This window comes from Cypionkella sp. TWP1-2-1b2 (assembly GCF_049896245.1).
In the GTDB taxonomy this organism is placed as follows: domain Bacteria; phylum Pseudomonadota; class Alphaproteobacteria; order Rhodobacterales; family Rhodobacteraceae; genus Cypionkella.
Genome location: NZ_JAFCTX010000009.1, coordinates 1 through 57,671, shown reverse-complemented (window position 1 = coordinate 57,671; position 57,671 = coordinate 1). Strand labels below are relative to the sequence as shown.

The window sequence follows — 57,671 nt, the reverse complement described above, 5'->3', positions numbered from 1 at the left end:
CAGCGCCGCAATCAGGCAGCCTGCCAGAATGATCGGCTTGCGGCCGATACGGTCCGACAGCGATCCGAAGAACAGGAACCCACCGGTGCCGAGGATCAGCGACCATGCCACAAAGACGTTGGCCGAATAGCTGTCGACCTTCACCACGTTCTGCAAGAAGAACAAAGCGTAGAACTGGCCCGAGTACCACACCACGGCTTGCCCAGCGGTCAGACCGAACAGTGCGATCAGTGCGATTTTGGCGTTTTTCCATTGACCAAACGCTTCGCGCAGCGGGGCCTTTGAGGCAGTACCCTCTTCCTTCATCTTCTTGAAGGCCGGGCTTTCATGCATGGTCAGGCGGATATACAGCGACACCGCCAACAGGACGAGCGACCCGATGAAGGGCAAGCGCCAGCCCCAAGCTTTCCAAGGCTCCAGCATGACTTGCGCGCCTTTGGCGTCCAGAAGCGGCGCACCGTCCAGGCCGACTTGCGGCACGGTCGGATAGTGGCCGTTGACGTAGCCCGTCAGCACCAAGATCACCACCAGGGACAACAGCAAGCCAAGCGTCGCAGTGGTCTGGATGAACGAGGTGTAATAGCCACGACGGTTTTGTGGTGCGTGTTCAGCCACATAGACAGCCGCGCCGCCGTATTCGCCACCCAAAGCCAAGCCTTGCAGCATCCGCAAGCCGATCAGGATGATGGGTGCTGCCATGCCCCAGCTTTGATATCCCGGCAGGATGCCGACGAAGAAGGTCGACAGACCCATGATCAGGATCGTCATCAGGAAGGTATATTTCCGCCCGATCAAGTCACCCATGCTGCCGAACACCAAGGCGCCAAACGGGCGCACGATGAAGCCTGCGGCGAAGGCCAGCAGCGCGAAGATGTTGCGGGTGGCTTCGGGGTATGGTGTGAAAAACTGCGCGCCGATGATCGCGGCGAGCGAGCCGTAAAGGTAAAAATCATACCACTCAAAAATCGTACCGGCGGATGAGGCCAGAATAACCTTGCGCTCCTCCGCCGTCATTGGACGTGAGCGTACACTCGCGTCTGCTAAACTAGCCATGTTGTGGCCTCCCTTGTTGTCCGGCGCTGGTCGCCGGTTCCCTATCCCAATCCAAAGCCGGGCAAAGCTCGAACAATCCCTGCCAAGGCAAGGTTCAGCCGAGAGCTGCCGGTTCTGGTATCCCCCGCAGCCGCTCCTCAACGGCTGTGGGGTATGCTTTAAGCCGCGATGTCGGCTATGATCTGGCCAAGGCTTTGGCGAATGTCAGCGATGGGGCCCATCGCGTCGATGCGTTCCAAAACGCCTTTGGACTCGTAATAGGCGATCAACGGTGCCGTCTGGGCGTGATAGGCAGTCAACCTGTCGCGCACCGTTTCGGCATTGTCGTCGGCGCGGCGTTTGAATTCCGTGCCTCCGCATTTGTCACAAACGCCTGCCTTGTGGGGGCGTTTGTGGGTGTCATGGTAGCCTTCGCCGCAACTGGCGCAGGTGTGGCGGCCCGAGATCCGGCCCACCATCGCTGTATCATCGACCTCTAGGCTGATCGCGGCGGTGATCTTTTGCCCGCTCTCGGCGAGCAATGTGTCAAGCGCTGCGGCTTGCCCAGAGGTGCGCGGAAAGCCATCCAGAATGATGCCCTTTGCCACATCGGGTTGCGCCATGCGGTCTTTCAGGATCGCCAGCACGATGTCATCGGACACCAAAGCGCCCGCCGCCATCACGGCTTTCGCGGCCAAGCCTGCCGGAGTGCCCGCCGCCACCGCTGCGCGCAACAGATCGCCGGTGGACAGCTGGATCAGACCGAAATCTTCCTCCAGCATGCGGGCTTGAGTGCCTTTGCCTGCGCCGGGAGGGCCGAGAAGGATCAGAACCGGGGCCATCGCTTACGCCTTGCTCATGCGGTTGGCGATCAGTTCTTCCACCACAGCCGGATCGGCGAGGGTGGAAATATCGCCCAACGCCCCGAAGTCATTCTCGGCGATCTTGCGCAAAATACGGCGCATGATCTTGCCCGAGCGGGTTTTCGGCAGGCCGGGGGCCCATTGGATCAGATCGGGCTTGGCGATGGGGCCGATTTCGGTGCGCACCCAAGCCTCAAGCTCTTTGCGCAAAGCGTCCGAGGGTTCCTCGCCACGCATCAGGGTGACATAGGCGTAGATGCCCTGGCCCTTGATGTCATGCGGATAGCCGACGACAGCGGCTTCGGCGACTTTCGGGTGGGCGACGAGGGCGCTTTCCACCTCTGCCGTGCCCATGCGGTGACCGCTGACGTTAATCACGTCATCGACCCGGCCAGTGATCCAGTAATAGCCATCGGCGTCGCGACGGCAGCCGTCTCCGGTAAAGTAGTAGCCGGGGTATTGGCTGAAATAGGCTTCCTCAAACCGCGCATGATCGCCCCAAAGCGTGCGCATCATCCCCGGCCAGCTGTCTGCGATGCAGAGCACGCCATCGGTTTCGGTATCGGTTTGCACCTTGGCCGTCGCCGGATCGAGCACGATGGGTTTTACACCAAAGAACGGCAAGGTGGCCGAGCCGGGTTTCTGCGGGATAGCCCCCGGCAAAGGCGTGATCAGATGGCCGCCGGTTTCGGTCTGCCAGAACGTATCGACAATCGGGCAGCGGCCCTTGCCGACATGCTGGTTGTACCAGTGCCAAGCCTCGGGGTTGATCGGCTCGCCCACCGAGCCCAACAGCTTCAGGCTGGAAAGATCGTGCTTGGCCGGCCATTCCGGGCCCATCCCCATCAGCGAGCGGATCGCGGTGGGCGCGGTGTAGAACTGGCTGACCTTATGCTTGGCGCAGACCTCCCAGAACCGCCCGGCATCCGGGTAATTCGGCACACCTTCAAACATCACCGTGGTCGCGCCATTCGCCAGCGGGCCGTAGATGATATAGCTGTGGCCGGTGACCCAGCCGACATCGGCGGTACACCAGAACACGTCGCCATCATGGTAGTCGAAGGTGATCTGCTGCGTCATCGCGGCATAGACCAGATAACCGCCCGAAGTATGCACAACCCCCTTCGGTTTGCCGGTGGAGCCCGAAGTATACAGGATGAACAGCGGATCTTCCGCCCCCATCTCGACATAGGCGCAATAGGGTTTGGCGGCGGCCATCTCGGCCTTCACATCAATATCGCGGCCATCGACCCAAGAGGTCTGATCGCCGGTATGTTTGACCACCAAGCATTTCACATGGTCATTGCAGTGCAAAAGCGCCGCATCGGTGTTGTTCTTCAGCCCGGTTTTCTTGCCACCACGTGGCGCGAAATCAGCCGTAATCACCACCTTGGCATCGGAATCATTGATCCGGTTTGCCAAAGCATCCGGCGAGAACCCGGCAAAAACGATGGAATGAATAGCCCCAATCCGCGCACAAGCCAGCATCGCATAGGCGGCTTCCGGGATCATCGGCAGATAGATCACCACGCGGTCGCCGCGCGAAACCCCATGCGCTTTCAGCACATTCGCCATGCGCGAGGTGTTTTCCAGCAGTTGCGCATAGCTGATGTGCAGGGAAGGAGTTTTCGGATCATCCGGCTCCCATATGATCGCCGTCTGGTTGGCGCGGGTCACCATATGGCGGTCGATGCAGTTGGCGGAAACGTTCAGCGTGCCGTCGTCAAACCATTTGATCGAGACTTCGCCGAGCTTGAAATTGGAGTCCTTGACGCGGGTGAAATCCTTGATCCAGTCAATCCGCTGGCCTTCTTTCGCCCAAAACGCACTTGGATCGGCGACAGAGGCCGCGTACATCGACGCATATTCTGTGGCGTTCACATGCGCATTGGCGATAAATTCTTCTGAAGCCGCATATTTCTGCGCAGCAGCGTGGTCCGACATAACTTTCTCCCCAGTTCCCAGTCAGGCCTTGCGACCCGTCCCAACGGCCTGCCGCATGGGGCAGGGCTCCCCCGTTTGTAACCCGATCATAGATCAGTTGTAAAATATTTGGTAACTCTTTTTATTCATGCGATTTTCCTGTAAATAAATTGACAAATCGGGCGGTGAATTTTGTCAATATTTAGAAAATTGGCAATGAAATTACGGTACGTCACATTGGCAGCTTAGGGTTGAAGGGCCGCGGAGGGAAGGGCGGGGGCAAGCTCGGACAATTTGGCGGGCTGTGGCTGCGCGTGGGATTGTGGCAGGCTGCGCGGATTGCCCGGTTCACAAAGGGGTGATTCGGATGCTAAGCGCAAGGCAAGCGTCCTGCAGCCAAATCTTGCCACCGAAGGTCTGCTCCCCGGTTTCAAAGGCCCGATATGACGCAAAAACGCCCCGATCCCGTTGCCGCCGCCGATGTAGAAGCCCGCGCCTTGGCGCTGTCCTTGATGCAGGCGCATCACGCCGCGCTGGCGTGGAGCGATGCCGAAACCCAGACCCCCGGTATCAGCCGCATCGCTTTCGGTTTAGACTCCTTGGGCGTGCCGATGGCGCTGATCTCGGGCCTTGCCCCGCACACGGCGGCTTTGCGCGCCAACCCCGCTTGTGCGCTGATGCTGGGGGAGCCGGGCGAAAAGGGCGATCCGCTGACGCATCCGCGCCTGATGATCCGGGCGCGGGCCAGCTTCATCGCGCCAGATGATCCCAACCGTCCCGCCCTGCGCGCGCATTGGTTAAAGGGCCACCCGAAGGCGACCCTTTACATTGACCTGCCCGATTTTGCCTTTGTGCGGCTGGAGCCGCTATCGGCGCTGCTGAACGGTGGCTTCGGCAAAGCCTTCCGGTTCAGTGCGGACGACCTGCGCCCCTGACGCCCCGGACTTGATCCGGGGCGGCGAGGAAATGGCCTTCGCAGCCCAACTTCAAACCGGATTATCCACCCGCAGCGTCACCTGCACCCGGCCCTTCACCGGGCTGGGCCATTTCAGATTGGCAAATTGCCCGCCCGCGCCCTGTTCGACTTGCGCATAAGGTGCCACGAACTGCGCCGCCCCCGCAGCATTGGTGATCGCACCTTCGGCCACCACCGCCGTGACATTGCGCGCCCGCCCGCCAAATGGCAGCAGGTTGTTGCTGTTCACCGCCCAAGTGTCCGACACGGTGTTCTGCGTATGCTCGATCAGCATCGGGCTGACCGCGCGCTGCGTCACGCCGTTGAAGGTATTCTGATCGAAGCTGATGTTGCGGAATGAATTGAACTCCAGCGTCGCATAGCTGGTGTCAATCGACTCTACCCGGTCAATATCCGAGCCGCGCGCATAAAATACATTGCCCGTGACCGACAGGCCCGCAATGAAATGCCCAGGTCCACGTGGCGTCACCATGATCCAAGCGAACCAAGGCGCGGTATACTGGCACAAGAAGGTATTGCCAGTGATTGTCAGCCCACCAAATGAGTATTCATCTGCATAGTTTGGCGCGGCATCATGCTCATTCGACAACTCGATGAAGCAGTTGTCGATGTAGTTTCCGGTGAAAAATGTTTTCGAGTTTGGCAACGTCAGCACCACCCCTGCCTTTCGGATGCCGTTGGCCGCCGTGTCGTCGCCACCGAAGAAATGGTTACCCAGAAAGATCGAATTCGACCCCGCCACCACACCAAAATGCCCAAACCGCGACGCCCGGTTGTTGCGGATTTTGATGTCATTGGAATTGGTGTTGAAGGCGATCGAGGTGCGGTTCTGCGCCAACTCGTTCTGATCGTTTGAGTAGAATTGGCAATTCTCGATGTGCAGATCCTGACACCCTTCGCCGGTCGAGGTGATGGCGCGGTCTTTCACCAGATGGAACCCGCAGTCGAACACCTCAAACGTAGCGCCCGACAGGGCTAGATTGATCGCGCTGGCATTGCCGCCACAAGTGAATTCAACCTCTGAGATCTGAAAGCGCTTCAACTCGGTAAATCCCGAGAAATCAAGCATATAGGCATAGCGGGTGAAGGTGAAGCTGCGGGTTCCTGCGGCAGCCCACAGGGCTCTGCTTAGGGTGATTGTGCTCGTGCCGACATTTTTTGAGGTCACATAAACCTCGCGCCCAACCCCAGTGCCGCTGACCCGCGCGCCCACGGGAATGGCTGCGATATTGGCCACGCCTGTCAGCGTGAATGGATTGGCAACAGCATAGGTGGCAACAGCACTCACCACCTGTGTATTCCAGCCTGGACCCGCCACAGCCACCAGATTGCCATTCACCAAACTGCGCCGCGTGCCAAAGCTGGTGAGGCCGCTGAGGGCCTGCACGTCGATCGGGGCTGTCAATTCCACCCGCCGCCCGTTCAGATCCAGCGTCACATGGTCAGTGAAAAAAAACAACGCCTGCAACGCCTTCTTGAACCCGACCAGCTCACTGCCAAACGCCGCCGCATAGGTGTCGAGGTTATAGTTGCGGGTGCAGGCCAAGCGCTGGGAATCCGGCATCACCAGCGTGCCCTCAAACTGCACCGGGTTCTCGAAGGTCAGGTGCGCGCCGATGTAATAAACCCCCGGCGACACCACCACTGTCTTGCCCACAGCCGCCGTATCCGCGGCATCAAACGCCGCGCGGTCATCGGTGACACCATCGCCAATCGCGCCATAGTCGCGCACATCCACCCAGTCGAACATGTCGGAATGGAATACATCGGTGACATCCTCGATGGTGATATCGTCAATCCGCACCACGCCGCCCGTCGGTCCGGTCAGATCAAGCCCGAAATGCCCAAACGCAGGTGCCGTGCCCCAGACCATATCCACGCCGGGGCGGTTGCCCGAGCCGATGATCGCCGTCACCGTCTTGACCGAGCCATAACCGGTCAGCGCCACATCCGGCCCCTGTTGATCGGCAGATGTCACATTGCTGCCAGAGCCTGACCCCGCCCAACCCGCAATCCGCACGGTCGGCAGCGCGCCACTGATCGCCTTCACCCGCGCGGTCACCCGCAGATACATCCCCGGCTGACACGGGATCGACTGAAAGCAGCGCAGCTTTTGCACGGCAGAAGTCTTTTGCAACTCCAGACAACCCGCGAAATCCTGATCCGATGGCACATAAGCCGCATTGGCCTGCCCAAAATACGACCCCTGGCCACTTAACCCATCCTCGCGCGACCACAGCGCCAATCCAGCCGAGAACGGCGGCGGCATCAGCACCAGCCCTTGGGTAATTGCCTTATTCATCGCGTCACCTCGCCTCGTTTTGCCCCTAAACCCGCAGCCGTTGCGGCCCCATGCTAAAAATTGAAGGCTGGGCAGGGCGTAAGGCCGAAGTGCTACAGACAAAGCGTTAACCGCCGCCAACAGCTGCGCGCGCTGGCACGGGGGAGTTTGCTGCGGATTCTACGGAGCGTATTTCCACATCCATCGGCAAGCCGCCGCCTAAAAAAGAGCCGTCCGATGAATCTGATGGTGTGGAGCGCTGTTTTTTGTGGATAGACTGTGTTATTAAACCAGAGATAAATCGTAGATTTTATCCAGCTGATTGCGACAACTTGTGCCTTTTGTTTGACCGAGGACCCCCAGATGAACCCTTATGTATATCGGATGCTGTCGATGAACCGAGGTAAAAAGCGGGTGCTTCAGGTCGCGGTTGATTTGCTGCTGCTGCCGATGATGTTCATCCTTGCGATGTGGCTTAAGCTGGATGGGTTTGGTTTTCTGCGCGACCCGCAGGTTTGGCTGGTGCTGATTCCGGTGCTGCCTGTCACGATTTATAGTTTCGTGCGGCTGGGGTTTTACCGCGCCGTGTTGCGCTATATCGCTGGGCGCGCGCTGATCACCATCCTGATGGGCTCGATGATCTCGGCGGTGACGATGACGGTAGTGGCGCAACTGGCCGATCTGCGGGTGCCGCGCGCGGTGCCGCTGATTTACATGCTGCTGACCTTTTTCAGCGTTGGTGGCGTGCGCTTTGGCTTCCGCGAACTGGTGAACTATGCGCAAAACCGCCGCAAGGAACGCGTGGCGATCTATGGCGCAGGGGCGGCAGGGCGACAGCTGTTGCAAGTGCTGCATCAGCGCAGCGACTATGTTCCGGTGGCGTTCATCGACGACTCAACGCAAGCGCAGGGCACCCATGTTGGCGGCTTGATGGTGTATTCGCCGTTGCAGATCGAATCACTGATCCGCAACAACGGCGTCAACGTTGTGCTGCTGGCGATCCCCTCGGCCAGCAAGGCGCGCCGCAATGAGATCCTGAAATCGCTGGAAATCCAGCCGCTGCTGATCCAGACCGTGCCGGGACTCGACGATATTATGACGGGTAAGGTCAGCATTGATCAGATCAATGACATCAGCATTGAAGATCTGCTTGGCCGCGATCCGGTGCCGCCGCAACGCGAACTGTTGGGGGCCAATATTACCGGCAAAGTGGTTATGGTCACCGGGGCAGGCGGCTCGATTGGCTCTGAGCTTTGCCGTCAGATCCTGCGGCTGAAGCCAAAACGGCTGGTGCTGTATGAAATCTCCGAACTCGCACTTTACACCATCGAGCAAGAACTGACGACGATGCAGGCGGCGCTGCGCTCGAATGTGGCGCTGTCTCCGGTGCTGGGCTGCATCAAATCGGCGCAGCTGGTTGATCGCACTCTGCGGCATTTCGGGGTGGAGACGGTCTATCACGCCGCCGCCTACAAACATGTGCCTTTGGTCGAGCATAATATCGCCGAAGGCGTGCGCAACATCGTGTTCGGCACCGCCACTTTGGCCGAAGCCGCGATTGCCGCCGGGGTAAAATCATTCATCCTGATCTCGTCGGATAAATCGGTGCGCCCGACCAATATCATGGGCGCATCGAAACGCTTGGCCGAACTGGTCTGCCAATCGCTTGCCGATGCGCCGCGTAACGCTGGCACCACGATTTCCATGGTCCGGTTTGGCAATGTGCTGGGCTCATCCGGTTCAGTTATTCCGCTGTTTCGCCGCCAGATTGAAGCTGGCGGCCCGATCACCGTCACCCATCCCGAGATTACCCGCTTCTTCATGACCATCCCCGAAGCTGCCCAACTGGTGATCCAGGCCGGGGCTATGGCGCAGGGGGGCGAGGTCTTCGTGCTGGATATGGGCGATCCAGTTCTGATCACTGAACTTGCCGCGAAAATGGCGCGTTTGCATGGGCTTAAGCCGATCATATTCACCGATCCCGTGGTGGAAAAACCCGGCAAGGGCGAGATCGGCATCGTGTTCACCAAACTGCGCCCCGGCGAAAAGCTGCATGAGGAATTGCTGATCGGCAATGATCCGAAATCCACCAGCCACCCCCGCATCATGTCGGCCACCGAACGCCGTCAGCCGCTGGACGAATTGTCCGCAGCCCTCGTGCAACTGGCACAGGCCTGCGACCGCAACGATGTGGAACGCATTCGCAAGATCATGATTGATCAGCAAACGGCCTATCAGCCTACCATTGAAATCTTCGATCAATTCTGGACCGGCGAAGACGAGGTTCATGTCGCTGCCGAGAAAGTCCCCGATCAACGGCGCCTGACCTTGGTGCATGGCTGAGCAGTCTGCGCCCTGTGGAGCATGGGTTTGCGCATCGCCGCGCGGAAAATTCTCGTCGCAACCGCGGCGGGAAGTATCGCCAAACGGCATCGGCATCCACACCACATGGACGTTATTTTACTGTCGCTTTGATGGTGTTTGCAAAAAATTTCGCCTATCAATAAGGCAAGGTGTCCAAACTACTGGGCGCACAGGGTGGGGTTGGCAGGCATGACGCGATCAAAATATCTGGTTTTGTGCGGGCTCTGCGGTGTATTTGCTTTGCCTGTGCAAGCCGAAATGCGCCCCAGCCTTGGGTTTTCCGGCGTCACCGGCCTGATCGACATGCCCTCGGGCGAGCAGCAAAGCGACGGCACGCTATCAGCGGTGAAATCGCAATTCGGCCCGATTGGCCGCACCACTTTGTCATTCCAGATCACGCCGCGCCTCTCCGGCAGCTTTCGCTATTCCTCGGTGAAAGACTGGTTCAACCCGCCGGAAGATGGCATCACCACCTATTCCGACCGCAGCTTTGATGTGCGCTATCAGCTGACCTCGGAAGGCCGCTATATCCCGGCGATCACCGTCGGTCTGCAAGACATCATCGGCACCGGCGTGCAGTCGGGCGAATATATCGCCGCCACCAAGACCTTCGGCGACCGCGTGAAAGTCACAGCTGGCTTGGGTTGGGGTCGCTATGGCAGCTACGGCAGCATCGGCTCGCCGTTTGGCGACCGCCCGAAGGTCGATTTCGGCGAGGGCGGCACTCTGCGCACCGGGCAATGGTTCCGGGGTGAGATGGCGCCCTTCGCCGGGGTTGAGTGGAAGGTGAACGAGCAATGGTCGCTCAAGGCCGAGTATTCCTCTGACGCCTATGTCGAAGAAGCCGAGAACCGCGCCACGTTTGAGCATAACTCTCCGTTCAACTTCGGCGTCGAATACACCACCAAAGCCAACATCCGGCTGGGCCTATATTCGCTCTACGGCTCCAAGATCGGCTTTTCGGTGCAACTGGCGCTCGACCCATTCAAAAACCCGCGCGGCGGCTCCAGTGGCCCCGGCCCGCTGCCCGTCACTGCAAGTGCTGCCGCCAAAAGCTGGGGGCCGAACTGGGTCACCGACCGTGGCACCCAAACTGCGATGCGCGATCAGACCCAAGCCATCCTCGCGCGCGACGGCATCACAATCGAAAGCATGGCGATCAGCGCAAATCGCGTGCATCTGCGCATCCGCAACACCCGGCTGGACAACGCGCCGCAAGCCATTGGCCGCACCGCCCGCGCACTGGCCGCCACCATGCCCGCCTCGGTGTCCAGCTTTGAAATCGTTGCCATGGCGCAGGGCGTGCCTTTGTCAAACGTCGTGATCCGTCGCGCCGATCTTGAGGCACTGGAATTTGCCCCCGGTGCAGACCTCGCGATGGATCAACGCGTGCAGATCCTGCCCGTGGCCGCAGCCCTGCCGGAAGGTGCCATCCGCACCAACGGGCTGTATCCGCGCTTCAAATGGGGCCTTGCCCCCTATGTCGCCACCAGCCTGTTTGATCCCGGCCAGCCTCTGCAAGCCAATGTCGGCATCCGCCTGACCGCCCGCTATGATATTGCCCCCGGATGGGTGATTTCGACCTCTATCGCCAAGCCGATTTACAAGGGGATTGAGCGATCGACCTTCCCGTCAAACAGCGAACTGCCGCATGTCCGCAGCGATTCCAACCTTTACACGCTTGAGGGCGACCCTGCCGTTGAACGGCTAACGCTGGCTTGGTATGCCAAGCCTGCCCCCGAACTTTATAGCCGTATCACCGTGGGCTATCTGGAGCGGATGTATGGCGGCATCTCGGGCGAATTGCTCTGGCAACAACCCGACAAGCCCTATGCTCTGGGGGCCGAGATCAACTATGTGCAACAGCGCGACTATGATCAGTTGTTCGGCTTTCGGGATTACAGCATCGTCACCGGCCATATCTCGGGCTATTACAGCTTCGGCGGCGGCTATCACGCCCAGTTGGACGTTGGCCGCTACCTTGCCGGCGATTATGGTGCAACGCTTGCGCTCGACCGCGAATTTGCCAATGGCATCAAAGTCGGCGCTTTCGCCACCTTGACCGATGTGCCGTTTGACACCTATGGCGAAGGCTCGTTCGACAAAGGCATCCGCATTTCGCTGCCGATGAGCTTCTTCACCGGGGGGCAGACGCAAAAGGTATCGAAAGTGACAGTGCGGCCGTTGTTGCGCGATGGTGGCGCGCGATTGGATGTCGATGGCCGGCTGTATGACACGGTCCGGCAATATCAGGAAACCGACCTTGACGCCGCCTGGGGGCGGTTCTGGAGATGATCTTGCGCCGCAGCCTGTTGACCTTAGCCGCAGTCGTCTCGCTCGCCGCCTGCAATGCGGCGGCAGTAAAAACCGCAGCCAGCAAGTTGCTGGGGCCAACGGCGTCGCCAGCAGTCAAACCCGCCGCTGGCGCACCGCAGATCTGGCTGACGCTGGTGTCACGCGGTATCAAATTCCCTATGTCGCAGATCAGCCAACGCGACGGCGTCACGATCTATGCCTCGAAGGGTGGTGCGCAAGTGTTTTTGCGCAATGGTATTTTGATTGGCACGCGTGGCATTGGCCGCGATCTGATGTCCGCCGATGCGCCCAGCCCTGCGGCCTTGCGCGCAGGGGCCGCGCATCAGCGCAGCTATTACGACATTGACGGCACTGATACGACGATTCGGCATGTATTCACCTGCACGGTTGAGCGGGATGCCGCCGTCGGAAATGCCATAGCCGAGGCCTGCACAGCTGATATTGGCACGATTCTTAACCGATATTGGTTCGATTCTGCTGGTTCTATAAGCAAATCGCGGCAATGGGTGTCGCAGGGTGTCGGATATGCCGCGGTTGAGCGAAAAGATGGCTGATTTCTCTTGTGTCAGACTTTTCTTTTACCCCTTCTCACTGTATGGTTGCTGAGACCGTCCATCCAACCGGAGTATTTCCAATGAAAAAAATCACCTCGTTCGCACTTGGTTCCGCGCTTGTTCTGGCTTCCTCGGCAGCTTTCGCTGGCGGGATTGTTGACCCGATCGTTGAGCCTGTTCCCGTCGTCGTCGAAGAAAGCAGCTCGTCCTCGGCTACTCCGCTCTGGGCTGTCATTGCTGGCGTCGTGGTTGTTGGCGCGCTTCTGTCGAACGACAGCAACTCCAGCTCGAACACTAACGGTGGCGCGGCAGCTAACTAAGAAATACTTACTGCCCCCTTACCGGGTGGTCGTATGGAGTACGAAACGCTCAAGCTTTGCTTGGGCGTTTTGTTTTTCGGCGGCACCGCCATGCTGGCGGTTTGCACATTGCGGCATCAGGCAGTCACATGAACTGGCAACCGCCACGGACAGCGGCTTAGATTTTCTCAAAAGCAGAACTATCGGACGTTGGTTCGGCGCAAGCGACAGCCAGCGCTTTGCGTTTCAGCGCAACGCTGCCCCGCTTTGACCTATGCCTGATCCTGATGCTGCAACCGTAAACCGCCCCCGCAAAACGCCCCCGATCAAGCTTCAATGCGCGCCAACGCCCGACAGATGCCGTCCCACCTGCCAAGCTATCAGCCTGGCCAAAAGCTTAACAATTCCTGAACGCTAATCTGTAACCCATTGATCTGTATGTAGCGCACCCCCTGTCCACGCGTGGACAGGCCTTCAATACCCCTTGCCCCGCAGCGCCGATACAGCGCACGAACCTAAGCCACCGCCGCCTCAATCGCGGGCTTGCGATCCGCAAACGAAGTCAGATGCAGCATCGCCGCCTGATAGGCCAGCACCCCGGTAAACCGCGGCCGCTCCGTCGCCTCAATCGCCCTCGCCAGTTCCACAACTGCCTCACTCCCCCTCAATCCCAAAGCCCGCGCACCCATGTTGACGATACTGCGCTCCAACGCCTCCAAATCCAGCAGCAGACAGGGCACACCCCCCGCCGCCCCCCCCCATCCCCGGCCGCGGCAGCGCCGGAATGTCATAGCCCAGCTCTAAACCGCTGAAATCTATCTGCGGTCTTCTTGCTGATCCGCGCGCAGATCTACCGAAAACCCAAACCTCCACCACCTGTCGCGCAAGAGTCGAAAGTTTTTTTCAACGCCACAATCCATGCTACGCTGCATCTGCATCCTATTTTCACTCCGGCCCCGCTGCGGTGCCGCGCAGAAGGGCCGTCCCATGTCGAACCCACCCCGCCTGCGCGGCCGCCCAAGATCCACCACCGACAAGACCGAGCAGAACACCGTCCAAGCGCTTGACCGCGCGCTTGGTCTGCTGAAACTGCTGGCGGATAGCACGGGCATGACCCTGTCGGAACTCGCCGAACGCAGCGCGTTGCCCGTCGCCACGGTGTTCCGCGCTCTTGTCACGCTGCAAGGTCACGGCATGGTCGAGGCCGAAGACCCCGGCCAAGTCTGGCACATCGGCCCTGGCACCTTCCGCGCCGGGTCGGCCTTTCTGAAGCGCACCAAAATCACCGAACGCGCCCGCGCCCCGATGGAGGCTTTGCGCGACGCCACCGGCGAAACCGTCAGCCTTGGCATTGAGGCTGCGGGCGAGGTCTTGTTTCTTGCCCAAGTTGAAGCCACCGCCGATCTGCGCGCTTTCTTCCCCCCCGGCAGCACCGGGCTGATGCATCTTTGCGCCCCCGGCAAGGCGCTGTTGGCGTGGTATGCAACGGAAAAGACAGAAGAAATACTGCAACGCAAAGGCATGACCCGCGCCACCACCCTCTCGCTCTCCAGCCCGGAAAGCCTAAGTCGCGACCTCGCTCGCACCCGCGAGCGCGGCTTTGCCATCGACGATCAGGAACGCGCCGAAGGCATGCGCGGTGTTGCTGCCCCGATCTTCAACGCCTTCGCCGAACCAGTCGCCGCCATCAGCATCGCTGGCCCCACCTTCCGCCTGGGCCTGTCCGACGCCACCCGTTTTGGCAGCCTTGTGCGCGCCAGCGCTGACCAGATCACCGAAGCCACCGGCGGCCAACGCCCCTAGCCCTTGCTCTTTTTGAAATACTCCCGCGCGGAGCGCTTCTTTGTCACCCCGGGCGCGCCAATTATTTGATCAAAACCCCGTCGCCCCCATTGATCGACGCCCGAACCCGTGATCTGACTTGGCCCAATCGTCAGAAAGGGCAAGCCCATGAACCTGTTCATCAATGGCTTTGGTCGCATTGGCCGCTCGGTCTTGCGTGCAGCGCTGAAGGGGGCGGCTCCGGGTACAAAGATTGTCGGCATCAACGACATCGCTGCACCCGAGATGTGCGCCTATCTGTTTGAATTCGACTCGGTTTTTGGGCCTTGGCCGGGGCAAGTCAGCCTTGACGGCACCAGTTTGGTGATCGACGGCCTGTCGATCCCGCTGCATCGCACGCCCGATATTTCCAGCCTTGCGTTGAAGGGCGTTGATGTGGTGCTGGAATGTACGGGCCGTGCGGATGCCCGCGAAATGGCCACGCGCGGCCTGCGCGGCGGTGCCCGCAAAGTGCTGATCTCGGGGCCATCAAAAGCTGCTGACCTGACCGTGGTTTTGGGCGCGAATGAGGCGCAACTCGCTACCCAGCAGATCGTTTCCAATGCCTCTTGCACCACCAACGCTTTGGCTCCCTTGACCCGGTTGATCCATGAGAATTGGGGAGTAGTGACAGGCTCGATGACCACGATTCACTGCTATACCGGCAGTCAGCCCACGGTGGACGCGCCCGCCGCCGACTTTGCCCGTTCGCGTGCCGCCGCTTTGTCAATGGTGCCGACCACCACCTCAGCGCAGCGGCTGCTGGATCAGGTCTTGCCGCAGATCGCCGGCCGGATTGAAGGCTCGGCGGTCCGCGTGCCAACCGCTTCGGTGTCCGCCGTTGATCTGGCGGTGATGACCGAACGCGCGACAACGGTGGCCGAGGTCAATGCGGCGCTGACCGGGGCAGGCGGGGTGATCGGTTCAACCATGAAAGCGCTTGTCTCAACCGACCTGCGCGCCCGCCCCGAAAGCATCGTGATGGCTTTGCCAGAGACCCGCGTAACACGCGGCGGCATGCTGCGGGTGTTCGGTTGGTACGACAATGAATGGGGCTTTTCCAACCGGATGTTGGATATCGCCTCCCGGATGGCGCAATGCTGAAAGGCTTTTTCACCGCTGGACCAACCGATGACGGCGATGCGGTGACTGGGCATTATTACGAGACCGCCAGCGATGATCGTGCGCGCCCGCAGGTCTGGATATACAGCTCCGCCCTGTCCTACAGCCCCGGCGAGATCCTGATCCTACACGCGATGTCCAGCGCATCTGAGGCACAGCTGACCATCGCACGTGAAGGCCTGAACCCCGAAAGCGTGCTGAAAACCACGCTGAAAATCAGCTTCGCCACCACCCCGTTTGACGCATCCGAGAACGGCTGCCATTGGCCCAAAGCCCTGCGCCTGACCATCCCCGATGATTGGCAAAGCGGTGTCTATACCCTCACTGTCACCATTCCCGGCCATTCGTCGCAAGGCCTGTTTGTGCTTAAGCCCTTGATGCCGAGCGCAAAAACCCTGATGCTGCTGGCAACGGGTACGTGGTGCGCCTACAACGATTGGGGAGGCTCGAACCACTACCAAGGCCTGACCAGCCCCGCCAAAGGCGACTTCGCCCCGCATGTCAGCACCCAGCGACCGTGGGCTAAGGGCTTTGTCGCTTGGCCCAATGACGCCCCCCGCATCCCGCACGCCTCGCCGCTTTTGACCAAGCCGCGCTACCCGCATATGGACTACGCCCGCGCCAAAGGCATCTCGAAGAAATACGCCTCCTCCGGCTGGGCCGCGTTTGAGCGCCCGTTCGCCCACTGGTGCGAGGCGCAAAATATCGCCCTTGACTATACCACCCAACACGACCTGCAGCGCGACCCCGCTGCGCTGAACGGCTACGACCGCGTGCTGATCGTGGGCCATGACGAATACTGGGCATGGGAGATGCGCGACCATCTCGACGCATGGCTGGATCAAGGCGGCCGCCTCGCCCGCTTTGCCGGAAATTTCTTCTGGCAGATACGGCTCTCCGACGACCTCACCACCCAAACCTGTTTCAAAACCACGGCTGAGACCGCCGATCCCTTGGCCCAGACCAACCGCCTGACCAGCTACTGGGACCATCCCGCCATCAACCGCCCCGCCACTTCCAGCATGGGACTGACCGGATCGGCAGGCGTCTACGCCGGATGGAGCCGCTGTGCCGCCCACGGTTCGGGTGGTTTCGCAATCTACCGCCCCGAACATTGGGCGTTGAAAGGCTCTGGCCTCGGCTATGGCGACGTGCTGGGCGCGGCCTCAAAAATCTTCGGCTATGAGGTCGATGGCATCGACTACACCATGACCCACGGCCTGCCCTTCGCTGCCGAAAACGCGGGTCTGCAAGGCGCGCTTACGATCGTAGGCCTCTCTCCCGCCACCACGCTGTCGCACGCGACAGGCCCACAAGACCGCGACCTCTTCATCGGGACGGGCGACGCTGAAGACCTCGCTTTGCGGCTTTACGGTGGCCTCACCCCGGAAAACCTCGCCCGCGCCTCCCGTGGCAACGGCTGCATGGCTGAATATCGTCGGGGCAGCGGGGCGGTGTTCAACGCGGCCTCCTGTGAATGGGTGGCGGGCCTGATCGCCCGCGAACGACCCGTCGAGCAGGTTACCCGCAACATCCTGCTGGGCGATTGGGCATGATCTACCTCTGCCGCCACGGCCAGACCGAGTTTAACGCCATCGGCCGCCGCCAGGGGCAGGTTGACAGCAACCTCACCGCAATGGGGCAAGCGCAGGCCACTGCGATGGGCCGCCGCCTTGCCAGCCTGAACTTGGCCGATTTCCGCATCTTCGCCAGCCCGTTAGGCCGCGCGTACCACTCTGCCCGCCTGATCGCCGCCGAACTCGGTCACGCCCCGATCACCCTCGACCCCCGCCTGATGGAAATCGGCATGGGATCATGGGATGGCAAAACCGACCTTGAGATCGACACTGCCCACCCCGGCCTGCGCGCCTCTGTGGCACCCGAGGCGTGGTGGTTCCACTCCCCCGATGGCGAAACCTACGCGATCTTCGCCGCCCGATTGCAAGCCGCGCTGCACGACATCCAATCCGATCCCACCCCGGTTAAAATCATCGTCGCCCACGCTGTCGTCAGCCGGGTGATCCGGGCGCAATGGGCGGGCCTGTCCGAGGTTGACAGTCATAAACTCTCCGTCGCACAAGACGCGTTCTACGCACTCAGTGCAGACAATACGATCACCGAAATCCCAGCCTGACCCGCCGCTCTGCGCCCCTGTCAGGCCTTATCGCTATAGCAAGAAGCGCCCGTAAGGGAGCGTCGAGCGTTACCAGGCCCGCAACACCGCCTCCAGATTATCCCCCAACTCCGGGCATAAATACCCGCCCTCCTGCACGATCACCACAGGCAGCCCCATCGCCGCCACCGCCCGCCCAATCGCGGCAAAACCCGGCGTGGTCACCATCAGCCCGGCAAACGGATCGCCCTCGAACGCATCCAAGCCCAGCGCCAGCACCAATGTATCCGCGCCCCATGCCTGAACCTTTTCAATGCCCAGCGCCAGCGCGCCCAAGAACCCCGCATCCTCGGTGCCACGCGTCAAAGGCAGGTTCAGGTTGGCACCCACGCCATCCCCTTCGCCAAACTCGCCCTCATAGCCCCAAAAGAACGGATAAAACCGCTCTGGATGGGCGTGCAACGACACCGTCAGCACATCGCCGCGCGCGTAGAACATGCCTTGGGTGCCGTTGCCGTGGTGCAAATCCACATCCAAAATCGCCACCCGTCGCCCGGCATCGCGTAACCTTTGCGCCGCAATCCCCGAGTTGTTCAGATAGCAAAAGCCGCCTGCGAGTTCCGCAAAAGCATGATGCCCCGGCGGTCGACACAACGCGTAAGCCGACCGCTCGCCACCCAACACCAAATCCGCCGCATGCACCGCTGTTTGCGCCGAAGCGTAGGCGGCACCCCAAGTCTGCGCCGAAATCGAACACGAGGTATCGGTCATGTGAAATCCCGCCTGACCCACCGCTGACAGCGGATAGCCGTCCGAACGGCTGGCCGGATGCACGTTTGGGATCACCTCAGCCGAGGCGCCCTCAATCCGTTGCCACCGCTCATAAATCCCCTGCAAGAACGTCACATATCGCTGCGGATGCACCGCCAAAATCGGGGCCAATCCGGCATCCGGCGCCTGCACCACCGCACCCGCCATCCGCCGCACTGCGCCCAGCAAAGCATCTACCCGCGCGGGCTGCTCGGGGCAGGCTTTGCGCGCGCCGGAAGACAAGAAAAACTGCGGATCATGCGCCCGCTGCGCATCGTCAAACACTGTGATCATGGCTGCATCAGGGCCGTTAGGCCCTCTCCCTCAAGTATGAATGGGTCCGAGGCATCGCGCAAAGCAAAGCCCAAAGTTTGGTAAAATCCAACCGCCAGAACATTGCTGCGCTTCACCATCAACGCCATGAACGCCGGCTGCCAATCCTGCGCTTCGGCCAAAGCCGCCGCCAGCAAGCCCCGCCCCATCCCCTTGCCGCGCGCGGCGTGGCGCAGATACACATCCTGCACAAACAGCCCCATCGCGCCGCGCCAACTGGAATATTCCGGCAGGAACAGACAAAATCCCAGCGTCACGCCATGCTCCTCTGCCAGCACCACCCGAAACCGCGGCTCTGGCCCAAAGCCGTGCTGCAACAATCCCTCGGTGCCGCCGCCAATCACCCCGCCCTCTGCCTCAGCCATCTCTGAGAGCAGCGCATGGATCAATGCCACATCCGCCGCTACAGCCAAACGATAGCCGATCAAAACGCCACCTCTGCCACACCCTTCAGCCCCAGCATCGCCCGCGCCTCAGCGGCTGAGGCGACAACCCGCCCGAGCGCTTCCACGATGCCCCGGATCTGCCGCACCTGTTCGGCGTTGGACCGTGCCAGCACGCCTTTCGACAGGTAAAGATTATCTTCCAACCCCACCCGCACATGTCCGCCCATCGCCGCCGCCATCGCGGCCATCGGGATCTGATTGCGCCCCGCCGCCAGCACAGAAAACTGATAGCTGTCGCCGAACAGCCTATCCGCCGTGCGCTTCATCAGCATCAGCATATCGGGGTCCGCCGCCATGCCGCCCAGCACACCAAACACAAACTGGATGAACAGCGGGGCCTGCACAGCCCCGCGATCCACGAAATGCTTCAGCATATACAGGTGACTGACATCATAGCATTCAAACTCGAACCGCGCACCGCGTTGCGCGCCCATCTCGTTCAAAACAAACGCTATATCGCGCGGGGTGTTCTTGAACACCAGATCGTCTGATCCTTCCAAAAAAGGCTTTTCCCAGTCGTATTTCCACGCGGTGATCTTCGCCGCCATCGGATACAAAGCGAAATTCATCGACCCCATGTTCAAGCTGCACATCTCGGGCCGAAACTGCATCGGAGCCGCCAGCCGCTGCGCCAAGTTCATCACCGCCGACCCACCCGTGGTCATGTTCACCACGCCATCGCACCCCGCCTTGATCGCCTCTAGAAACCCCGCCCAATGCGCCGGATCGCTGGAGGGCCGCCCGGTTTCCGGCACCCGCGCGTGCAGGTGCAAAATCGCCGCCCCCGCCTCGGATGCCTCAATCGCCTGCGCTGCAATCTGCGCCGCCGTCACGGGCAGAAATTCCGACATCGACGGCGTGTGGATCGACCCGGTGATCGCACAGGAAATGATGATTTTTGACATGAAGACCCTCCGCAGCCGCTACCCTGCCACGAAGCCAACGCCTTTGCCAGAGCGTGGTCGCGGCAGGAAATCGCCGCCGCGACCGATGCGTCAACTGAACGCGCGCTTCACCTTGGGCAGGTTCTGCAACACCACAAAATCCACCAGCAGCACCGCTGCCAGCGTCAGCCCCAGCATTGGAAACGCCACCCCCAGCACCAAGGCTATCACCGCCACACCGCGCAATGGAACACCCGCAGGCATCGTGGGTGCTGCCAACCGCAGCACACCGATCGGGCGGCGTTTCCACCACATCACCACGCCGCTTGCGCAGACAAACACCACGACCCCGCAAAACGCGATGTTAAGCGCCACATTCCACAGCCCCAACTGCCCCTCGTGCAGCGCGATGCCCACCGCCATCGACTTCGCCGCCAATCCGTAATCGGCAAACCCCACGCTGGCCAAAATCTTGCCGGTGTATTGGTCGATATGCACGGTGCGGTCAGCGGTGGGATCAGGCCCGTCATAGCTGTTGGAATCTTGGCTCAAGGTCCAGACGCCGCCGTCATCGGCAGGTAAAGCCACCTGAAAGCGACCCTGAAAGCCAATCGTACGCCCCAGGGCCACAATGTTTTCCAAGCTAACCGGAACCCCCATCGCAAGCCCCGTCACACCGGCATCCGAGCCTGACGCAGGCATCGGTGTCTGCTCTAACCCCCAAGGTACAGTGTCATCGGCGGTCATGTTCATGTCCTTATGCCGCTTATCCGACAGCGGCACATTGTCCCATTTCGTCGCCGGAAATGTCGACCAAGCCTGCACATATTTCTCGCCCCAAATCCCCGCCCAAGACAGGCCCGAGATCAGGAAGAACACCAGCCCCAGCGAAATCCAGAACCCCAGCACGCCATGCAAAGATTTCCACCAAGCCCGCCCCTTGGCGCGTAAATCCGGCAGCAGAAGGCTGCGCAAACCTGCCGCATTGCGCGGCCAGACCAGATACAGTCCGGTGATCACCAGCAGCAACCCCAGCGAGGCTGCAATCTCCACCAGCCGATCGCCCAGATCGCCGATAAGCAGCGTGCCGTGGATGTCATTGGCCAAGGTGTACCATGTTGCGCCATTCTTGATGTCGCGCAGCACGGCCCCCGTGTAGGGGTCTACAGCGATCATCCGCTGGCTGTCTGCCAGATCGACGCGGAAAATTGCCGGGGTCGCCGCATCATGCGGCGCGATATATTGACCGATTTTACCCTCGGCATGGGTCGCTAGTGCAGCGCTGGCCTGATCGGTGATGCTCAGGGTTTGCGCCTGCGGCGCAACCACCAGACGCTCGCCATATTCCGGGGCGATGGCGGTGAACCAGACCATCACAATCCCGGTGACGGCCAGCATGATCAGAAAAGGGATCACATAAAGCCCGGCGTAAAAGTGCCAGCGCCAGACCGCGAAGTAGAGTTTGTTGACGCCCGAAGGCGCAGCAGAAGTGTCAGACATAAGGGATCATCCCAGAAAAAAGCCAAGGAAACGGGCAGAGCCCGCAGGTTGCGCTTAGATCAGGACAGTCGGCGGCCCCCGCGCAGGCGGCGCGCGCTGCATGTGGGTGCTGACATCTGCCAAGGCCACATCCGGCCAGACCACGGCGACAGGTTCCAGTTGCACCGAGGGCAGGGTGATGACCGGCGGCAGTTCCACCGCCGCGATGATCCGACAGACCGGGCAGGGGGCTTGATCTTTCCGGCCGTGGTCCGGCGTGCCGCCATCGTGGCACAGTTCCGGCAGGGTCCCGTCCGGCATCGCATACGCGCTTAAATCGACCGGATCGTGCAGCGCCATGCGGTGGCCAAAGCCCAACACAGCCAAGGCGACTGCCAAAAGCAGCACCAACACGTTTTGGGTAAACTGGCGGGCAAAGCGGATCATCCGTTGTGGCTAACCGATCACAGGCCCGAAGATCAAGCCATGCAAGCGCGTGTTTGCGGGCTTTCTTTCCGCCCCCCGCCGCCTAAGCTGCGGCAAAACAGGAGGTCGGCCATGTTCTTCACCGAAACCCCGGATTGGTCGGCGCTGGGGGCCAGCATCACCTCGGCGCTGATGCGCCTGCACGCAGCACAGGGGCTTGATCCTGAAAGCTTCGGCCTTGTTCTGATCACCCAAGGTACCGACGGCCCTGAAGGCTTTGCCCATCGCGGTGATAGTCTGGTCTATCCCTGCTCGCTGGTGAAAACTTTCCACCTGATCCACGCGCTTGCGCTGCTGGAAGACGCCCGCATCGCTCCGCATGGCGAGATGGATCGGGCCTTGCGCGACATGATCCGCTGGTCGTCGAATGGGGCTACCAACTACGCCATCGACCTGATCACCGGCACCACCGGTGACACCTTGTTGCATGGCGCGGAATATCTTGATTGGGTCAACAAGCGCGAACGGCTCAACCGCTTCTTCTGGGCGCTGGGCTGGGAGGAATGGCAGGGCTGCAGCATCGCGCAAAAGTTGATGGACGACACCCGTTACGGGCGCGAGGCGCAGTTTGCAGGGGCCGAGGGCGCGCATCTCAACCGCCTCACCCCCCTCGCCGCCGCACGGCTGCTGTGGGAGTTGTTCGACGGCACCCTGCCGCTGTCGCCGCCGTCAAAAGCCCGCGCGCAAGCGATCTTGCGGCGCGACAAAGCCAGCGCCGACGCTGCAAACCCGGCCTATCAACTGACGGAATATCTCGGTGGCGATCTGCCGGAGGACGTTCAAATCTGGTCAAAGGCCGGGCATAACCTGTGGACCGGCGATGCCAAAACCTCTTGGTTCAAGCACGACATGGCGCGGTTGCAAGCCGAAGGCCGCAAACCATTGATCGTTGTGCTGACGACCCAAGGGCAAGGCATGGCACAGACCCATCCGCAGGCTTTCCCGGAAATCGGGCGGTTGATCTGGCAGATGACCGAGAACATCACGCACGTCTGACCTTGCAGAGGGGGCCAGCCCCCTCACCCCCGGGATATTTGAGCAGAGAGGATGACCAAAGCGCAGTCGTGTTCTCGGCAGTCTTGGCTTCAGCCGATCACCCGTGCCAACAAACCCTGCCAGTTGCCCCAGCACAGCTTCTCGGTCAGAGCCGCGCCGCAATGCGCCTCCATTGCCGCCGTCAGCTTTGGCAAGCCACTGGCATCGCTGATGAAATCCGGGATCATCGTGCCGTCGAAATCCGACCCCAAAGCCACGCCGTCTTCGCCCAGATGCGCCAGCAGGTGGTCAAGGTGACGCAACATATCCTCGGGTCCTGTGCTCGGGTTCTTGACCCCGTCTTGCCGGATGAAGCCGCAGCCGTAGTTCAACCCCACCAATCCCCCGCTGGCCTTGATTGCCGTAAGCTGTTTGTCGGTCAGGTTGCGGGTCGAAGCCGTCACCGCATGGGCGTTGGAATGGGTGGCGACCAACGGTTTGTGAGACACCCGCGCCACATCCCAAAACCCGGCCTCATTCAGATGCGACAGGTCCAGCAGCACTCCCAAGGCGTCACATTCCTGCACCAACCGCAGCCCCGCCTCGGTCAGCCCCGGCCCGGTATCCGGGCTGGCAGGGCAGTTAAACGGCACGCCATGGCCGAAAATGTTCGGGCGGCTCCACACCGGACCAAGGCTGCGCAGGCCTGCCGCGTAGAAAACATGCAAAGCGTCCAGATTTGCGGCAATCCCCTCAACGCCTTCAATATGTAGGATCGCCGCAATCGCTCCTGCGGCCCGGGCGCTGGCGATCTCGGCCACCGAGCGGCACAGCCGGATCGCATCTGGCCGCGCGCGCTGCATCCGCAGCAAAATCGCAATCTGCTCCAGCGTCTGCCGCTCTGCCCGCGCGGCATCAATCGCCGGAAATTCCCGATACGTTGCCATCGGATCAGGCCCGGTTCCCGGCTCTCCGCCCACCCAAACTGCGAAAAACCCGCCCGCAAAGCCGCCTGCACGGCATTTCGCCAGATCAAGGTCGCCATCGCGTCCGTCAAAAAATGCCTCACCCGAGAAGGATTTTTCTGCCCACAGGCAGGAGAGCAGATCATTGTGCCCGTCGAAGATTGAAAAGTCTGACATTTTACCCATCTGCCCGTGAAACTGCCCGCACTGTCCAGTTTCACGCCGCAAGCCGCTGTTGACAAGCCCGTATGAAAGTTGCCCAATCGGTCAGGAAACACCCCAAGGCTCAAAGAGACTCGGGACGGCAATGAAAAAACGATGATAAAACAGGGAGTTTGTCATGCTACTTGAACCGACGCTGCGCCGCGTGGGCGCTGTTGCGATTGCGGCTTTGATGCTGGGCACCGCCCCCGCTGCCCTTATGGCCGAAACCCCAGCCGATACGCTGGTGCTGGCGGGGGCCATCGACGATATCGTGTCGCTGGACCCGCATGAGGCCTATGAGTTCTCCGGCCTCGACGTGGTCAACAACACCTATGACGGTCTGGTTGAAATCAACCCAACCACGCTGCAAACCGAACCCGGTCTGGCTGAAAGCTGGTCGGTGGCCGAAGATGGCCTGACCTATACGTTCAAGATGAAGGCTGGCGTGACCTTCTCATCCGGCAATCCGGTAACCGCAGAAGCTGCCGCCTATTCGCTGCAACGCGCGGTCAAGCTGAACAAAACCCCGGCGTTTATCCTGAACCAGTTCGGGTGGACGGCAGAAACCGTCGATGCGATGATCACTGGCGCGGGCGATACGCTGACCATCAAGGTTGATAAACCCTACGCGCCGACTTTCCTCTATAACTGCTTGACTGCGGGTGTGGCCTCTATCGTCGATGCTGATGTTGTCAAGGCCAACGAAGTCGTCACCGATGGCGTCTCGGACCTTGGCAATGAATATCTGAAAACCCATTCGGCAGGCTCGGGCGCTTACACGCTCAAATCCTTCAAGCCGAACGAAGGCTATGTGCTGGAGATGCGCCCCGGCTACTGGCGCGGCGATGCCAAGATGGCCAAGGTCTTCATGACCCATGTGCCAGAAGCCGCGACCGAGCGGTTGCAGCTTGAAAAAGGTGATATCGACGTTGCCCGCACCCTGACCCCAGTGGATGTCGCGGGCATGGCTGGCAATGCGGATGTGGTGATCCAAGAAGACGTTGGCGGTCAGATCTATTATCTGTCGTTCAACCAGAAGAACGAAAACTACAAGAACGCCAAGTTCCTTGACGCGATGCGCTGGGCGGTGGATTACCAAGGCATGGCCGACACCTTCATGAAGGGCGCGGCTGTGGTGCATGAAAACTTCCTGCCGTCGGGCTATCTCGGCGCTCTGGATGACAATCCCTATTCCTTGGATATCGAGAAAGCCAAGGCGCTGATCGCGGAATCCGGTATCAAAGACCCGGTGATCAAGTTGTCAGTCCGCAACGCCGCTGACCGGATGGATGTGGCGCAGTCGATCCAGAACACCTTCGGCCAAGCCGGCATCAAGGTTGATCTTTCGGTCGGCGAAGGCGCCGAGCAGTTGAAAGAATACCGTGCCCGCCAGCACGATGGCACGCTGCAAACCTGGGGGCCGGATTATCCCGATCCGAACACCAACTCGTCGACCTTCGCCGAGAACCCCGACAACTCGGATGCCGCCAACAACACCGGCTACTTGGCTTGGCGCAACGCTTACGATCCGGGTGAGATGACAGCGGAATCGAAAGCCGCCGTGTTGGAGCAAGACCCAGCCAAACGCGTTGAAATGTACGCCGCTTTGCAGAAGAAATTCCGCGAAACCGCACCATTCATCGTGATGTTCCAGCAAGCCCGCCAGACCGGCGTGCGCGCCAACGTCAAGGGCTTCTACACCGGTGGCGCGGTTGACTCGACCGCGTATTGGCTTGTGACCAAGTAAGGCACGGGGCGGCCCTGCAAGGGGCCGCCCGTTTTTTTATGACCAGCACCCCCGCTCCGCCTTCGCGCCTGATTCCGTTGTTTCGCCAAATCGGCGGCACGGTTGTCACGCTGTTTGTCACCTTTCTTGGCCTGTTGATGGTGACGTTTTTCATCTCCAATGTGATCCCGGTCGATCCGGTGCTGTCGATCCTCGGCGAGCGCGCCACCGAAGCGCAGATGGAAGAAGCGCGTGAGCGTCTGGGCCTGAACGAACCTTTGTGGAAGCAGTTCGGCATCTATGTCAGCAACACCCTGCAAGGCGATCTCGGCACCTCGATCCGCACCCGCGAGCCTGTGCTGGAGGAAGTCAGCCAACGCTTCCCCGCCACCTTGGAACTTGCCACCCTCGCCACCATTCTGGGCGTCCTGCTCGGCGTCCCCGCTGGCGTCATCGCCGCCACCAAACCCGGCAGCTTTTTCGACCAATCCACCCGCCTGATCGGCCTGATGGGCTATTCGATGCCCGTTTTTTGGCTTGGCCTGATGGGGCTATTGTTATTTTACGGCCAACTCGGCTGGGTCGGCGGGCCGGGGCGGCTGGATGCAGGCTACCAAATGTCGCTCGACTTTGAACTCACCCAATACACCGGCATGATCCTCTTGGACACCGCGCTGAACAACCGGTGGGACATGTTCGCCAATGCGTTTTCCCACATCATCCTGCCCGCCGGGATTCTCGCCTATATCTCAATGGCTTATATCAGCAGAATGACCCGCAGCTTTATGATAAATGAACTTGGCCAGGAATACATCACCACCGCCCGCGTCAAAGGCATGCCAGAGCGCCGGGTGATCTGGGTCCACGCGCTGAAAAACGTCATGGTGCCGCTGATCACCGTGATCGCGCTCAGCTACGCCTACCTCTTGGAAGGTGCGGTGCTGACCGAAACCATCTTCGCCTGGCCGGGCCTAGGTTCGTATATCACCGACGCCCTGATGGTCGCCGACATGCCCGCGGTTCTGGGCGGCACCGTCGTCGTCGGCATCGCCTATATCGGCCTTAACATGCTGTCAGACCTGCTCTACCGCCTCGTCGATCCGAGGGCACGGGTATGAGCACACTCACCACATGGCTGCGCGACCCCAACCCCGCCTCGCGGATGCAATCCCGCCTCGGCCAGTCTTACCTGAGCTGGCTGCGCCTGCGCCGCAACCCCCTCGCGATGATCGGCCTCTTGATCACCGCCATCCTGATCTTCATCGCGATCTTCGCCCCCATCCTCGCCCCGCATGACCCGATAACGCAAGAACTATCCCGCCGCCTGCTGCCCCCCGGCACCCCCGGCAATATCTTAGGGACCGATGATTTCGGCCGCGATATCCTCAGCCGCATCCTCTACGGCTCCCGCATCACCCTCTACATCGTGCTGCTGGTGATCCTGACCGCCCCGGTGGTAGGGTTAGTTATCGGCACCGTCGCAGGCTATTTCGGCGGCTGGGTCGATACCATCCTGATGCGCATCACCGACATTTTCCTCGCCTTCCCGAAACTGATCCTCGCGCTGGCCTTGGTCGCCGTCCTCGGCCCCGGCATGGAAAACGCCGTCCTCGCCATTGCCCTCACAAGCTGGCCCCCCTACGCTCGCGTCTCCCGCGCCGAAACCCTCACCGTCCGCAACTCCGACTACATCGCCGCTGTCAAACTGCAAGGTGCCGGGCCCATCCGCATCATCTGGGGCCATGTCATCCCAATGTGCCTGCCCTCGGTGATCATCCGCGTCACCCTAGATATGGCAGGCGTCATCCTGACCGCCGCAGGCCTCGGCTTCCTCGGGCTTGGCGTGCAGCCCCCCCTGCCAGAATGGGGCCTGATGATCTCGGCAGGGCGCAAATTCCTGTTCGAGCAATGGTGGGTCGCCACCATGCCCGGCCTCGCCATCTTCATCGTCAGCCTTGGCTTCAACCTACTGGGTGATGGCCTCCGCGATGTTCTCGATCCGAAAAGCGCCAGCAAATGAGCCTCCTAACTGTCAAAAACCTCCGCGTCACCTTTGACACCGAAGCAGGCCGGGTCGAAGCCGTGCGCGGTGTGTCGTTCGAGCTAAACCGTGAACGCCTCGGCATCGTGGGTGAATCCGGCTCCGGAAAAACCATGACAGGCCGCTCCGTCCTGCGCCTGATCCGCCCACCGGGCAAGATCGAGGCCGACGAGATGACCTTCGACGGCATCGACCTGCTCAAAGCCTCGGAAACCCAGATGCGCGCCCTCCGTGGCCCCCGCATCGCCATGGTGATGCAAGACCCTAAATATTCCCTTAACCCGGTGATGAAAGTAGGCAGCCAACTGACCGAAGGCCTGCGCCAACGCGACAAAGTCTCCAAATCCGAGGCCTATGCAAAAGCCATCGACGCCCTCAACGCCGTGCAAATCCGCGACCCCGAACGGGTGATGGAAGCCTATCCGCACGAACTTTCCGGCGGCATGGGCCAGCGCGTGATGATCGCGATGATGCTGATCCCCAACCCCGACCTGCTGATCGCCGATGAGCCGACCTCCGCCCTAGATGTCACCGTGCAAGCCGAAGTCCTCTCCATCCTCGACAACCTGGTGAAAACCCGCGGCATGGGCCTGATCTTCATCAGCCACGACCTCCGCCTCGTCGCCCGCTTCTGCGACCGCGTGCTGGTGATGTATAAAGGCAAAGTCGTCGAAGAACTTGCAGCGAAAGACCTGATGCACGCCAAACACCCCTACACCCAAGGCCTCTTGAACTGCCTGCCCCGCATCGGCGGCTCGCGCGAACCCCTGCCAAGCCTGGACCGCGACGCAAGTTGGGCGCTATAATGCTCATCGAGATAGAAAACCTCTCCGTCACCTTCTCCGCCCAAGGCCGCCAAGTCCGCGCGGTGGAAAACGTGTCCCTCAATGTCAAAGCCCAGGAATCCTTCGGCCTCGTCGGCGAAAGTGGCTCCGGCAAATCCACCATCCTGCGCGCGATCTGCGGCCTCGCCCCAATCTCTGGCGGCAGCATAAAAATCAACGGCCAACCGATCACCCACAACCGCGCCTTCTCGCGCAAAGTGCAAATGGTGTTCCAAGACCCCTACGCCAGCCTGCACCCCCGCCACACCATCGACCGCACCCTATCCGAGCCCCTCGCCATCCACGGCCTGCCCCTCACCGACCAAGCCGTCACCAAGGCCCTCACCGACGTGGGCCTGCCGCCCAACTTCCGCTTCCGCTACCCGCACCAACTATCGGGTGGCCAACGCCAACGCGTCGCCATCGCCCGTGCCCTGATGCTGCAACCGGAAATCCTGCTGCTCGACGAGCCAACCTCCGCCCTCGACGCCTCCGTCCAAGCCGAAACCCTCAACCTGCTCAGTCGCCTCCGCCAAGAACGCGGCCTCACCTTCCTGATGGTCTCTCACGACCTCGCCGTGATTGACCACATGTGCGACCGCATCCTTGTGATGCAGCATGGCAAAGCGGTGGAAGAACTGACCCGCGACGCCCTCGCCACCGCCCAAATGCAAACCCCCTACGCCCGCAGCCTGTTCGCCGCTTCCGCTGACCGGATGCTCGAAGGCTAGCTCATCCCCAAGCCAATTTTCACATTGGCTCAAATATCCCGGGGTCTGGGGCAACGCCCCAGCTGCTTGCCCAAAATACAAAGGCTTCCAAAAAATGTTCCCCACCTTCGACGGCCACAACGACCTGCTGCTGCGCCTGCACAATCACCCCGAAAACCGCGAAGCGATCTGGCTCACCGGTGAAGGCAAAGGCCACCTCGACCTGCCCCGGATGCAAAAGGGTGGCTTCAAGGCTGGTTTCTTCGCTATCTACATTCCCTCGCCCGAGGCCCACGACGCCCCCGACTACATGGCGCAGATGGAAAACCCGCCGTTCTCCCTCCCCCCCGGCACCCTGATCACCGAGCCCGAGGCTCTGCCCGTCGCCATGTCGATGGCGCGCCAAATGCTGTGGATGGAGCGTGCCTCAAAAGGCCAATTCAAACTCTGCACCACCACCGCGCAAATCCGCGATTGCCTCGCCTCAAACACCATCGCCGGCATCCTGCACATGGAGGGCGCAGAAGCCATCGACGCAAACCTCGATAACCTCTACGCCTTCCATGCCTTGGGTCTGCGCTCGCTCGGCCCGGTCTGGTCCCGCCCCACCATCTTCGGCCACGGCGTCCCCTTCGCTTTCCCCTCCGGCCCAGACACCGGCGAAGGCCTCACCGACGCCGGAAAACGCCTGATCCGCGCCTGTAACGATCTGAAAATCATGATCGACCTCTCCCACATCAACGAAGCTGGCTTCAACGACGTAGCCCGCCTGACGGACGCCCCCCTCGTCGCCACCCATTCTAACGCCCACGCCATCACGCCTTCGAGCCGCAACCTCACCGACCGCCAACTCCAGATGATCCGCGACAGCGGCGGTATGGTCGGCCTCAACTTCGCCACCTCCTTCCTGCGCCGCGATGGCAAACAGTCGGGCGACATGGGATGGGAAGATGTCCTCGCGCACCTCGACCACCTGCTCGCCCACCTCGGCGAAGACCATCTCGGCCTAGGCTCCGACTTCGATGGCGCAACCCTGCCCAACGGCATTGGCGATGTGACGGGTCTTCCTGCCCTGCAACAAGCCATGCTTGATCATGGCTATGGCGAAGCCCTGCTGCAAAAACTCTGTTACGACAACTGGCTGGCTCTGTTGGATCGGACTTGGGCAGCTTAACTGCCTGTGCAAATTGCCCTTTCTGAAATACTCCCGCCGGAGGCTCTTTTCTTAACAAGGGCACTCCGGCATGGTGCATGAAATCCGGCTTAAAGGTCAAATCATGCCCAAACTCGCCCTCGTCACCGCAGGCCCCTCCGCCATCGGCCACGCCCTCGTGACCGCGCTTGCGGGTGCTGGCTATGACGTAGCATTCACCCACCTCAACCAAACCGAAGCCGCCCAAACCCTGATCACCGCCGTTGAAGCCGCAGGTCAACGCGCCCGCGCATGGGAATGTGACGCGGGGGACGCGGCCCAAACCGCCCGCTTCCACGCCGAGGCCGCCGAGTGGGCGAAAGTCCCCCCAAGCGTTATGGTCAACAACGCAGGCATCCAAACCTGGTCCTCCCTGCTCGACCTCGACCCAAAGGATTGGGACCGCACCATCGCCACCAACCTGCGCGGCACCTTCCTCAACACCCAAGCCGCCGCGCGCGCCATGATCGCCGCCCGCCAACCCGGCGCTATCATCACCCTCGGCTCTGGCTGCAACAAACTCGCTTTCCCGAAACTGGTCGATTACACCACCTCGAAAGGCGGCATCGAGCAGTTCACCAAAGTCGCCGCTGTTGAACTCGGCCCCCACAACATCCGCGTCAACTGCATTGCCCCCGGAGCCATCGCCACCGCCCGTACCGCAGCCGAGGCTCCCGATTACGACGCCACCTGGGCCCGCGTCACACCCCTGCGCCGAGTCGGCACCCCGCAAGATCTAACAGGCCCGCTGCTGTTCCTGATCTCCGAAGCCGCTGCCTTTGTCACAGGCCAAACCCTCTGGGTCGACGGCGGAGCCTTCAGCCAAGCCAATTGGCCCTATGAAACCTAACGCCTAAATTCACCTAGAATTTGCTTTCAGACTGGCCCAAATACTCCCGACGGAGGCGCACGTCTCAACCAGAGCCCCCCTCCATCGCTCCGCGCTGACTTCGCGAAGCCTAAATCAAACCGTGTAGGGCGGGGTTCACCCCGCGATTGCTACCGAACGCCCCTCAATCGCCCCGCGCACCGCGTCCCGCACATGCGCCGCCATGAAATCGGTGAACAACTTCACCTTCGGGTCCTTCAACCGGCGATGCTGCGACAGACTGGAAAGCTGCGTCGGCAATGGCGGCGTCGCCACAGCCACCGGCACCAGCGCGCCCGAGCGCAAATGATCCGCCACCTCAAACACCGGCTTCATCACGATGCCGCGCCCATCCAAAGCCCAGCCGGTCAACACATCGCCATCATCGCTCTCAAACGGCCCGGTGATCTCATAGCGCCGCACGCCGTCGGGGGTCTGCAACGCCCATTGAAATTCCTTCGCCCCCGGAAACCGCAGGTTCAGGCACTCGTGCTTATCGCCCACCAAAGCCGCGCCATCCAACGGCATCCCCCGCCGCGCGATATAGGCCGGGGCGGCACAGAGCACCCGCGGGCAATCGGCGATCAACCGCACCTTCAGCGTCGAATCCTCCAGAATCCCCAGATGAAACGCCACATCCAGCCCTTCGGCGGTCACATCAATGATCCGGTCCGACAGCCGCAACCGCACATCAATCTGCGGATAAATATCTTTGAAAACAGGCACATGCGGTGCGATAAACCGCCGCCCCACCCCAAGCGGAGCCGACACAAAGATCGTCCCGCGCGGGTTCTGCGTCACATCCATCACCGCCGCTTCAGCCTCGTCGATGGCTTCCAAGACCTTCTTCGCGCCCTCAAAGAAAATCCGCCCGTTCTCGGTCGGCTGCAAACTGCGCGTGGTGCGCGAAAACAGCCTTACCCCCAAATGCTTTTCCAATTCCGAAATCCGCGCAGAGGCGACAGCAGGCGAGGTGCGCTGATCGCGCGCCGCCGCCGACATGCTTCCCAACTCATACACCCGCACAAACATCTTGATCGTGTTGACATAGGACATTTTCGCGCCGATCTTGAAAGTATTCCCCGGTTTTTCAGGATTAACAGATCAATGCCCGCCAGTATAGCTTAGTGAAAACGCCAATAGCTGAGCACAAACAGGAGACTGCGGATGTATGACTGGGTTGTGCTGTGGGAATGGGTCGAACTTGCCGTGCGCTGGCTGCATGTCACCACCGCGATGGCGTGGATCGGCTCATCCTTCTACTTCATCGCCCTCGACCTCGGCCTGCGCAAAACCCCCAGCCTGCCACCGCTCGCGCATGGCGAAGAATGGCAAGTCCACGGCGGCGGCTTCTACCACATCCAGAAATACCTCGTCGCCCCCGAACTGCTGCCCGAACACCTCACCTGGTTCAAATGGGAAAGCTACAGCACATGGCTCTCCGGTTTCGCCATGCTGTTTCTGGTCTATTACCTTGGTGCCAATCTCTACCTGATCGACCCCGCGATAGCCGACCTCAGCCAAACCCAAGCCATCGCCATATCGCTTGCCTCCCTCGCCTTCGGCTGGATCGCCTACGATCTGATCTGCAAAAGCCGCTTTGGCGACGACAACACCCGCCTGATGATCGGCCTCTACATCATCCTCGTCGGCATGGCCTGGGGCTACACGCAAGTCTTTTCCGGCCGCGCGGCCCTGCTGCATCTCGGAGCCTTCACCGCCACCATCATGTCGGCCAACGTGTTCATGATCATCATGCCCAACCAGCGCATCGTGGTCGCAGACCTGAAAGCCGGCCGCACCCCCGACCCAAAATACGGCAAGATCGCCAAACAGCGCAGCACCCACAACAACTACCTGACACTCCCGGTATTGTTCCTGATGCTGTCCAACCACTACCCCTTGGTGTTCGCCACAGAATACAACTGGATGATAGCCTCCCTCGTGTTCCTGATGGGCGTCACCATCCGCCACTGGTTCAACACCAAACACGCACGCCGCGGCAACCCGCACTGGACATGGTTCGCGACCGCCGTGATCTTCCTGATCATCGCATGGCTATCCACCGCGCCGATGCGCCACCGCCCCGAAGAAGCCGCGCTAAACCCCGAAGCCCTAACCTACGCCAGCGCTCAAGGCTTCGACGATGTCGTCTACATCATCCAAGGCCGCTGCTCAATGTGCCACGCCGCCGAGCCCACCTACGAGGGCATCTACTGGCCCCCGAAAGGCGTCGTCTTGGAGACCCCCGCCCAAATCGCAGCGGAAGCCAAACGTATCTACCTGCAAGCCGGTCTCACCCACGCCATGCCGCCCGCCAACCTCAGCTACATGGAAGACCCCGAGCGCGACACCATCCGCCGCTGGTTCCAATCCGCAGGGCAGGGCGGCCAAAGCAGCTGACACGCATTAAGACGCACTGCAGCCCGTCAAACCCGCCCCGGGCCCGCGCCGGGGCCTAAAGCGTTTGAAAGCAACGCCGCGCGCGGGCGAGCGGCCATCAACCCCCCGACTGCCGCCGCAGCAGCCGCAGCTGATCGGCGGTCAGATAGCCGCTCGCCCGTTGGTTCTCATCGCGCTGCCAAGCAGCCATTGCCCGCCGCGAATTCGCGCCCAGATCGCCATCGACGCCATAGGTGTTATACCCCAGCGCGGTCAGCCGCCGCTGCACCTCGCGCCGCTCATCCTGCGTAAGCCCCAGCAGGCGTTCTTCCAACACATCGTCTCCCACAGAAGGCTCCGTCGGCGTCGGACCAACGCTGCCCCCAGACTGCTCGGCGAGCAAATTCACCTGCCTCGCCGTCACATAGCCCGTCGCCGTCAGCTTGTTCTTCTTCTGCCACTGGCTGATCGCGCCGCGAGTCTTCGACCCCCACAGCCCATCCGCCACCCCGGTCGGATAGCCGACCGCTGAAAGCTGCTTCTGAATCAAAACCCGCTGCGCCCGGCTTAAGCCCAGCGAGGCCTCAACCTGCGCCGCAGACGCCCCCGCAGGCGGATTGCCCGGCAGCGGCGTGGTCGGAAAGGGCTCAACCGTAGCCCCCAACTTCACCAAAGCCCTCTTGGCATTAACCCGATAAATCCCCTTCGGATACTGCGCCAGATAGCTGCGATACCCCTGCACGGTGTTCAATCTTTGCGCCTCCAGATAGGCCCGCTTGTCGACCTCCTGCGCGATCAAAGACTGCGCAATGCCCGAGACCACATCACCCAAATCCGTCTGCGCCTGCACCGGAGCCGCCCCTGCAAGGCTCGCCACCAGCACCATCGGCAAAACAACATTCCGCATGATCATCACCCTTTCGCTCAGAAGGCCGCTGAGGCCCCCGCTCATCGCAAAGACAACCCGCGAGACGCCAAACGGTTGCAAATAGATTTGCGCGGCAGCGGCGACGCCGATCCCGCAGTCACGAAAGCGGTGCCTCCGAGTTCACCAGCCCCAACCCGGTTCATCCTCTCTGCTCAAATATCCCCGCCGGAGGCTCTTACCGATAACAACAAGCGCAACGTCCGAACCCCCGTCCCGGACAAAAATGAAACGCTCCAGTGGAGCGCTTCTCGTCCGTTGCACCGGATGCCAAATCTAAGTGTGCTTTCTAGGCTCAACGGATGATAAGTGCCAAAGTCGTCGACGGTAGTGTTGTGGGGATGCAAACAGTGATCAGTCGATTGCTCCAGCTTTGTGTTTGCATAACCGTTCTTGCGTCACCACTCGTCGCGCAGACGGTAGAACTGTCGACGCGCGTTTTTTGGCTGGGCGAACGGCCCGCCACCATGGAAAGTGACACGCCTTTCATCGCCGTGCGAGAGATTGACTGGATCGAAGCCATACTGAGTACCGATCCCATCCTCCAAGATGCGGTGGTTCATATAGAACTTACCTTTCAGTCGGGGGCAGATTTTGTCGCGGCATCTTATAAAGGCGAAGTGCTGCTTGGACCAGATCGCTTGCCATCGAAGTTCAATCTTTCAGACTACCGAATTTATGGCTCTCCGGTGGTTACAGCAAAGAGTTTTACTTACGTCCCCTTTGATCCGGCGGCGGGCTTCAGGGTTAGATGCAGCCAAAGGGATGATGTCGAACACATTTTGCTCTGCGTTGTTTGTGCAACCTACCCACCCGACGATCGCATCCGCCTTACGGCCGCACTATACTTCCCGCCCGATCCGGCTGACGCGCCTAGCTATTTCCGACAAGTCGCCGAACGTATGCGCGAGGTCGCCTATTGCCTCGATGTAACGGATGAACGCCCCAAAGCTCTCGCCGCTCCGCCAAAACTCTCCGGCTGCCGACCGAAGCCGACGTCTTAGGCGCAAAGCACACCCGGCTATCTCTCTTCCCCCCAATCCTTAACACCCCCTTAACGCCGCCATGTAACCCATTGAAATCACACAACGCACAAGCCGGTCCCAACGCGGGACCGCCCCTCAAGTCCCCCGAGGCTTGGCCCGCAAGGTCGGTTCCGCAACCGTCGGGTCCTCCGGCCAGGGATGCCGCGGATACTGCCCCCGCATATCCTTCCTCACGTCGGCATAGGATGATTTCCAGAACCCCGGCAGATCCATCGTCACCTGTATCGTCTTCTGCCCCGGCGAGGTCAAAACCACCCGCAGCGGCTGCTGGCTCAAACCCACCACCGGATGCACCACAACCCCAAACATCTCCTGCAAGCGCACCTCAATCCCCGGCACCGCGCCGTCATAATCAATCGGCACCCGCCGCCCTAAAGGCGTCTCAAACGCCCCCGGCACCAGTTTATCCAAGTTGGCCACCTGCTGCCACGACAGCCGCGCCTTCAACGCCTCGGTCAAATCAAACCCACGCAAATCCGCCTCCGTCCGCACCCCCGTAAGATGCGGCAGCAACCAATCCTCCGCAGAATCCAGCAAGCCCTGATCGCTGAAATCCGGCCACGCATCCCCACTGCCCCGCGCCAGTTCCACCCGAGCCCGCAACCGCCGCGCCGCAGCCGTGAAATGCAACCCATTCAGCCGCATCCCCTCCAACGCCGCCCGCGCCACCGCCTCTGCAGGCGCATCCCAATGCAGATCCGCCAGCACCAGCGCCCCGAAACACTCCTGTCGCCGCGCCAGCACCCGGCCTTCCCGCTTCGACCAAAAGCACACCTCGTGCCATTCAATCTTCGCCCCGAAAACCGCCCGCAACTCTGCCTCACTGATGCTCACCGCCTGCCGCACCCCGGCCTCGCGCGCATCGCCGTCCAAATCCGTCGCCACGATCAACCGCGCCCCGGCCAGCGGCACGCCAGCCGCCATCACCGCCCCCTTGCCGCCCGACAGCACCCAGCGCGGAGCATCCCCCTTGCGCCGCAACCCCACCCGATCCGGGTAAGCCAGCGCCGCCATCTGCGCCAAGCTATAGCCCGCATCCGGCCCTGCAGCGGCCCGCGCCAACCGCCGCGCCTCCAGCTTCACCCGCTCCACCACCGGGCGCAAAACCGGCCAAGGATGCGCAGCCTCGAACCGCCGCAGATCCGTCACCGCCGCCACCCGCAAGGCCAAATCTGGCGGTGCCCCCTTCAGCACATCCCGCTCGCCCAACACCGCCGCCAACACCGCTGCCTCCGGCCCCGCCACCGCCAACATATGCGCGAGCCGTGGATGCAACGGCAGCGCCGCCAGCACCCGGCCATGCGGCGTGATACGCCCACCCGACAGCGCCCCCAACCCCTCCAACAGCGACCGTGCCTCGGCCATCGCCCCGACATTCGGTGCTGTCAGAAACCCGACATCACCGCCCCACAACGCCAGCTCCAACGCCAGCCCGGTCAAATCCGCCGCCTCAATCTCTGCCGGAGGATAGGCCGCAAGCCCGCCTTCCTCACCGCGAGTCCAATACCGATAGCACACCCCCGCAGCCACCCGCCCCGCTCGCCCGCGCCGTTGCTCCGCCTCCGCCTTGGTCACCCGCTCGGTCACCAACCGCGACATGCCAGAATTCGGATCAAACCGCGCCCGCCGCGCCCGCCCGCCATCCACAACCACCCGAATGTCGGGGATGGTCAGCGAGGTTTCGGCAATCGAGGTTGCCAAAACCACCTTGCGACCCACCGCTGGCCCCAAAGCTGCCCGTTGCGCCGCAAACTCCATCGCGCCAAACAGGGTGCGCACCTCACACCCCGGCAAGCCCGCCAGCATCGCCTCAACCCGCCGGATTTCCCCCTCACCCGGCAGAAACACCAACACCCCGCCCGTCGTTTCCTCCACCGCCTGCCGCACCAAACCCGCCACCCCGGCCTCAAACCGCAGCGAGGCATCAGGGCTCCGCCCCAGCCACCGCGTCTCCACCGGGTAAGCCCGCCCCATCGAGGTCACCACCGGGGCATCGCCCATCAGCGCCGCCACCGGACCCGCATCCAACGTCGCCGACATCACCAGCAGAACCAGATCGTCCCGCAGCGCCCCGCGAATTTCCAACGCCAAAGCCAACCCCAGATCGGCACTCAAACTGCGCTCATGAAACTCGTCAAAGATCAGCGCGCCTACCCCCGTAAGCCCCGGATCGCTCTGGATCATCCGGGTCAAAATCCCTTCCGTCACCACCTCAATCCGGGTGCTGCGCGAAACCTTCGCCTCGCCCCGAATCCGATACCCCACCACTCCACCAACAGCCTCCCCCAAGGTGTCCGCCATCCGCTCCGCCGCCGCCCGCGCCGCCAAACGCCGAGGCTCCAGCATGACGATCCGCCCGGTGATCTCCCCCGAGGCTAGCAAATCCAACGGCACCAGCGTGGTCTTGCCCGCCCCCGGTGGCGCCTGCAAAACCACCATGCCGCGCGCCGCAATCGCGGCCCGCACTTCCCCCAACACATCTTCTATCGGCAATCTGATCATAAGACCTTATCCCGCAACCGCTTCGGCTTTGCCAGCAGGCGGCAAAAAAGAATGAGTATTTAGCAAAGAGCAATTCCCTTGCAGTTGCTCTTTTTGAAATACTCCCGCCGGAGGCTTCCAACAGTGCCGCAACAGCCACGCAGCAAACTCATACCGCGGCAGCGCGGCCGAGTGGCCCCTCGATGGGGCCCGAGGTCGCCGCTGTTTCAAGGTCAGGCTGGCAAAACCCAACGCCATCGGGCACACCGAGGCAAAGGGAGTCGCCATGGATATTGCCCAACTCGTCCCCAGCCTGCAAGCCGGCGACCGTCGCAGTCTGGCCCGCGCCATCACGCTGGTCGAAAGCGCGCGCGCCGATCATCGCGCGCAGGCGTTGGAACTGCTGCAAGCCTTGGGAACCACCAAACAGGCCCTGCGCATCGGGCTTTCAGGTACGCCGGGTGTCGGTAAATCGACCTTCATTGAAAGCTTTGGGCTGATGCTGACCGGGCAGGGCCGCCGGGTGGCTGTGCTTGCCGTTGATCCCTCGTCGGCCCGCTCGGGCGGGTCGATCCTCGGCGACAAAACCCGAATGGAACACCTTGCCCGCGACCCGCTCGCCTTCATCCGGCCCTCGCCCAGCCAAGCCCAGATGGGTGGCGTGGCGCGGCGCACCCGCGAGGCTGTCGCGCTCTGCGAAGCCGCTGGCTTTGACATCATCCTGATCGAAACCGTCGGCGTCGGCCAATCCGAAACCGTGGTGGCGGAACTCTGCGATCTGTTCATCCTGCTGTTGGCCCCCGCGGGGGGCGATGAATTACAGGGTGTCAAGCGCGGCATCATGGAGATGGCCGATCTGATCTTGGTGAACAAAGCCGATGGCGATCTGAAGCCCGCCGCGATGCGGACCTGCGCTGATTATGCAGGGGCTTTGCGGCTGCTGCGCAAACGCCCGCAAGACCCGGTCGGTTATCCCAAAGCGATGACCGTCTCGGCGCTGGAACAGGCTGGGCTGGCAACGGCTTGGGCCGAGATGCAGGTTCTGGCCGACTGGCGGCGCGCGCAGGGCCATTGGGCTGTGCGGCGCGGCCAGCAGGCGCAGCATTGGTTCAAAGAGGAATTGCGGCGTGGCTTGCTCGCGGTGCTCGAGCAAGAGCCGATCAAGGGCATCGTCGCGGCACAGGGTCGTGCCGTCGCAGAAGGCCACTGCACGCCTGAGGCCGCCGCAACTCAGATTCTGGCCTTGCTGCACCGCAACTGATCGCCAAGCATTGATCAACCAGCACAAGGCATCCCGGCGCGGTTTGATTCGCGCCCAAATGCGCTTAACGATCATCGCATGGGCAAAATGCGGCAGTCCGGCGGGGTTGAGCCACGGCAGTCTCCAACCATAATACAACGATTTCAATAAATTATAGACCATCAGGCCGCGCCCGCTGTGCCAGAAGTTGCCGCGCTTTTGCTGCAATTCGCGGCTTTTGCGGAAATTTCCGTCCAATTTTGGCCCGAAGTCTCACTTATCTCTTGATGCAATCACCCTTTGCCCCCGGCTGCCCGGCGGCCCTGAACCTTGGAGCATTAACAATGGCGACTTTTACCGGCGGAACTGGAAATGACACTGTCACGGCAACGGCGGGTGCAATCAATGACACGCTGACCGGTCTTGCGGGCAACGACACCCTGATCGGCCTCGGCGGCGCCGATTTGCTGGATGGCGGCACGGGCAATGACGTGGCGGATTACACGGCCAGCACTGCGGCGGTGAACGCCAACCTGACCACGCTGACGGGCACGGGCGGCGATGCGCAGGGCGACACCTACATCAGCATCGAATATCTCACTGGCTCGGCCTTTGGTGACACGCTGACCGGGGATACCGGGGCCAACATCCTGATCGGCGCTGCGGGCAACGACAGCCTGTACGGCGGCGCGGGGGCAGACAGCCTTTATGGCGGTGCCGACAACGACCTGATCGCAGGTGGTCTTGGGGCTGATGTGATGGACGGCGGTGCGGGCACCTCGGATACCGTCGACTACACCGCTTCGGTTGCAGCCGTCACCGTCAGCCTGCTCGCCAACACCGCCACTGGTGGCGATGCTGTGGGCGATACCATCACCGGCTTTGAAAACGTCGCCGGCTCGGCGTTTGATGATGCTTTGACTGGCGATGCCAATGCCAACATTCTGACCGGCAACGCTGGCAACGACCAGTTGTTCGGCGGCGCGGGCAATGACAGCCTGTATGGCGGTGCCGACAACGACCTGATCGCAGGTGGCGTCGGCAATGACGTGATGGACGGTGGCGCGGGTACTTCGGATACCGTCGATTACACCGCTTCGGTTGCCGCAGTGACCGTCAGCTTGCTCGCCAATACTGCCACGGGCGGCGATGCCACGGGCGACACCATCGTGAACTTTGAAAACGTCAATGGCTCGGCCTTCGCTGATGTACTGACCGGCGATGCCAATGCCAACATTCTGACCGGTCTTGCGGGCAACGACAGCCTTTATGGCGGTGTCGGGGCCGACAGCCTGTATGGCGGTGCCGACAACGACCTGATCGCGGGCGGCGCGGGCGCAGACGTGATGGACGGTGGCGCAGGCATCTCGGATACGCTGGATTATTCGGCTTCGGCGCTGGTAACCGTCAGCCTGCTCGCCAACACTGCCACTGGTGGCGATGCCACGGGCGACACCATCACTGGCTTTGAAAACGTCAACGGCTCGGCGTTTGATGATGCCCTGACGGGCGATACCAATGCCAACGTGCTGACCGGCAACGCCGGCAACGACCAGTTGTTCGGCGGCGCGGGCAATGACAGCCTATATGGCGGTGCCGACAACGACCTGATCGCGGGCGGCGTCGGCAATGACGTGATGGACGGCGGCGCGGGCATCTCGGACAGCGTGGATTACAGCGCCTCGGTGGCGGCTGTCACTGTCAGCCTGACCGCCAACACCGCCACGGGTGGCGACGCTACGGGCGACACCATCGTGAACTTTGAGAACGTCAACGGCTCGGCCTTTGACGATGCATTGACCGGCGACGCCAACGTCAACATCCTGACGGGCAACGCAGGCAACGACACGCTGTCGGGTGCGGCTGGCAACGACAGCCTTTATGGCGGTCTGGGCAGTGATGTGCTGCTGGGCGGTATCGGCAACGACCGCATTGATGGCGGCGCAGATGTTGATACCGTCAGCTATGCCGCGGCCACCGCAGCGGTCAGCGTCAACCTGACCACGGGTCTGGCGACGGGCGGCGACGGCGCGGATACGCTGGTCGCAATCGAAAACGTCATCGGCTCCAACTTCATCGACACCATCGTCGGCAATACCGCCGACAACATCATCTCGGGCGGTGCGCTGAACGACAGCCTTGATGGCGGCGCGGGCAATGACACCGTCGATTACGCGACCTCGGCGGTGGCGGTCACCGTCAACCTGTTCAACGGTGTGAACACCGGCGGCGATGCCGAAGGCGACATTCTTGCCAACTTTGAGAACATCCGTGGCTCGGTGGGCGCTGATAGCCTGACCGGCGACAACAACGCCAACATCCTGATCGGTGGCGCAGGCGCGGATACGCTGGACGGCGGCGCGGGTGTGGATACCGTTGATTATTCTGCCTCGTCGGCGGCTGTGACCGTTTCGGTGGTGTCGGGTTCGACCGGCTCGGGCGGCGATGCGCAAGGCGACCGGCTGTTCGGCATCCAGAACCTGATCGGCTCGGCCTTTGCCGATGCTTTGACGGGCGACGCTTTCGTCAACGTGCTGACGGGCGGGGCTGGCAATGACACGCTGGACGGTGGTGGCGAGAATGACACCATGACCGGCGGCGCGGGCGATGACAGCTATGTTGTCGGCTCGTCGGCTGAAGTGATCACCGAGAACGCCAGCGAGGGCAACGATCTGGTCTCGTCCTCGGTTGATTTCATCCTTGGCGCGAATATCGAGCGTTTGACCCTGACCGGGTCACTGGATGTGAACGGCACCGGCAACGCGCTGGACAACATCCTGATCGGTAACAGCGGCGACAGCAGCCCCGGCACCATGGGCAAGAACATCCTGCGCGGCTTGGCTGGCAACGACACCATCTTCGGTATGGATGGCGGCGATGTGCTGGACGGCAGCACCGGCAATGACAGCCTGATCGGCGGTAAGGGCAGCGACGTCTACCAGGTAGACAGCTTGAATGACGTGCTGGTTGAACTGGCCACCGAGGGCACCGACACGGTTCAAACCACGATCAACTGGACCTTGGCTACCAACTTTGAAAACCTGTTGCTGGACGATACCGCCAACCTCAGCGGCACCGGCAACACCGTCGCCAACCTGATCATCGGCAACGCGGGCAACAACCTGCTGTCTGGGATGGAGGGCAACGACATCCTGATCGGCAATGCGGGCAATGATACGCTGAACGGCGGCACCGGGTCGGACGACCTGACGGGCGGCACTGGCAATGATTATTACTACGTTGACGGCGCGGGTGATGAGATTATCGAACTTGATCTGGGCGGCACCGATACGATGGAAAGCTCGGCCACCATCACGATGGACCGCTGGGTTGAAAACCTGATCCTGTCGGGCACGGCCAATATCAACGCCACCGGCAACGTTTCGGACAACGTCATGAACGGCAATACCGGCAACAACTACATGACCGGCGGCAACGGCAACGACACCCTCTATGGTAACGCGGGCAATGACACGCTCGATGGCGGCATCGGCAATGACTCTGTGGTGGGCGGCGCAGGCGACGACACCTACACCATCAACGCCACCACGGATGTGGTCTTCGAGTTGACTGGTGAAGGCAACGATACCGTCATCACCGGGGCAGACTGGACGATGTCCGACAACATCGAGAACTTGGTGCAAAATGGCGGGGCCGGCATCAACGCCATCGGCAACGCGGCTGCCAACACCATCGCCGGCAACGGCGGGCAGAACGTGTTGCAAGGTCTCGCGGGCAATGACACCATCAACGGTGGTGCAGGTGGCGATACTTTGGACGGTGGCGTTGGCAATGACAGCCTGATCGGCGGCGTTGGCAACGATTTGTTCATTCTCGACAACACCAATGATGTGATGCTGGAGAACTTCGATGAAGGCATCGACACGGTGCAAACCACGTTCAGCTACACGCTGCTCAACAACTTCGAAAACCTGACCCTACTGGGCACCACGGGCCTGACGGGCACGGGCAACGCTGCGAACAACGTATTGAACGGCACCAGCGGGGCCAACCTGCTGTCGGGTCTGGCGGGCAATGACGCGCTGAACGGCGGCGCGGGCAATGACACGCTGGATGGCGGCGTGGGCAATGACTCGCTGACGGGCGGCGATGGCGATGATCGCTACATCATTGACAGCATTACCGACAAAACCGTTGAAATCAGCACGGGCGGCATCGATACGGTGGACGCGACCGTAAACTGGACGCTGCTGTCCTATACCGAGAACCTGAACCTGTTTGGCGGCGCAGACCTTGAAGGCCACGGTAACAGCCTCAACAACATCATCATCGGCAACAGCGGCAACAACCTGCTGTCCGGCGAGTCAGGCAATGACAGCGTCTATGGCGGCGCGGGCAACGATACGCTGGACGGCGGTGCCACCGGGGCCAGCGGCAATGACGCGCTTTATGGTGGGGCAGGCGATGATCTCTACTTTGTCGGCTCGCTGAACGACAGCATCACAGAGGCCGCAAGCAGTGGCACAGATACCGTCAGCAGCACAGTTGACTGGACGCTGTCCGCCAACATTGAGAATCTGGTTTTGACCGGCTCGTCGGGTCTGAAGGGCATTGGCAACGCCGGGGCCAACGTGATCACGGGCAACAGCGGCGCCAACACCTTGGGCGGCGCAGGCGGCAATGATACGCTGGACGGCGACTTGGGGGCGGACACGCTGAACGGCGGCACGGGCAATGACTCGATGATCGGTGGCTTCGGCAACGATACTTACTATGTCGACTCCCTGAACGATGTGGTGGTCGAGCAGGCTCAAGCTGGTGCCGATCTGGTGTTCTCTTCGGTCAGCTACACCCTTGCCGACACGCTGGAAAACCTGACGTTGAACGGCGCGGCGGCGATCAACGGCACCGGCAACCTGAACGCCAACGTGATGATCGGCAACACCAATGACAACCTTTTGTCGGGCATGGCGGGCAATGACAGCATCACTGCATATGCAGGCAATGACACGCTGGATGGCGGCATGGGCAACGATACCATGGTGGGCGGTCTGGGCAATGACACCTATATCGTCGAAAGCGCCAACGACACGGTCACTGAACTGAGCAACCAAGGCACCGATACAGTCTATGCTTCGGTCAGCTATGCCATCCTGTCTCCGGTGGAAAACCTGACGCTGACCGGCATTGACCACATCAATGCCACCGGCAACTCCTCGGCCAACATTCTGCTCGGCAACGCGGGCAACAACCAGCTGTCGGCCGGCACCGGCAACGATACGCTGGACGGTGGCGCGGGCAATGACACGCTGGACGGTGGTGGCGGTGCCGACAGCATGTCGGGCGGCTTGGGCAATGACAGCTACACCGTCGACAACATCGGCGATGTCGTCACCGAAGGCATCACGGCTGGCACCGATCTGGTCCGTTCCTCGGTGAGCCATGTGCTGGGCGCGAATTTTGAAAACCTGACCCTGACGGGCAGTTTCGGGGTGAACGGCACCGGCAACGAGCTGAACAACGTGCTGACGGGCAACTCGGGCAAAAACGTGCTGAACGGCATGGCCGGGGCTGACACGCTGGCGGGTGGCGATGGCGCGGATGTGCTGATTGGCGGCACCGGGGCGGATCACTTCGTGTTCACCTCGGCCTCGACCTCTCAGGCGTCGATCTCGGACTTCAACGCCTTGGACGGCGGTTTGGCCGAGGGCGATCTGTTGCAGTTCGTCGGACTGCTGACCGGAACCTTCGCCTATGTCGGCGATGTGGCCTTCTCGGGCGGCAACGACAACACCGAAGCCCGCTTCATCGCTGGCGCGCTGCAACTGGACTTCGACGGCAGCGGGGCCACCGATCTGACCATCCGGCTCACTGGGCTGACCGACGCGACCCAGATTTCGGGCGGTGATTTCCTGTTCACCTGATCGGGAAGACAATTCAAAACCTTGGGGCTGGCCGATTTGTCGGCTGGCCCTTTGGGCATTTCTGATCTGATTTGACGATCAGCAACGCCATTCAAAACAAAACGCCGCAAACCCCTCGGCTTGCGGCGTTTACTTTCGTAGGGTTTGGTCGGGTTCAGGCCGCCAGCAACACCCTTGCCTCAAAGGATTTCAGCGTCGGGCGTGCTGCCTCGAAGCGGGCGAGTTGGCCTGCGTCCGCCAATTCGGGGAAGATTTTGTATATCTCATCGCGCTGCCCGGCATCCATCCCACCCATGGTGCGATCGCCGGGTTGGAAACTTTCGCTCCATGCGCCATCGGCCAAGATCACCTCGTGGCGGTCAAACAGGATGTGCAGATAGGTCACGGCCTCAACCTCGGCCACCGAGACACCGGGCAAGCTCAGCAGATGCTGCGCGCGCACCAAAACCTCATCGCTGCCAAACAGCAATTCGGCGCGCGGCCCGCTGATCAGCATGCGGTGCTGGCGCGACACCATCATATCGGCTTCCGGCAAGCCACGCCCCAAGGCCCCGGCTTTGATCAGGATCGGCCGCAAGCTTTCATCGGCGCGCAATTCTTCCCGCGTGATCCGGCGCGAGCCGATCCAGCGGATTTCCTGAATGCCGTTGTCGCGCGTCGCCACCAGATCGCCGACCCGCAACGCCTCAACCGCCACCTCGCCCGCCGGGGTCGTAATCTTTGTTCCCGCAGTGAAGCACGACACGATGCTCTCTATATTGGTGAAGGTCAGCGTGCCGATCAGATGGCCGGTGGTGTCGTAGAAGTTCACCACCCCGTTCAGATGGTTCAACGGATCACGGATGATCTTGAACGGCGCTTGCCCGGTCAGATCCAGCACATCCCAGTCGGTGCCACTGGTGCCACCATCGACGATATCGCCCGCGCCTGCATAGATCGTATCGGCACCAAAGCCACCAACCAACGTATCCGAGCCCGCGCCGCCATAGATAAGATCGCCGCCTGCACCGCCGTAAACCAGATCACTGCCGTCACCGCCCGTCAGGGTGTCATTGCCGGTGCCGCCATCCAGCACATCATTGCCAAGCCCGCCGTCCAACGCGTCATTGCCAATGCCGCCATACAGCAGATCATTGCCCGCGCCACCGTCCAGGCTGTCATTGCCATCGCCACCTTGCAGCGTGTCATTGCCCAAGCCGCCGGACAGGCTGTCATTGCCTGTGCCGCCATCGACGCTGTCATTGCCATCGCCGCCCGAGACCACATCGTTGCCAGCACCACCATAAACCTGATCGTCGCCGATGCCGCCATCGCTGGCGTCATTGCCATCGCCGCCATAGACGAGGTCATTGCCACTGCCTCCGGTGACCACATCGTTGCCAGCACCACCAAACAGCTGATCATCGCCCGCGCCGCCGTCGGCGGTATCATCGCCGTCGCCACCATCGACGCTGTCATTGCCGTCGCCGCCGCTTACAACATCATTGCCCGCGCCGCCGAACACCTGATCGTTGCCCGCGCCGCCGTCGGCGGTATCATCGCCGTCACCCCCATCGACGCTGTCATTGCCGTCGCCGCCGCTTACAACATCATTGCCCGCGCCGCCGAATACCTGATCGTCGCCCGTGCCGCCATCGACGCTGTCATTGCCGTTACCGCCATAAACGCTGTCATTGCCTGCACCACCGCCGACGGTGTCATTGCCGAGATCACCGTAAACCGTATCGTTGCCATTGCCACCATCGACAGAGTCATTGCCATCACCGCCGTAGACCGCGTCATTGCCCGCACCGCCGCCGACGGTGTCATTGCCCAGATCGCCGTAAACCGTGTCGTCGCTCAGGCCCCCATCGGCGCTGTCGTTGCCATCACCCGCGTAAAGCGTGTCATTGCCTGCGCCGCCCAGCAGGGTGTCGTTGCCCGCGTCGCCGAACACGCTGTCATTGCCGTCGCCACCGTCGACCAGATCATTGCCATCGCCGCCGTAAACCAGATCGTTGCCGGTGCCGCCGTAAACCGCATCATTGCCCGCACCTCCCAGCACGGTGTCATTGCCGAGATCGCCATAGACGGTATCGTTGCCATCGCCGCCGTCGACACTGTCATTGCCGTCGCCGCCATAAACCTGATCGTTGCCCAGACCGCCGAACACCTGATCGTCGCCCGCGCCACCCAATACGGTGTCATTGCCAAGATCGCCATAAACCGTATCCGCGCCGTCGCCGCCATCGACAACATCGTTGCCATCGCCGCCGTAAACCAGATCGTTGCCGATGCCGCCGTCCAGCGTGTCATTGCCCAGCCCGCCAGAAACCAGATCATTGCCCGCACCGCCAAAAGCCGAATCGTCGCCGGTGCCGCCATCGACGCTGTCATTGCCATCGCCGCCGTAGACCGCATCATTGCCCGCACCGCCAAAAACGGTGTCGTTGCCTGCATCGCCGGAAACGCTGTCATTGCCATCGCCGCCATCGACAACATCGTTGCCATCACCGCCATAGCCAGAGTCGTCGCCGATGCCGCCGTCCAGCGTGTCATTGCCCAGACCGCCAGAAACCAGATCATTGCCCGCACCGCCAAAAGCCGAATCGTCGCCGGTGCCGCCATCGACGCTGTCATTGCCGTCCCCGCCGTAGACCGCGTCATTGCCCGCGCCGCCAAGAACGGAGTCGTTGCCCGCATCACCATAAACGCTGTCATTGCCATCGCCGCCATCGACAGAGTCGCCGCCGTCACCGCCGTAGACCGAGTCATTGCCTGCTCCGCCCAGCACGGTGTCATTGCCGAGATCGCCGTAAACCGTATCCGCGCCGTCGCCGCCATCGACGCTGTCGTTGCCATCGCCGCCGTAAACGCTGTCATTGCCAATGCCACCGTAAGCGGAATCGTTGCCCAGCCCGCCAGAAACCACATCATTGCCCGCATCGCCGGACACACTGTCGTTGCCGTCGCCGCCATCGACCGAGTCGTTGCCATCGCCACCGGAAACGCTGTCATTGCCGATCCCGCCCAGCACGGTGTCGTTGCCCGCATCGCCAGAGACTACATCGTCGCCCGCGCCGCCATCGGTGGTATCATCGCCGGTGCCACCGGACACCGAGTCATTGCCCGCCCCGCCAGAAACCAGATCGTTGCCCGCATCGCCGGATATGCTGTCATTGCCGTCGCCGCCATCGACCGAGTCATTGCCGTCGCCGCCGGAAACGCTGTCATTTCCGATTCCGCCGCCGACGCTGTCATTGCCGAGATCACCGTAAGTGGTGTCATCGCCGTCACCACCATCGACCGAGTCATTGCCATCGCCGCCATAGGCCAGATCATTGCCAGCCCCGCCGCTGACCAAATCCTCGCCGGCATCGCCATAGACGCTGTCGTTGCCGTCGCCGCCATCGGCGGTGTCGTTGCCCAGACCGCCATAGACCAGATCATTGCCGGTCTCGCCGTAAGAGCTGTCGTTGCCGTCTCCGGCATAGATCTGATCGTTGCCCGTGCCGCCATAGCCCGCATCGTCGCCGGTGCCGCCATAGACGCTGTCATTGTCCGACCCGCCATAGAGGATGTCGTTGTTGCCCTTGCCATCAAGATAATCATCGCCGCCACCGCCAAAGAAGATGTTGGTGTAGACGTCGCCCGACAGGCCCTGATCGTCAAAGCCAATGATGGTGTCGTTAAAGGCCGAGCCGATCACCCCATCGGTGCCGGTCAGCTGATCACCCTGCGCATCGCCGTAAAGCGCTGTCCAGGTGCTCAGGTTGATCGACACCGCCGCGTTGCTCGCGGAATAGTCGATATAGTCCATCCCGGCGCCGCCGTTCAGCACATCGGCGCCCGCGCCCCCCGCCAGCGTGTCATCGCCATCGCCGCCATACAGGCTGTCGATGCCCGCACCGCCCGACAGATAGTTCGCCCCCGCATTGCCCGTCAAAACGTCCGCATAGGCCGAACCGATCAGGTTCTCAATCGCCACCAGCGTATCGCCCGCCGCATCGCCGCCGGTGTTCGCGCCACCGTTCAGGTTGACATTCACCGCCGCGGTTGAGGCCGAATAATCGGCGGTATCAATACCCGCGCCGCCGTCCAGACTGTCATTGCCCGCGCCACCAAACAACGTGTCATTGCCGGTGCCGCCATACAGGCTGTCGATGCCCGCAGCACCATAGAGCAGATCGTTACCATCCGCGCCCGTCAGCGCATTCGCCGCCGCATCCCCGGTCAACGTGTCGTTGTAGGCCGAGCCGATCAGGTTCTCAAACCCGCTTAAAACATCGCCCTGCGCATCGCCACCCGTCCCTGTGCCCGAGGTCAGCGAAACCGCCACCGCAGCACCCGAGCTGGAATAATCCGCCGTATCGGTGCCAGTGCCACCAATCAGAGTATCCGCGCCCGCACCGCCCGCGATCATGTCATTGCCCGCGCCACCGTCCAGCAGGTTGGCAGCCGCATCCCCGGTCAGACTGTCCGCAGCCCCCGAGCCGGTGATGTTTTCGATGCTGACCAGCGTATCGCCCGCCGCATCGCCGCCGTTTAACACGCCGGTGGCAAGGTTCAGCGTGATACCGGTGGTCGAGGTCGAATAGTCGGCAGTATCAATCCCCGCGCCGCCTTCAAGCAAATCGCCGCCAGCCCCACCGATCAGCGTATCGTTGCCGTCGCCGCCATACAGGCTGTCAACGCCAGCAGCACCGTTCAGGCTGTCGTTGCCAAGCCCGCCATACAAAGCGTTGGCATTGCCGTCGCCGGTCAGCGTGTCGTTAAAGGCCGAGCCGAGCAGGTTCTCGATGTTAACCAGCACATCACCGTTGGCCTCGCCCGCCGTACCAGTGCCTGTGGTCAGGCTGACTGCAACCGCCGCCGCCGCCGCCGAATAATCGGCGGTATCAATGCCGCTGCCGCCGTCCAGACTGTCATTGCCCAGACCGCCCACCAGCGTGTCATTATCCGCGCCGCCGTAAAGCGAGTCGTTGCCCGCCCCGCCATCCAGCGTATCAGCCCCCGCAGCACCATAAAACGCATTGGCCGCCGCATCACCGATGATCACATCTGCCAGACCCGAGCCGATGACGACCTCGACCCCAACCAGAGTATCGCCGGCCGCATCGCCGCCAGTATTCACACCCGTGGCAAGGTTGATCGTCACCCCCGCACCCGAAGCGGTATAATCCACCACATCGGCGGTGCCAGTGCCACCGTCCAGCAGATCAGCCCCGCCGCCGCCCACCAGCGTGTCATTCCCCGCGCCACCGAACAAAGTGTTCGCGCCCGCATCCCCGGTCAGGCTGTCGTTAAAGGCCGAGCCGATCACCACCTCGATGCTGCTCAGCGTGTCGCCCGCCGCATCGCTGCCCAAGTTCACGTTGGTGGCAAGGTTGATGGTGACGCCCGCACCGACAGACGCATAATCCGCCGTATCAATGCCAAGCCCGCCGTCCATCACGTCAGACCCGGCACCGCCAATCAGCGTGTCATTACCGTCGCCGCCATACAGGCTGTCGTTACCCGAACCACCGCTCAGGCTGTCATTGCCCGCAGCGCCATACAAAATGTTAGCATTGCCGTCACCGGTCAGAGTATCGTTGAATGCGCCGCCTGCAAGGTTCTCAATCGTGTTGAACGTATCGCCAGCCGCATCGCCCGCCGTGCCAGTATTGGTGGCCAAACTTGCCGCCACCCCTGCGCCCGCCGTGCTGTAATCCGCCGTATCAACGCCCGATCCACCAAACAGTGAATCCGACCCCGCGCCGCCAATCAGCGTGTCGTTGTCATTGCCACCATAAAGCGTGTCATTCGCAGCGCCGCCATCCAGCAGGTCAGCCCCTGCCGCACCATATAAAAAGTTCGCAGCACTCGATCCGGTGATTGAATCGGCATAACCCGAGCCGATCACATCCTCGATATTGACCAGAATATCGCCCTGCGCATCGCCGCCCGCGCCTGAGCCCGTGGTCAGATTGACGTTTATTGCAGCAGTTGAGGCGGAATAATCCACATCATCGGCACCTGCCCCACCATCCAGCAGATCAGCACCCGCGCCGCCAATCAGTATGTCGTTGTCATTGCCACCATACAGGTTGTCATCGCCCGCGCCGCCTGACAGCGTATCAACGCCAACCCCGCCATAAAGCGCGTTGGTGTTGCCATCGCCGGTCAAACTATCCGCCTGACCCGAGCCGATCAGATTTTCGATGCCCACCAGCGTATCGCCGCCCGCATCGCCGCCAGCGCCCAGACCGGTGGCCAAGCTGACTTGCACCGCATTGGTCGAAGCCGAGTAATCGGCAGTATCGTCGCCCGCGCCACCATCCAACAGATCGCTGCCAGTGCCGCCAATCAGCGTGTCATTGCCAAGCCCACCATAAAGGCTGTCTGTTCCCGCAGCCCCATTCAGGCTGTCGTTGCCCGCAGCACCATACAAAACGTTGGCATTGCCGTCGCCGACCAGAGTGTCGTCAAACCCCGAACCCGCAAGGTTCTCGATATTGGTAAAGGTATCGCCTGCAGCCTCGCCTGCCGTGCCAGTGTTGCTGGTCAGGCTGGCTGCAACCCCAGCTGTCGCGGCTGAATAATCGGCGGTATCGGTGCCAGAGCCGCCGTCGATCAGGTCATTGCCCAGACCGCCCACCAGCACGTCATTGTCGTTGCCGCCATACAGGCTGTCATTGCCCGCGCCGCCGAACAGACTGTCCGCTCCCGCCGCGCCGTAAAGCATATTGGCCGCAGTTGATCCGGCGATGGTATCGGCAAAGCCGGTGCCGATCACATCCTCGATGCTGACCAGCACATCGCCCTGCGCATCACCGCCGAGGCCCGTGCCCGCCGCCAGATCAATGTTAACCGCTGCAGCTGAGGCGGAATAATCCACATCATCCGCACCCGCGCCACCATCCAGCAGATCAGCACCCGCGCCACCAATCAGCGTGTCGTTGTCATTGCCGCCGTAAAGGCTGTCATTGCCCGCGCCACCAGACAGACTATCCGCACCCGCAGCACCATAAAGAATGTTGTCGCCGCCGTCTCCGGTCAGTTTGTCGGCATAGGTCGAGCCGACAATATTCTCGATGCCCGTTAGCGTGTCGCCCGCTGCATCGCCACCCGAACCCACACCTGTCGCCAGCGAGACCGTGACTGCCGAGCCTGAGTTGGAATAATCTGCGTTATCAATGCCCGCGCCGCCGTCGAGCAAGTCAGACCCGGCATTGCCGATCAGCGTGTCATTGCCATCGCCGCCGTAAAGCTTGTCAGCAACCGACAGCAGCAGATCATTGCCGCCATAGATCAGGTCATTGCCATCGCCGCCATACAGCGTGTCAGCGCTGCTGCCGCCATCAAGGGTGTCGTCGCCGCCAGACCCGGTGATGGTATCCGACAGAATCGATCCAAGCAGGGAATCATTCCCTGCGGTTCCGGTAATATTTGCCACTGCGCTGCTCTGCTCGTTTGTCCGGATCTTGCGCCCGGATCTATTTGCGCTCCAATTATGGCAAATTGCTGGGGATTATGTCTGAAATTGGGCGGATTCCACGAATTTTTTCAGAGGGTTGTGGTAATTCGGTGACGGGCGCGCAAAACCTGTACCCAAGGCTTGCCGCAACAGCCTCCAAACGCCGCACGGCAGGTGATAAAGCCTTGTCCTCCCACCATAATCCGCGCACACATTTCCCCATATGCAGCGCTGCCGCCCGGCATTTCCAATGGCTTTTCTTGGCCATCGCGCTTGACGCCGCCGCAGAATCCCCTTACACGCCCCAAATCAAATTCAGGTGCCGTCCGCTTTTGGAGGTGCCTCTCCGTCTTAAGTTGCCCTCACGGGCACAGTAAACTGACAAGGAAGATGACCATGTCTCGCGTCTGCGAACTCTCTGGCAAAGGCCCGATGTCTGGCAACACTGTCAGCCACGCCAACAACAAATCCCGTCGTCGCTTCCTGCCGAACCTCAATCAGGTGACGCTGATCTCGGACGTGCTGGGCAAATCTTTCTCGCTGAAGATCTCGGCTGCGGCTTTGCGCACCGTCGATCACCGTGGCGGTCTGGACGCGTTCATGGCGAAAGCCAAGGACGAAGATCTGTCGCTCGACGCGCTGAAGATCAAAAAAGAGATCGCCAAGGCTCAGGCCGCCGCCTGATTGCCTTTGGCTTGATGTCACAGGGCCTCGCTTGGAAACAGGCGGGGCCTTTTGGCTTTTAGCGGCGGGGCAGGGGGCGCTGACAAACTGTCGCCTTCCCCCGCAGCATCACCTGCGCTAAACCCCGAATATGATCCGCCATCTGCTCTCGCTTCTGCTCGCCCTGACGCTTGCGACCACCTCGGTCCACGCGGCGGTGCTGCATGCCGAAATGCAGGGTGCGGTGCAGATGGAAATCTGCGCCGACACCAGCGGCGGCGGCGTGGCGATCATCACCCTAGACGCCACCGGAAAACCGATCCCCACCGCACACCGCTGCCCCGATTGCACCGCAGCCATCGCGGCATTGCTGCCAATTCCCCCACAAATCGCCGCAGCCCCCACCCAAAGCCGCAGCGCCCGCCCCTCCCACACGCGCGAAACCCTCACCTCCGCACCGCCAAACCAATCCGCCCGCGACCCGCCTGCCTTTGCCTGATCCCACCTTCCCTAAGATCAACAGCAAAGGAAAATCCATGCGCCTTCAAAGTCTTATCGCCGCAGTCCTCCTGTGTGCAGCACCCATCTTTGCCGCCCCCGCCTTTGCCCACCAAGGTGTCCATATCGAAAATCCCTATGCCCGCACCAGCGGCGGCATCGGCGGCACAGGCGGCATATTCTTGGAAATCATGAACCACGCCGACACCGATGACCGACTGATCGGCGTCGCCTCTGACGTGGCCGAGCGGGTCGAGATGCACACCAGCACCGCCTCCGAAGGCGGCGTGATGAGCATGTCTGCCGTCCCCGAAGGCTTCCCGGTGGCCGCCCTGCAAAGCCACGCCCTGAAACGCGGCGGTGATCACATCATGCTGATGGGCCTGCATCAGAAACTGAAAAACGGCGATGTGATCCACCTGACCCTGACCTTCGAGAAGGCAGGCGAGGTCAAGGTCGATGTCCCCGTCGACAACGCCCGCAAACCAGACGCGGCAACAGCGCCAATGGCGGACATGCCCGGCATGGACCACGGCACGATGGAAGCCCCCGCCAACTAAACCAAAACGGCGGGGCCGCCAAAAGCCCCGCCCGAAAAGGCCAAACATGACCCCGCATATCTCGCAGCCAGACGCGCTTTCCCCGGATGAATGTGACCGCCTGATCACCCTGATCGCAGCGCATCACCTGAAAGACGCAGGCCTTGTCGGCGGCACCACCGCCCACAGCATTCGACGGGCCGAGATCGCGTGGCTCGATGACATCGCCGAAGCCGCATGGGTGCTCGACCGCATGATCAGCCTCACCGCGCAAGCCAATCGCGAAGCCTTCCAGTTTGATCTGACAGATTTCGGCGAAAGCCCGCAAGTCGCCCGCTACACCGCCGAACGGGAAGGCCATTTCGACTGGCACAGCGATATCGGTGCAGGCAACTGGGCCGCCAAACGCAAACTCACCATCGTCGTGCAACTCAGCGATCCCACCACCTACGAAGGCGGCACGCTGGAACTGCGCCCAGACAGCAATATCACCCAAGCCCCCCGCACCCGTGGCACCGCCACCATCTTCCCCAGCTTCACCCTGCACCGCGTCACACCGTTGACTTCCGGCACCCGCTGGTCACTGACCCTATGGTCGCACGGCCCTGCTTTCCGTTAACCAAACTCTGCCCTACCCATTTCACATTGGTGATAAATACTCCCGCCGGAGGCTCCCCAAGCCAGCCTGAGAAGCCTCCGGCGGGAGTATTTCAAAAAGAGCAAATACAAGATGACCGATCCCAAAGCCCCCTCTGACCGCAGCCGCGCCCGCCGCATGCATGAAAAAGCCGCCTACGACCGCGCGCCCATCGACGCGATCCTTGATGCAATGCCCGTCGCCCATGTCGGTTACGTCAAAGACGGCGCCCCCATCGTCATCCCCACCCTGCAATGGCGCATCGGCGATCACATCTATTGGCACGGCTCCAGCGCCAGCCGCACCCAGCGCACCGCGAAAGATGCGCAGGTCTGCGTCACCGTCACCCTGACCGACGCCATGGTTCTGGCCCGCTCTGGCCTGGAGCATTCGGTGAACTTCCGCGCGGTGATGGTGTTTGGCGAAGCCCGCGCCGTGACGGGTGCCGCCGAGAAAGCCGAGGCTTTGCGCGCGATGATGGAGCAGATGTTCCCCGGCCGCTGGGATCAGTTGCGCCCGATGACCACACGAGAGCTGAAAGCCACCGCGATCCTGACCCTGCCGCTGAGCGAGGCTTCGGCGAAAATCGGCACGGGAATGCCCACCGATCCGCCAGAGGATATGAACACCCCGGTTTGGGCTGGCGTGCTACCGATCTAACTGAGCATGGGCCAGCCTATCCCCGATCCGAACCTAAGCCCTAACATCGACATACCTGCCCATGTCAAAACCTATCAATTCGGTCGGAAGGGCGGGTTCACCCCGCCATCCGCTCAAGCCTGACGAGGCGCGCTAAAATCACCCGCCGCAATAGGCCTGCGCCTGTGCGCCGAACGCTTTATAGCGCTCCCAAAACGCATCATCGCTGTTGGTTTTCGACATCCAGACCTTATGCGCCTTCTCGGGGTCTTTGAAGAACGCCACCGCGCGGCGCTGATCGCCGCCCTTCAGCGTCATATCGGCAACCTGCTGGATACAGGCACACAACTGCCGATTGGCCGCCTTGCGCTCGGACCTATTGCAGGCGTTCTCAATCGGCCCGGCACTGGCAAAACTGCTCATTACCGGAAGCGCCACGCCCAGACTTAACACGGTCAGACTGACCGCCCACAGGATAGATTTTTTCATCGCTCTGCCTCTGCCCGCCCACGACCGGGTTGCCCTCAGTCGCGGATCATTATCTGGAATCAGTATGGGAGCAAGCGCGGGATTTTTCAAGATGCGTGACAGACGGACAAAATGCCATCGCACCTCTTGGCTGTCGTGCATCAGATCGACGTTACAGAACGCCCAAGAGCTTCAGGCCCAATCGAACAAGGGCTATGAGCAATGTCCCCAAGCTTCCAACAGTAAGGCCCAGCTTTGCTGACTTGTGAACATGGCTGTCGTGCCATTTTGCCCCGGTGTCCAGTAGTTTGACCGCGAGAGGAGCCATCTGCGCAACTCTGCCAAAAATGCGGGTGGCCTCATCTGCCCCCGGCAAACGTGGCGCGAAATCCGTTGGCGGTCCCATCGCATCATTGATCAACGCAGGAATATCCGCAGCAAAGTCTTCGGCCAGCATGCCCTCGCTGATTGCCACCAGTATCGGTTGCGCCTCGGCCAACAGCACTTTGTCCACCGGGGCCATTTCGCGCCACGCCTGTTGTGCCAGCACCAGCCGGTTTTCCGCCACATCAGGATGCGTCGCACGGATGCCGCGCACCCCGTCTTCAACCGCTTCCAGCAGGGCGAGATTATCCTCGCTCTGCGGCAAATCCTGCGTTTCAAACTGCCGCCGCAAGCCAACCGCAACCGAGGTGAAATCCATCTCAATCCGCTGCGGATCATTGCCATAGCGCTCCACAGCCCGCGACAAAACCCGCACCTCACGCGCGCGTTCATTCAAGCCATTGTCGCCTTGCACCGCATCATTCACCGCATCGCGCACCCGCGACAGCAAAGCCCCCATCAAGGGCAGGTTTTGAACCGTGATTGGCACAGCGCGGAAATTACCCGTTTCCGGGTTGATCTCGACAGTTTCGGCAAGAGGCAGCTTTTCAGCGAGGTAGGCGGCTTTGATGTCTTCGATTTTGGCGGCGATATGGGCAGGGCCGAGCAGCCAGTTTTCGCTTGATAGATTTGCAATCCGTCGATGCAGTTCGAAATCAAACCCCTTGCCTAACACTAAAGCCGCATAAAAATCATCCCAGAAACTCCATTCGCTCCCAGAAGGCTTATCCCTTTTAGTCCGGTCGGCCTACATGTTGACGCGGCGCAGAACCTCGCGTCTGCGGCTTTAGAGGCGACCCGGATCAGTTTTGATCGCTATGCTGAGTTATGGGTGGCGG

Annotated in this window: 43 protein-coding genes (1 of these 43 running past the window's edge); 26 read left to right on the top strand and 17 right to left on the bottom strand. The window is 61.4% G+C overall.

Annotated features, from left to right (window positions below):
• The 3 genes from ACP7AP_RS07900 to acs all read right to left on the bottom strand — a co-directional run.
• A protein-coding gene (locus tag ACP7AP_RS07900; protein WP_426033658.1) for an MFS transporter crosses the window boundary here: on the bottom strand, positions 1–1,053 show its 5' portion. It extends 825 nt beyond the left edge of the window; only the first 1,053 of its 1,878 coding nucleotides appear in the window; its start codon is at positions 1,051–1,053; its stop codon lies beyond the left edge, outside the window.
• A 158-nt stretch (positions 1,054–1,211) separates the two neighbouring features.
• A complete protein-coding gene (locus ACP7AP_RS07895; protein ID WP_426033657.1) occupies positions 1,212–1,874 on the bottom strand; it encodes an adenylate kinase in 663 nt (220 codons plus the stop codon).
• A 3-nt stretch (positions 1,875–1,877) separates the two neighbouring features.
• Positions 1,878–3,839 (bottom strand): acetate--CoA ligase, encoded by a 1,962-nt coding sequence (gene acs, locus ACP7AP_RS07890; protein WP_426033656.1) that lies wholly within the window; start codon positions 3,837–3,839, stop codon positions 1,878–1,880.
• A 422-nt stretch (positions 3,840–4,261) separates the two neighbouring features.
• Here acs and ACP7AP_RS07885 point away from each other — a divergent pair, with 422 nt between their 5' ends.
• Positions 4,262–4,753 carry a HugZ family protein gene (locus tag ACP7AP_RS07885; RefSeq protein ID WP_426033655.1) on the top strand — a complete coding sequence of 164 codons (492 nt, stop codon included), beginning with the start codon at positions 4,262–4,264 and terminating at the stop codon, positions 4,751–4,753.
• A gap of 51 nt (positions 4,754–4,804) precedes the next feature.
• Here ACP7AP_RS07885 and ACP7AP_RS07880 read toward each other — a convergent pair whose 3' ends face one another.
• Positions 4,805–7,096 (bottom strand): right-handed parallel beta-helix repeat-containing protein, encoded by a 2,292-nt coding sequence (locus tag ACP7AP_RS07880; protein ID WP_426033654.1) that lies wholly within the window; start codon positions 7,094–7,096, stop codon positions 4,805–4,807.
• Between the two features lie 342 nt (positions 7,097–7,438).
• On the opposite strand from ACP7AP_RS07880, the gene ACP7AP_RS07875 reads away from it, so the two are divergent.
• From ACP7AP_RS07875 to ACP7AP_RS07860, 4 genes are all read left to right on the top strand, one after another.
• Positions 7,439–9,418, top strand: coding sequence for a polysaccharide biosynthesis protein (locus ACP7AP_RS07875; protein WP_426033653.1), 1,980 nt, complete (start codon positions 7,439–7,441; stop codon positions 9,416–9,418).
• Positions 9,419–9,628: 210 nt separating this feature from the next.
• Positions 9,629–11,734, top strand: a complete 2,106-nt coding sequence (locus ACP7AP_RS07870; protein WP_426033652.1) for a YjbH domain-containing protein — start codon at positions 9,629–9,631, stop codon at positions 11,732–11,734.
• A 2-nt stretch (positions 11,735–11,736) separates the two neighbouring features.
• Positions 11,737–12,309 carry a YjbF family lipoprotein gene (locus tag ACP7AP_RS07865; RefSeq protein ID WP_426033651.1) on the top strand — a complete coding sequence of 191 codons (573 nt, stop codon included), beginning with the start codon at positions 11,737–11,739 and terminating at the stop codon, positions 12,307–12,309.
• Positions 12,310–12,389: 80 nt separating this feature from the next.
• Positions 12,390–12,629 carry a hypothetical protein gene (locus ACP7AP_RS07860; protein WP_426033650.1) on the top strand — a complete coding sequence of 80 codons (240 nt, stop codon included), beginning with the start codon at positions 12,390–12,392 and terminating at the stop codon, positions 12,627–12,629.
• 494 nt (positions 12,630–13,123) lie between these two features.
• Here the strand turns inward: ACP7AP_RS07860 and ACP7AP_RS07855 are convergent, their stop codons facing one another.
• Positions 13,124–13,348 carry a hypothetical protein gene (locus ACP7AP_RS07855; protein WP_426033649.1) on the bottom strand — a complete coding sequence of 75 codons (225 nt, stop codon included), beginning with the start codon at positions 13,346–13,348 and terminating at the stop codon, positions 13,124–13,126.
• A 247-nt stretch (positions 13,349–13,595) separates the two neighbouring features.
• Between ACP7AP_RS07855 and ACP7AP_RS07850 the strand changes: the two genes are divergently transcribed.
• From ACP7AP_RS07850 to ACP7AP_RS07835, 4 genes are all read left to right on the top strand, one after another.
• Positions 13,596–14,411, top strand: coding sequence for an IclR family transcriptional regulator (locus tag ACP7AP_RS07850; protein WP_426033648.1), 816 nt, complete (start codon positions 13,596–13,598; stop codon positions 14,409–14,411).
• A 147-nt stretch (positions 14,412–14,558) separates the two neighbouring features.
• Positions 14,559–15,533 (top strand): type I glyceraldehyde-3-phosphate dehydrogenase, encoded by a 975-nt coding sequence (locus ACP7AP_RS07845; RefSeq protein WP_426033647.1) that lies wholly within the window; start codon positions 14,559–14,561, stop codon positions 15,531–15,533.
• Positions 15,527–17,107, top strand: a complete 1,581-nt coding sequence (locus tag ACP7AP_RS07840; protein ID WP_426033646.1) for a N,N-dimethylformamidase beta subunit family domain-containing protein — start codon at positions 15,527–15,529, stop codon at positions 17,105–17,107. The genes ACP7AP_RS07845 and ACP7AP_RS07840 overlap by 7 nt, the downstream gene beginning before the upstream one ends.
• Complete coding sequence (locus ACP7AP_RS07835) at positions 17,104–17,685, top strand: histidine phosphatase family protein (protein ID WP_426033645.1); 582 nt, start codon at positions 17,104–17,106, stop codon at positions 17,683–17,685. Before ACP7AP_RS07840 ends, ACP7AP_RS07835 begins: the two co-directional genes overlap by 4 nt.
• 69 nt (positions 17,686–17,754) lie before the next feature.
• On the opposite strand, the gene ACP7AP_RS07830 is transcribed toward ACP7AP_RS07835, so the two are convergent.
• The 5 genes from ACP7AP_RS07830 to ACP7AP_RS07810 form a co-directional block, all read right to left on the bottom strand.
• A complete protein-coding gene (locus ACP7AP_RS07830) occupies positions 17,755–18,768 on the bottom strand; it encodes a histone deacetylase family protein (RefSeq protein WP_426033644.1) in 1,014 nt (337 codons plus the stop codon).
• On the bottom strand, positions 18,765–19,235 hold the full coding sequence (locus tag ACP7AP_RS07825; RefSeq protein ID WP_426033643.1) for a GNAT family N-acetyltransferase: 471 nt from the start codon (positions 19,233–19,235) through the stop codon (positions 18,765–18,767). Before ACP7AP_RS07825 ends, ACP7AP_RS07830 begins: the two co-directional genes overlap by 4 nt.
• On the bottom strand, positions 19,232–20,158 hold the full coding sequence (locus ACP7AP_RS07820) for a 3-keto-5-aminohexanoate cleavage protein (protein ID WP_426033642.1): 927 nt from the start codon (positions 20,156–20,158) through the stop codon (positions 19,232–19,234). The genes ACP7AP_RS07825 and ACP7AP_RS07820 overlap by 4 nt, the downstream gene beginning before the upstream one ends.
• Positions 20,159–20,248: 90 nt before the next feature.
• Positions 20,249–21,637: a PepSY-associated TM helix domain-containing protein gene (locus ACP7AP_RS07815; protein ID WP_426033641.1), complete on the bottom strand. Its 1,389-nt coding sequence runs from the start codon at positions 21,635–21,637 to the stop codon at positions 20,249–20,251.
• A 54-nt stretch (positions 21,638–21,691) separates the two neighbouring features.
• Entirely contained in the window at positions 21,692–22,063 is a 372-nt protein-coding gene (locus ACP7AP_RS07810; RefSeq protein WP_426033640.1) for a hypothetical protein, read from the bottom strand.
• A 111-nt stretch (positions 22,064–22,174) separates the two neighbouring features.
• Between ACP7AP_RS07810 and ACP7AP_RS07805 the strand changes: the two genes are divergently transcribed.
• Entirely contained in the window at positions 22,175–23,098 is a 924-nt protein-coding gene (locus tag ACP7AP_RS07805; protein WP_426033639.1) for a serine hydrolase, read from the top strand.
• 89 nt (positions 23,099–23,187) lie between these two features.
• Here the strand turns inward: ACP7AP_RS07805 and ACP7AP_RS07800 are convergent, their stop codons facing one another.
• Positions 23,188–24,219 carry a dipeptidase gene (locus ACP7AP_RS07800; protein WP_426033638.1) on the bottom strand — a complete coding sequence of 344 codons (1,032 nt, stop codon included), beginning with the start codon at positions 24,217–24,219 and terminating at the stop codon, positions 23,188–23,190.
• Between the two features lie 163 nt (positions 24,220–24,382).
• Between ACP7AP_RS07800 and ACP7AP_RS07795 the strand changes: the two genes are divergently transcribed.
• From ACP7AP_RS07795 to ACP7AP_RS07765, 7 genes are all read left to right on the top strand, one after another.
• Positions 24,383–25,993, top strand: coding sequence for an ABC transporter substrate-binding protein (locus ACP7AP_RS07795; RefSeq protein ID WP_426033637.1), 1,611 nt, complete (start codon positions 24,383–24,385; stop codon positions 25,991–25,993).
• Positions 25,994–26,031: 38 nt separating this feature from the next.
• The gene (locus ACP7AP_RS07790; RefSeq protein WP_426033636.1) at positions 26,032–27,090 is read left to right on the top strand and encodes an ABC transporter permease; all 1,059 of its coding nucleotides are present in this window, start codon (positions 26,032–26,034) and stop codon (positions 27,088–27,090) included.
• Positions 27,087–27,992 (top strand): nickel transporter permease, encoded by a 906-nt coding sequence (gene nikC, locus ACP7AP_RS07785; RefSeq protein ID WP_426033635.1) that lies wholly within the window; start codon positions 27,087–27,089, stop codon positions 27,990–27,992. The genes ACP7AP_RS07790 and nikC overlap by 4 nt, the downstream gene beginning before the upstream one ends.
• Complete coding sequence (locus ACP7AP_RS07780) at positions 27,989–28,819, top strand: ABC transporter ATP-binding protein (RefSeq protein ID WP_426033634.1); 831 nt, start codon at positions 27,989–27,991, stop codon at positions 28,817–28,819. The genes nikC and ACP7AP_RS07780 overlap by 4 nt, the downstream gene beginning before the upstream one ends.
• Entirely contained in the window at positions 28,816–29,568 is a 753-nt protein-coding gene (locus ACP7AP_RS07775; RefSeq protein ID WP_426033732.1) for an ABC transporter ATP-binding protein, read from the top strand. The genes ACP7AP_RS07780 and ACP7AP_RS07775 overlap by 4 nt, the downstream gene beginning before the upstream one ends.
• A gap of 94 nt (positions 29,569–29,662) precedes the next feature.
• A complete protein-coding gene (locus ACP7AP_RS07770; protein WP_426033633.1) occupies positions 29,663–30,721 on the top strand; it encodes a dipeptidase in 1,059 nt (352 codons plus the stop codon).
• Positions 30,722–30,824: 103 nt separating this feature from the next.
• Positions 30,825–31,589 carry an SDR family NAD(P)-dependent oxidoreductase gene (locus tag ACP7AP_RS07765; protein ID WP_426033632.1) on the top strand — a complete coding sequence of 255 codons (765 nt, stop codon included), beginning with the start codon at positions 30,825–30,827 and terminating at the stop codon, positions 31,587–31,589.
• 135 nt (positions 31,590–31,724) lie between these two features.
• On the opposite strand, the gene ACP7AP_RS07760 is transcribed toward ACP7AP_RS07765, so the two are convergent.
• Positions 31,725–32,663 carry a LysR substrate-binding domain-containing protein gene (locus tag ACP7AP_RS07760; protein ID WP_426033631.1) on the bottom strand — a complete coding sequence of 313 codons (939 nt, stop codon included), beginning with the start codon at positions 32,661–32,663 and terminating at the stop codon, positions 31,725–31,727.
• 111 nt (positions 32,664–32,774) lie between these two features.
• Between ACP7AP_RS07760 and ACP7AP_RS07755 the strand changes: the two genes are divergently transcribed.
• Positions 32,775–34,010, top strand: coding sequence for a urate hydroxylase PuuD (locus tag ACP7AP_RS07755; RefSeq protein ID WP_426033630.1), 1,236 nt, complete (start codon positions 32,775–32,777; stop codon positions 34,008–34,010).
• A 97-nt stretch (positions 34,011–34,107) separates the two neighbouring features.
• Here the strand turns inward: ACP7AP_RS07755 and ACP7AP_RS07750 are convergent, their stop codons facing one another.
• The gene (locus tag ACP7AP_RS07750) at positions 34,108–34,896 is read right to left on the bottom strand and encodes a peptidoglycan-binding domain-containing protein (protein WP_426033629.1); all 789 of its coding nucleotides are present in this window, start codon (positions 34,894–34,896) and stop codon (positions 34,108–34,110) included.
• Between the two features lie 320 nt (positions 34,897–35,216).
• Between ACP7AP_RS07750 and ACP7AP_RS07745 the strand changes: the two genes are divergently transcribed.
• On the top strand, positions 35,217–35,918 hold the full coding sequence (locus ACP7AP_RS07745) for a hypothetical protein (RefSeq protein WP_426033628.1): 702 nt from the start codon (positions 35,217–35,219) through the stop codon (positions 35,916–35,918).
• A 117-nt stretch (positions 35,919–36,035) separates the two neighbouring features.
• Here the strand turns inward: ACP7AP_RS07745 and hrpB are convergent, their stop codons facing one another.
• Positions 36,036–38,462: an ATP-dependent helicase HrpB gene (gene hrpB, locus ACP7AP_RS07740; protein WP_426033627.1), complete on the bottom strand. Its 2,427-nt coding sequence runs from the start codon at positions 38,460–38,462 to the stop codon at positions 36,036–36,038.
• 265 nt (positions 38,463–38,727) lie between these two features.
• Between hrpB and meaB the strand changes: the two genes are divergently transcribed.
• On the top strand, positions 38,728–39,702 hold the full coding sequence (meaB, locus tag ACP7AP_RS07735) for a methylmalonyl Co-A mutase-associated GTPase MeaB (RefSeq protein ID WP_426033626.1): 975 nt from the start codon (positions 38,728–38,730) through the stop codon (positions 39,700–39,702).
• 323 nt (positions 39,703–40,025) lie between these two features.
• Complete coding sequence (locus ACP7AP_RS07730; protein ID WP_426033625.1) at positions 40,026–45,566, top strand: hypothetical protein; 5,541 nt, start codon at positions 40,026–40,028, stop codon at positions 45,564–45,566.
• A gap of 154 nt (positions 45,567–45,720) precedes the next feature.
• Here ACP7AP_RS07730 and ACP7AP_RS07725 read toward each other — a convergent pair whose 3' ends face one another.
• Entirely contained in the window at positions 45,721–52,983 is a 7,263-nt protein-coding gene (locus ACP7AP_RS07725; RefSeq protein ID WP_426033624.1) for a Hint domain-containing protein, read from the bottom strand.
• Between the two features lie 417 nt (positions 52,984–53,400).
• Between ACP7AP_RS07725 and rpmB the strand changes: the two genes are divergently transcribed.
• The 5 genes from rpmB (at position 53,401) to ACP7AP_RS07700 (ending at position 56,001) form a co-directional block, all read left to right on the top strand.
• On the top strand, positions 53,401–53,688 hold the full coding sequence (gene rpmB / locus ACP7AP_RS07720; protein ID WP_054005165.1) for a 50S ribosomal protein L28: 288 nt from the start codon (positions 53,401–53,403) through the stop codon (positions 53,686–53,688).
• 130 nt (positions 53,689–53,818) lie between these two features.
• A complete protein-coding gene (locus tag ACP7AP_RS07715) occupies positions 53,819–54,166 on the top strand; it encodes a hypothetical protein (protein ID WP_426033623.1) in 348 nt (115 codons plus the stop codon).
• A gap of 37 nt (positions 54,167–54,203) precedes the next feature.
• Positions 54,204–54,725, top strand: coding sequence for a copper chaperone PCu(A)C (locus ACP7AP_RS07710; protein WP_426033622.1), 522 nt, complete (start codon positions 54,204–54,206; stop codon positions 54,723–54,725).
• 46 nt (positions 54,726–54,771) lie between these two features.
• A complete protein-coding gene (locus tag ACP7AP_RS07705; RefSeq protein ID WP_426033621.1) occupies positions 54,772–55,323 on the top strand; it encodes a 2OG-Fe(II) oxygenase in 552 nt (183 codons plus the stop codon).
• A 111-nt stretch (positions 55,324–55,434) separates the two neighbouring features.
• Complete coding sequence (locus ACP7AP_RS07700; RefSeq protein WP_426033620.1) at positions 55,435–56,001, top strand: pyridoxamine 5'-phosphate oxidase family protein; 567 nt, start codon at positions 55,435–55,437, stop codon at positions 55,999–56,001.
• A gap of 138 nt (positions 56,002–56,139) precedes the next feature.
• On the opposite strand, the gene ACP7AP_RS07695 is transcribed toward ACP7AP_RS07700, so the two are convergent.
• Both ACP7AP_RS07695 and ACP7AP_RS07690 read right to left on the bottom strand, forming a co-directional pair.
• Complete coding sequence (locus ACP7AP_RS07695; protein ID WP_426033619.1) at positions 56,140–56,469, bottom strand: hypothetical protein; 330 nt, start codon at positions 56,467–56,469, stop codon at positions 56,140–56,142.
• A 151-nt stretch (positions 56,470–56,620) separates the two neighbouring features.
• Complete coding sequence (locus ACP7AP_RS07690) at positions 56,621–57,508, bottom strand: hypothetical protein (RefSeq protein ID WP_426033618.1); 888 nt, start codon at positions 57,506–57,508, stop codon at positions 56,621–56,623.
• Positions 57,509–57,671: the final 163 nt, after the last annotated feature.

Coding starts and splice junctions, on each gene's coding strand:
- hrpB (WP_426033627.1), bottom strand. CDS start 38,462: ATGATCAGATTGCCGATAGAAGATGTGTTGGGGGAAGTGCGGGCCGCG.
- ACP7AP_RS07760 (WP_426033631.1), bottom strand. CDS start 32,663: ATGTCCTATGTCAACACGATCAAGATGTTTGTGCGGGTGTATGAGTTG.
- ACP7AP_RS07845 (WP_426033647.1), top strand. CDS start 14,559: ATGAACCTGTTCATCAATGGCTTTGGTCGCATTGGCCGCTCGGTCTTG.
- ACP7AP_RS07790 (WP_426033636.1), top strand. CDS start 26,032: ATGACCAGCACCCCCGCTCCGCCTTCGCGCCTGATTCCGTTGTTTCGC.
- ACP7AP_RS07770 (WP_426033633.1), top strand. CDS start 29,663: ATGTTCCCCACCTTCGACGGCCACAACGACCTGCTGCTGCGCCTGCAC.
- ACP7AP_RS07820 (WP_426033642.1), bottom strand. CDS start 20,158: ATGTCAAAAATCATCATTTCCTGTGCGATCACCGGGTCGATCCACACG.
- ACP7AP_RS07835 (WP_426033645.1), top strand. CDS start 17,104: ATGATCTACCTCTGCCGCCACGGCCAGACCGAGTTTAACGCCATCGGC.
- ACP7AP_RS07870 (WP_426033652.1), top strand. CDS start 9,629: ATGACGCGATCAAAATATCTGGTTTTGTGCGGGCTCTGCGGTGTATTT.
- ACP7AP_RS07780 (WP_426033634.1), top strand. CDS start 27,989: ATGAGCCTCCTAACTGTCAAAAACCTCCGCGTCACCTTTGACACCGAA.
- ACP7AP_RS07745 (WP_426033628.1), top strand. CDS start 35,217: ATGATAAGTGCCAAAGTCGTCGACGGTAGTGTTGTGGGGATGCAAACA.
- rpmB (WP_054005165.1), top strand. CDS start 53,401: ATGTCTCGCGTCTGCGAACTCTCTGGCAAAGGCCCGATGTCTGGCAAC.
- ACP7AP_RS07730 (WP_426033625.1), top strand. CDS start 40,026: ATGGCGACTTTTACCGGCGGAACTGGAAATGACACTGTCACGGCAACG.
- ACP7AP_RS07795 (WP_426033637.1), top strand. CDS start 24,383: ATGCTACTTGAACCGACGCTGCGCCGCGTGGGCGCTGTTGCGATTGCG.
- ACP7AP_RS07875 (WP_426033653.1), top strand. CDS start 7,439: ATGAACCCTTATGTATATCGGATGCTGTCGATGAACCGAGGTAAAAAG.
- ACP7AP_RS07750 (WP_426033629.1), bottom strand. CDS start 34,896: ATGCGGAATGTTGTTTTGCCGATGGTGCTGGTGGCGAGCCTTGCAGGG.
- nikC (WP_426033635.1), top strand. CDS start 27,087: ATGAGCACACTCACCACATGGCTGCGCGACCCCAACCCCGCCTCGCGG.
- ACP7AP_RS07830 (WP_426033644.1), bottom strand. CDS start 18,768: ATGATCACAGTGTTTGACGATGCGCAGCGGGCGCATGATCCGCAGTTT.
- ACP7AP_RS07850 (WP_426033648.1), top strand. CDS start 13,596: ATGTCGAACCCACCCCGCCTGCGCGGCCGCCCAAGATCCACCACCGAC.
- acs (WP_426033656.1), bottom strand. CDS start 3,839: ATGTCGGACCACGCTGCTGCGCAGAAATATGCGGCTTCAGAAGAATTT.
- ACP7AP_RS07880 (WP_426033654.1), bottom strand. CDS start 7,096: ATGAATAAGGCAATTACCCAAGGGCTGGTGCTGATGCCGCCGCCGTTC.
- ACP7AP_RS07810 (WP_426033640.1), bottom strand. CDS start 22,063: ATGATCCGCTTTGCCCGCCAGTTTACCCAAAACGTGTTGGTGCTGCTT.
- ACP7AP_RS07710 (WP_426033622.1), top strand. CDS start 54,204: ATGCGCCTTCAAAGTCTTATCGCCGCAGTCCTCCTGTGTGCAGCACCC.
- ACP7AP_RS07800 (WP_426033638.1), bottom strand. CDS start 24,219: ATGTCAGACTTTTCAATCTTCGACGGGCACAATGATCTGCTCTCCTGC.
- ACP7AP_RS07805 (WP_426033639.1), top strand. CDS start 22,175: ATGTTCTTCACCGAAACCCCGGATTGGTCGGCGCTGGGGGCCAGCATC.
- ACP7AP_RS07695 (WP_426033619.1), bottom strand. CDS start 56,469: ATGAAAAAATCTATCCTGTGGGCGGTCAGTCTGACCGTGTTAAGTCTG.
- ACP7AP_RS07715 (WP_426033623.1), top strand. CDS start 53,819: ATGATCCGCCATCTGCTCTCGCTTCTGCTCGCCCTGACGCTTGCGACC.
- ACP7AP_RS07700 (WP_426033620.1), top strand. CDS start 55,435: ATGACCGATCCCAAAGCCCCCTCTGACCGCAGCCGCGCCCGCCGCATG.
- ACP7AP_RS07860 (WP_426033650.1), top strand. CDS start 12,390: ATGAAAAAAATCACCTCGTTCGCACTTGGTTCCGCGCTTGTTCTGGCT.
- ACP7AP_RS07815 (WP_426033641.1), bottom strand. CDS start 21,637: ATGTCTGACACTTCTGCTGCGCCTTCGGGCGTCAACAAACTCTACTTC.
- ACP7AP_RS07765 (WP_426033632.1), top strand. CDS start 30,825: ATGCCCAAACTCGCCCTCGTCACCGCAGGCCCCTCCGCCATCGGCCAC.
- meaB (WP_426033626.1), top strand. CDS start 38,728: ATGGATATTGCCCAACTCGTCCCCAGCCTGCAAGCCGGCGACCGTCGC.
- ACP7AP_RS07840 (WP_426033646.1), top strand. CDS start 15,527: ATGCTGAAAGGCTTTTTCACCGCTGGACCAACCGATGACGGCGATGCG.
- ACP7AP_RS07885 (WP_426033655.1), top strand. CDS start 4,262: ATGACGCAAAAACGCCCCGATCCCGTTGCCGCCGCCGATGTAGAAGCC.
- ACP7AP_RS07755 (WP_426033630.1), top strand. CDS start 32,775: ATGTATGACTGGGTTGTGCTGTGGGAATGGGTCGAACTTGCCGTGCGC.
- ACP7AP_RS07705 (WP_426033621.1), top strand. CDS start 54,772: ATGACCCCGCATATCTCGCAGCCAGACGCGCTTTCCCCGGATGAATGT.
- ACP7AP_RS07895 (WP_426033657.1), bottom strand. CDS start 1,874: ATGGCCCCGGTTCTGATCCTTCTCGGCCCTCCCGGCGCAGGCAAAGGC.